Raw genomic sequence first — 42,966 nt, 5'->3', positions numbered from 1 at the left:
CGCCGGGCTCCCTGACCAGCTGGGCGACGCGTGGCGGGCCCTCGCCGCCGCGTGGGACGTCGCCACCCGGGCCGGTGCACCCCTGGCCGGGTGCCTGCGCGACCTGGCCGCCGCGTTCCGGGAGCTCGGCCAGCTGCACCGCGACCTGACCGTGGCCCTCACCGGCCCGCGCGCCACGGCCCGACTGGGGATGGTGCTGCCCCTGGTGGCGCTGTTGTTCGGCAGCCTGATGGGCTTCGACACGCTGCGCACCCTGTTCCTCACCGGCCCAGGGTTGGCCTGTCTCGCCGCGGGGTGCCTCCTGATGGTCGGCGCCGCCCGCTGGAACCGGCACCTGGTTGCCGCCGCCGGCCGCCAAGGGCCCGCGCCGGGACTAGAGCTCGACCTCACCGCCATCGGTATGGCCGGTGGCGGGTCGCTCGACCGGGCCCGCGCCAGCGCGCGGCGCAGCACCGAACGGTTCGGCCTGCGCGCGATCGGTGTGACCGACTCCGCCGACGTGGTCATCGAGCGAGTGCTCGACCTCTCGGCCCGAGCCGGGGTGCCGGCCGGTGAGCTGTTGCGTAGCGAGGCCGCGCAGGCCCGGCGGGATGCCCGCACTGCGGGCCACCAACGCGCCGAAACCCTTGCCGTGACCCTGATGATCCCGCTAGGAGTGTGTGTGCTCCCGGCGTTCATGCTTGTCGGTGTCGCCCCGCTGCTGCTCAGCGTGCTCGTCGCCACCCTCGGCAGCGTCGAGTGACGGTGCTCGGGTGCTCCCGCCCTGGTGAACTCGGGCGCTCCTCCACAGGCTGCCGTTTCGAACTTTTGTGCACCGATGGGCTGCCGTCGTTGATGCGCCGGGTGTCGCCGCGACAGGCTGGCTGCACTCGCGCCGCTTGCACCGCGTCTTGTACGCGAAAGGAGATCCATCATGACCACCCTCAGCAGCCCGCCCGCCCCGCCGACAGAGCACCACCCGCAAGCCGAGGAGAGCACCGGAAGCGCGGCGGCCGCCGACCGTGCCGCCGCTCCGTTACGGCACGATCCCAGCGCGGGTACCGGAATACCCAACGCACTCGTGCGCACCCGCGCGGTGCGGTCCCACAGCATTCGCGCCCTCCTGCGGTTGCGTGACGATCGCGGGGCGGCCACCGCCGAGTACATCGTGGCTACCATGGCGGCCGTCGGGTTTGCCGGCTTGCTCATCGTTATCCTGCGCGGTGACGAGGTGCGCGGCATCCTCACCGAACTGGTGCGCAGTGCGCTCACGGTGGGGTGACCGAGCCGCGGCACGGCTGGCACACCGACTCCACCGGGACCGGGGCAGCGTCACGGCCGAGTTCGCGGCCGTGCTGCCCGCCGTGCTGGTAGTGCTGGCCTGCTGCCTGGGCGCCGTGCAGGTCGTCGGGCAACAGGTACGCATGACGGATGCCGCCGCCGACGTGGCCCGGCTGCTGGCCCGCGGCGACGGCGCAGGTCCGGCATCCGGACTGCTGGCCGCGGTGGCGCCCGGCACCGCGCTCACCGAGGAACGCCAGGGGGAGTTCATCTGCGCCCGGCTCAGCGCGCCGAGCGCCTTCGCGCCGTTCGCCGCCGCGGGCCTCACTCTCGCCGCCCGGTCCTGCGCCCTCGCCAGCGACACCGCGAGCGCCGACCCGTGACGCGCGCACCCATCCGCCGGCCTACCTCTGCTCGCGAGCGGGGATCCGGTTCGGTGCTCGCGGTCGCGCTGCTCGGCGCCCTCGTCACGATGACCGCCGTGCTCGTGCCGCTGCTGGCCCTGCTGCCGGTCAGCCAGTCCGTGCAGGGCGCGGCGGATGCGGCGGCGCTCGCCGCGGCCGACGTCGCCTCCGGCCTCATGCCGGGCGTGCCCTGTGCCACGGCGGCGCGGGCGGCGGAGCTGAACGGCGCCCGCCTGGTCACCTGCTCGGTGGACGGCCTGATCGCCACCGTGGCGGTGTCCCGCACGGTGGGCGCATTCCCGATCGCTTCCCGGGCGCGGGCCGGCCCGGCACCCTAGCGATGGTCAGGCCGGTGTTCGAGCTCGCCGCCAGAAGTGCAGCATCCCCGATCGCCGGTCTAAGTGGTCGCCGGGGGAGTGTCGAAGAGCGCCTCGAGGTAGCGGTAGTCCACGGCGGAGGGCTTGTCGGGATGCTCGGTGGAATCGAACTCGAGACCGGCGGCGCGGGCATAGAGGTACCGCTTGCCGGCTGCGTCGGCGGGTATCTCGATCCGCGGCCTGGGATCCCCTGATTCGAGGAACTCGGTGGTGACGGTTTTTCCTTCGAGGGGGCCGTCCGTCAGTTTCGCGGTGTACGTGCCCTGCGCTGCAGTAACCATGTCTCTATTGTGCGGCTGTGCTCCGCGGAGGCAACCCCTAATCCGCAAACCGAGGCTCACCGGTCGCGTGTCGGGCGATGCCGCCGCGAATTCCGCGAACACATGTGCACACTCGTTTCAGCCTTGCCCTGCGCCGTGAGCGAGCTACCGTGGAGTCAATTCGGGGCACTCCCGCGCCGTCACCGTCGGCGCGCACTCGATTCCTGTGTGTATGGTGTGGCTTGGTCGTTTCACAGACCGTTACCTATAAAGAGGAGTCTGGTGCCAGGCACTAAGAAGCTGGTCATTGTCGAGTCGCCGACCAAGATGAAGTCGATCGCCGCCTATCTGGGCGACGGATACGAGGTTTTGTCGTCGGTCGGGCACATCCGAGACCTGATCGAGCCCAAGAATCTGCCGCCGGAACTCAAGAAGGGCCCGCTCGGCAAGTTCTCCGTCGACGTCGATAACGGCTTCGAACCGTATTACGTGGTCTCCGACGCGAAGAAGAAAACCGTCAGCGACCTCAAGCGGGCGCTGAAGAACGCCGACGAACTCCTCCTCGCAACTGATGAGGACCGCGAAGGCGAGGCCATCGCGTGGCACCTCCTGCAGGTCCTGCAGCCCAAGGTTCCGGTCAAGCGGATGGTGTTCCACGAGATCACCAAGGACGCCATCATCGCGGCCACCCAGAACACCCGCGACCTCGACACCGCCCTCGTCGACGCGCAGGAGACCCGGCGCATCCTGGACCGCATCTACGGCTACGAGATCTCTCCCGTGCTCTGGCGCAAGGTGGGCCCCGGCCTGTCCGCCGGCCGCGTGCAGTCCGCCGCCACCCGCCTCGTCGTCGACCGCGAACGTGAACGCCTCGCGTTCGTGTCCGCCGGCTACTGGGACCTCATCGCCCAGCTCGTTCCCGGCGCCTCCGCCGAGAACGGCTTCCAGGCCAAGCTCGTGCGCCTCGGCGGCGAACGCATCGCCACCGGCAGCGACTTCGACGACACTGGCAAGCTCAAGCCCAAGGTCGTCGCGGCCACCCTCGACGAGGCATCCGCCCTCGCCCTGGCCGACGCCCTCAAGGTGCCCGGCGTGCCGATCACCGTCACCAAGGTCGCCTCCAAGCCCTACCGCCGCAGCCCCGCCGCGCCGTTCACCACCTCGACCCTGCAGCAGGAGGCCGCGCGCAAGCTGCGCTTCACCGCCCGGCAGACCATGAGCGTGGCCCAGTCGCTGTACGAAAACGGGTACATCACCTATATGCGTACCGACTCGCCGTCGCTGTCGCAGCAGGCGATCACCGCCGCCCGCAAGCAGGCCGCGTCGCTGTACGGCGCCGAGACCGTGCCCGCGAACCCGCGCCTGTACAAGGGCAAGAGCAAGAACGCGCAGGAGGCCCACGAGGCCATCCGCCCGTCCGGCGACACCTTCCGCACCCCGTCCTCGCTGTCCAGCTCGCTGCGCGGCAACGACTTCAAGCTCTACGACCTGATCTGGAAGCGCACCGTCGCCAGCCAGATGGCGGATGCGACCGGTTCGACCGCGTCGGTGACCATCGCCGCGGGCCCCACCGGCCAGGCCGCGCACCCCGCCGCCTCCGAGGCACTCGCCGAATTCGCCGCCAGCGGCACCGTCATCACCTTCCGCGGTTTCATGCTCGCGTACGAGGAGTCCAGGGACGAGGAGCGGAACGCCTCCACCGACCCCACCGAGTCGAAGCTGCCGCCGCTGGAAGAGGGCCAGACGCTGACCCTCGTCGAGGTGGAGGCCAAGGGCCACGAAACCACCCCGGCCGCCCGGTACACCGAGGCCAGCCTGGTGAAGAAGCTCGAAGAGCTCGGCATCGGCCGCCCCTCCACGTACGCGTCGATCATCTCCACCATCACCGACCGTGGCTACGTCACCCCGCGCGGGCAGGCCCTGATCCCCAACTGGATCGCCTTCTCCGTGGTGCGGCTGCTCGAGGAGTTCTTCACCGACCTGGTGGAATACGACTTCACCGCCGAAATGGAAGACGACCTCGACCGCATCGCAGGCGGCACCGCCGACCGGGTGGACTGGCTGACCAGCTTCTACTTCGGTTCGGAGAAGCACCGCGGCCTGCGCCAGGTCGTCGACAACCTCGGCGAGATCGACGCCCGCTCGATCAACTCGATCCACATCGTCGATGACATCACCCTGCGCATCGGCAAGTACGGCCCCTACCTCGAAGTCGCCGACCCCACCGCCGACCCGGATGCCACCCCCCGCCGGGTGAACATCCCGCCGGATCTGGCACCCGACGAGCTCACCCCTGCCAAGGCCCGTGAACTCGTGGATGCCCCGGTCGTCACGGACCGCGTCATCGGCGTGAACCCGGACAACGGCAAGGAGATCGTCGCCAAGGACGGCCGCTTCGGCCCGTACGTGACCGAGCTCGAGCCGCCGGCGGACACCGACGGTCCCGGCGAGTCCATCGACCCGCTCACCGGCGAGGTCACCTCGCTGGCCGACGCCGGAGCCCCGGCAGCTGCACCCGCTGCCGCCGCCAAGCCCAAGCGCAAGACCCCGGCCAAGAAGGCCGCCGCCGCGGTGAAGCCGCGCACGGCGTCGCTGTTCAAATCCATGGACCTGGCCACCGTCGACCTCGACACCGCGCTGGCGCTGCTGAACCTGCCGCGCGTGGTGGGCCTGGACCCCGAGACGCAGACCGAGATCCTCGCCCAGAACGGCAAGTTCGGCCCGTACCTCAAGAAGGGCGTCGATACCCGGTCGCTCACCAGCGAAGACCAGATCTTCGAGATCGACCTGGCCGGCGCCATCGAGTTGTACGCGCAGCCCAAGTACGGCGCCCGCCGTGCCTCCAGCGCGCTCAAGGACTTCGAAGAGCCCGACCCGGAGAGCGGCAAGGCCATCAAGATCAAGGACGGCCGGTTCGGCGCCTACGTGACGGATGGCATCACCAACGCAACCATCCCCAAGGCCGAGAGTGTTGACGAGGTCGACTACGAGCGCGCCGTGCAGCTGCTCGCCGACAAGCGGGCCAAGGGCCCGGCGGTGAAGAAGTCGCCGGCGAAGAAGGCTCCTGCCAAGAAGCCGGCGGCGAAGAAGCCCGCCGCGAAGAAGGCCCCGGCCAAAAAAGCCGGCGCAGTGAAGGCCGGTGCGGTGACCAAGACCGCAGTCAAGCGGGCCCCGGCCAAGAAGACCGGCACGTCTGCGGCCACCCCCGGCGTGCGCGCCGAGCGCACCCCGGAGCAGAAGGCCGCCACCGCCGCGAAGGCCGCAGCCACCCGGGCGGCCAACGCGGCCGCGAAGGCAGCGCAGGCGGCCGCGCAGTCGTGACGGATGCCGTGACGGATGTTGTGAAGCCCGGCCTGTTCATCACCCTCGAGGGTGGCGACGGGTCGGGCAAGAGCACCCAGGCGCAGTTGCTCGGCGAGTGGCTGCAGGCCCAGGGTCGCACCGTGGTGCGCACCCGCGAGCCCGGCGGCACCGAGGTGGGCGTCGCCATCCGCGAGATCGTGCTGCACCACCGCGGTGAGGTCTCGCCCCGTGCGGAAGCCCTGCTGTACGCCGCCGACCGGGCCCAGCACATCGGCACCCTGGTGCGCCCGGCGCTGGCCCGCGGTGAAATCGTCATCCAGGACCGCTACCTCGACTCCTCCGTCGCCTACCAGGGCGCCGGCCGGGTGCTCGGCGGCACCGAGGTGCGCGACCTCTCGCTCTGGGCGGTCGAGGGCCTGCTGCCGCACCTCACCCTGCTGCTCGACCTCGACGAGACCGCCGCCCGCGGCCGCCTCGACGCCGCCGACAAGGTCTTCGACCGGCTCGAGGCCGAGAAGGGCGAGTTCCACGCCCGGGTGCGCGCCGCGTTCCTCGACCTCGCCGCGGCCGAGCCCGACCGTTTCCTGGTGCTGGATGCGTCGCTGCCGGTCGACGAGCTTGCCGCGCTCATCCGCGCCCGCGTCGCCGCCCTGCTCTAGGGCGTCCCGCACACATACCCGCCCCGACTTGCCGCAAAACCCCCTTTCGCCCGCCAGGAAGGGGCATCTTGCGGCAAGTCGGGAGATTCAGCATCCGTGACTTGCGTGAAAAGTCCCTTGTGGCGGCGGCCAGGGGGCGTTTTGCGGCAAGTGGGCGGATGTGCGGTGCCGCGAGATGCCCGTTGACGCCCGTTGGAAGGCATCCACGGGGCCTCAACTGGCAACTCGATGCGGAGCATCTGTGTGCGATGCACCGTTGGTGCTGCTTCACGGGCATCCAGTGGGCGTCAACTGGCAACTCGGCGGGGGAGGCACCCGCACCCGGCTGTCACCGGCTCCGGGTAGCCTTGACGAATGGCAGTGTGGGACGACCTGACGGGTCAAGCAGATGCGATCGCCATCTTCCGTGCCGCCGCAGAGCGCCCGGGAGCGGTCGCCACAGTCGAGCGCCCCGACGCCGACACCCATGCCGCCCAGTCGAGCGCTACCGCTACGGATGCCGCCACCGCGACGAGCGCCGCCGCCCGCAGCACCTCCTCCTCAATGACCCACGCGTGGCTGATCACCGGCCCGCCCGGCTCCGGCCGCTCCAACCTCGCCTTCGCCTTCGCGACCGCGCTGCTGAGCCCCGGCACGCCGCAGGGCGACGAGTCCACCCAGAGGCTTGTCGACGCGCGCACCCACCCCGACCTCACCGTGCTCAGCACCGAGGGCGTCATCATCAAGATGGATTCCGTCAAGGAAGCCGTGGCCCGCTCGCAGTACTCCCCGTCGGTGGGTCGCTACCGCGTGGTGGTCGTCGAAGACGCCGACCGCATGGTCGAGCGCACCTCCAACGTGCTGCTCAAGGCGCTGGAGGAGCCGCCGGAACGCACGGTGTGGATCCTCTGCGCCCCCAGCGAGGCCGACCTGCTGCCCACCATCCGCTCCCGGGTGCGCACCGTGCGTCTGCGGGTGCCGAGCATCGACGCGGTGGCCGAGCTGCTCATCCGTCGCACCGGCGTGGAGCCGGCCGTCGCCGAACGGGCCGCCCGTGAGGCGCAGAGCCACATCGGCATGGCCCTGCGGCTCGCCACCAACGCCGAGGCCCGCGCCCGCCGTGAGGAGACCCTCCGCGCCGCCCTCGGCCTCACGGGGGTGTCCACCGCGGTCAACGCCGCTGCCCGACTGCTCGCCATCGCCGGCGATGACGCCAAGGCGATCACCATCGAGCGGGATGCGGCCGAACGCGAGGGTGTGCTGCGCTCGCTCGGCGTGGAACCCGGCCAGTCGGTGCCGCCCGCGCTCCGCAGCCAGATCAAGAACCTCGAAGACGACCAGAAGCGCCGCGCCACCCGCAGCCTGCGCGACGGCATCGACCGCATCCTGGTGGACCTCACCTCGCTGTACCGCGACGTGATGATGATGCAGCTGGGCCGGGACAGCACCATCATCAATCTCGAGCTGCTGCCCGAACTGCGCCGCGCCGCCGGGGCGTGCCCGCCGGCGACCACCGTCGCGACGATGGATGCGATTGCCCTGGCCCGGCAGAGAATTGAAGCCAACGTGGCACCGGCGCTGGCCCTCGAGGCCATGCTGGTGTCGATGATCCGACGGTGACGGCAGTCGCCGCACATGCACAGGATTCACCAGAGAAGAGGAACCCAGTGACCCAGCGCACTCGCGTATTCACGACCATGGCGGCCGCGGTGGCAGTGACGCTCGGCCTGACCGGCTGCGTGACGTGGTTCATGCCCCAGCCCGCACCGTCGACCTCCACGCCCACCGGCGAAAAGGTCGATGCGCCGCTGGATCCGTTCTACAGCCAGGTGCTGCAGTGGTCCGACTGCGACAACGGCATGCAGTGCAGCACGGTGTCGGCTCCGCTGGACTGGGAGGACCCGGCCGCCGGCTCGGTCGACCTCGCCCTGGTGCGCCAACCCGCCACCGGCGACCGGCTCGGGTCGCTGCTGCTCAACCCCGGCGGGCCCGGCGGTTCCGGCTATGAATTCGTCAAGGCATCCGTCGACTACGCGACCGATGCGGCCCTGCAGGAACGCTACGACATCGTCGGGTTCGACCCGCGCGGGGTCGGCAAGTCCTCGGCCGTGGCCTGTTACGAACCGGCGCAGATGGACGAATACCTCTACGGGATCGCCGACGCCGAGCGCGGCAGCGACGCGTGGGTGCAGGAACTGGAGGCCAGCGCCACCGACTTCGCCGCATCCTGCAGCGATGAGACCGGGGCCCTGCTCGGCCAGGTCGACACCCGCAGCGCCGCCCGCGACCTCGACCTGATGCGCTCGGTGCTCGGCGACGCCCAGCTCAACTACCTGGGCTTTTCCTACGGCACCTTCCTCGGTGCCACCTACGCCGAGCTGTACCCCGACAAGGTCGGCCGGCTCGTGCTCGACGGCGCCCTCGACCCGTCCACCAGCAACTTCGAGGTGACCAGCACCCAGGCGCTGGGCTTCGAGAACGCCCTGCGCGCCTACCTCACCGACTGCCTGGCGGGCTCGGCCTGCCCGTTCGACGGCACCGTCGACGACGCCATGGCCACCATCTCGGCGCTGCTGGCGTCGGTGGATGCCAGCCCGATCACCGCCACCGATGGCCGCCAGCTCGGCGCGAACGCGTTGCTCACCGCGATCATCTACCCGCTCTACCAGGCGACGGCGTGGACCAACCTCAGCGACATGTTCGAGGGCGTGCTGCAGGGCAGCGCCGACGGGGCCATGCAGTTCGCCGACGGCTACAACGGCCGCAACCCCGACGGCAGCTACCGCGACAACTCCACCGAGGCCTTCACGGCCATCAACTGCCTGGACTACGCCTACAACGACGACCTCACCTCCATGCGCGCCGAGGCCGCCCAGATCGAGCAGATCGCCCCCACCATCGGCAAGTACATGGCCTACGGCGACATCTCCTGCTCCAGCTGGCCGCACGCCTTCGCCGGGGAGCGCCAGGCCATCCACGCCACCGGCGCGGCCCCGATCCTCGTCGTGGGCACCACGAACGACCCGGCCACCCCCTACGTGTGGGCGCAGAACCTGGCCGAGCAGCTCGACAGCGGGCAGCTCGTCACCTACGAGGGTGAGGGTCACACCGCGTACAACAAGTCCAACGCCTGCGTCAACGACACCGTCGACAGTTACCTGATCGACGGCATCGTGCCCGCGGCCGACCCGATGTGTTGACAGATGGGCGCAGCTGACGAACCGGGCCTGCGGGAACGGAAACGCCTGGCCACCCGCCGGGAGATCCAGCGTGCCGTGCTTACCCTCTGCGCCCAGCGGAGCATCGACAAGGTGACCGTCGAGGAGATCAGCCGGGTCGCCGCCATCTCGCCGCGCACGTTTTTCAACTACTTCGCCTCCAAGGATTCCGCCCTGGTCGGCGACGAGCTGGAGTTGGCCTGCGACGAGGACATCGAGCGGTTCGTCGCCGGCGGACCCTCCGACGTGATGACCGACCTGGCCGGGCTGATCAGCCGGAGCCTGCAGAACACCGACGGCGACCGGGAGATCCACGAGCTGCGCCGCGCGGTGATGAAAGAGAACAGCTACCTCTTCACGATGCGGATGGCCACGCTGCGCAACTTCGAAGCCGGCCTGCAGCACATCGTCGAGCGCCGGCTCACCGCCGACGCCCCGCACCTCGCCGAGGACCCGCGGGCCCTCGCCCAGCGGGCGCTGCTGGTGACCCTGATCGCCATGGCTGCCACCCGGCATGCCTGGCGGTGCTGGTCCGAAGCGGATGACTGCACCCCGTTGTCGGCCTGGGTCGCCAAGTCCTTCCGTGAGCTGTACACCGTGACCTCCCCGATCGACTAAGCTTGGATGCTGTGTCGCCGCGCGTCTTTCTTCGGGAAGTATTCGGTCTCACGCCGCCTTAGCTCAGTTGGTAGAGCGATTCACTCGTAATGAATAGGTCATCAGTTCGATTCTGATAGGCGGCCCTCTCTTTCTCCGCAGCTCCCTCCCATCCGTTGGTCGCGCTTGTCGAGACCCCGCGACCCGGTCTGCGGAACGTCGGCGCACCCGCGACCGCTCACGGCGCCTCCTGTGGCGCGGCGCGCCCGCTTTAGCGGGCGCGAGAGGCGGCAGGAGGTGCGGTGACGAGGGCGAGTGCTGGGCCGGCGCCAATCCCGCAGGCTCTCAACGCCCATGCTGCAATCTGGGTCAGATTGCACGGTCCAGTTCGGGGCCCAAGACCGGGCAGAGCGCGAGCCGGATGCTGCAATCGTGCCGGAGTGTTCGCCTAGGGGGTCGTTGTCGCGACCTGCACCACGCGCATCCAGACGATGGCGACCGGCACCGACCAGCACGGTTCAACAGCGATAGGGTCGAGGCGTGCCGAACTGGACCGAACACGTGATCTGGTGGCACGTGTATCCGCTGGGCTTTGTCGGTGCCGACACCACCGGGAAAGACCGCTCGCCCACGCACCGGTTGCGGCAGATCGAGTCCTGGCTGGACTACCTGCTCGATCTCGGCGCGAACGGCCTGGCCCTCGGCCCTGTCTTCGCCTCCCGCAGCCACGGCTACGACACCACCGACTACTTCGAGGTCGACCCGCGGCTCGGCGACACCGCAGACCTCGACCACCTCATCGCCGAGTGCCAGCGGCGCGGCATCCGGGTGATGCTCGACGGTGTGTTCAACCACGTCGGCCGGGATTTCGCCCCGCTGGTCACCGCCCTGGCCGACCCGGCCGCGCCCGAGAACGCCCTGTTCCGCCGCACATCGGCCGGTGAGCTCGTGGCCTTCGAGGGGCACGACGCCCTGGTGACGCTCAACCACGACAACCCGGCCGTGACCGAGCTCGTCACCGACGTGATGGCGCACTGGCTCGACCGGGGGATCGACGCCTGGCGCCTCGATGCCGCATACGCGATGCCCGCCGCGTTCTGGGCCGGCGTGCTGCCGCGGGTGCGCGAGCGGCACCCCGAGCTGTACGTGATGGGCGAAGTGCTGCACGGCGATTACGCCGGCTTCGTCGCCGCATCCGGGGTGGACACCGTCACCCAGTACGAACTCTGGCAGGCGATCTGGCACGCGCTGAACGAGCGCAACTTCTTCGAACTGGACTGGGCGCTCACCCGGCACACCGCGTTCCTCGGCGCATTTGTGCCGTACACCTTCATCGGCAACCACGACGTGACTCGGCTGGCCAGTCAGATCCAGGACCAACGCCACCACCCGCACGCCCTGGTGCTGCTGCTCACCCTCGGCGGCACCCCGGCGATCTACTACGGCGACGAGCGTGGGCTGCGCGCCGTGAAGGAGCAGCGCGCCGGCGGCGACGACGCCATCCGTCCCGCCTACCCGGCGAGCCCCGCCGACCTGCCGTCCGCCGATCAGGATCCCGTCGCCGTGGCCACCTTCGTGCTGCACCAGGAGCTGATCGGACTGCGGCGCCGGCACCCCTGGTTGCACACGGCCACGAGCCGGCCGCTCGCCCTGACCAATACGGGGTACGTGATCGAGGTGACCGACGGCATCCAACGCTTGGTGGTGGCGCTCAACCTCGGTGACGAGGCCCTGACCGTCGTCACGGATGCGGCCGAGCGGCTGGCCGGCGCGGCGGACTCCAGCCCGGCCGGCCACACGGTGCCGCCGCACGGTTGGGCGATCTTCGGCTGACCACGTTTACCGGCCGGCACCCGCTCGTGCTGACCCGGTCTGCGCGTTCGCGGCGCACCTTGGTTCTGGTGGCGCGCCCTATTCCTCGTGGCGCGGCTTCTAACCCGCGCCGCGAGGAACGACCCGGGCCGCGAGGAACAACCCGAGCCGCGAGCATCCGTGGGCCGGGCGGCCTCGGCACCCCCACCCGCGTGGTTGACTTTGGTCATGGCTGACACAGGGCGCGCACGGGTCGAAACGGATGCGCGGGCGCGCGGACTCGACATCGACATCGTCGAGCGCCCCGCCGCCGACAGCCTTGAGAGCGCTGCCCGGCTGCTGGGGCTGGAGCCGGCCGGCATCGTCAAGTCGCTCGTGGTGAAGCGCCACGACGGGGACTACATCTTCGTGCTGGTGCCCGGCGACCGGCAGATCAGCTGGGCCAAACTGCGCGCCCTGGTTGGCGTGAACAAGCTGTCGCTGCCGCATGAAGACCTCGCCCTGGCTGCGACCGGGTATTCGCGCGGCACCATCACCCCGTTGGGCAGCAGCACCGCCTGGCCGGTGTTCGCCGACGAGCGGATGCGCGGCGCCAGGGTGGCGATGGGCGCAGGGGAGCACGGCTACTCCGCGTTCGTCGACGCCGACGCGCTCATCGCGGCCTACGGGGCCACGGTGGCCGACATCACCGACGAGATCAAGCCCCGCACCTAGGGCCCGCCCCGCTCGCGAACTGTCAGAAAAGCCCCGAAAAACCGCCTCGGCTGGTGCTTTTCTCACGGTTCGTGGGCTTGCGGCGGGCTCCTAAGCTGGGTGCATGGCAGAACAGCGCACCCCGACGAGCCCGCCCGCCGCAGGGCGCCGTCGGCGCCTGGTGCTGATGGCCGCACTTCTGGTGCTCGTGATCGGTGGCATCGCCGCGGTGGTGGCAGCCGTGGTCGGCGCGGGCGCCGCGTCCACCGCGTCACTGGTGCCCACCTTGCCCCCGGCGACGCCGGCGCCCACCGCATCCGCCCCGCCCACCGCGTCAGCTGCACCCACGGACTCGCCGACGTCACCGACCGACCCCGCCGTCGCCGTGTTCCTCGGCGATTCGTACACCCAGGGCTGGGGCGCCTCGAATCCGACCATGAAGTGGACGACCGTCGTGGCATACGCCGCCGGTTGGACCGAGGTCAACGAGGGCCAGGGCGGCACCGGGTACGTCACCATGGCCGGGGTCGCCAGCTGCGGCCAGGACGACTGCCCCGCCTACCCGGACCGGGTGGCCGACATCGTCGCCGCCGCCCCCGACGTCGTCGTGATCGCCGGTGGCCAGAACGACCGGTGGGCGCTCGCCACGGACCCGGAGTTGGTGCAGGCCGCCGTCGACAGGACGTTCAGCCTTCTCCGGGAGGGCCTGCCGAACGCCCGGCTGATCGCGGTGGGGCCGTCGACCGCCGAGCCGGCCACGGCCATGATCACCGATCTGGATGGCTGGGTGCGCGCCGCCGCGGACCGGGTCGACGCCGAGTACGTGAGTCTGCTCGACCCCGTGGTCATCCAGAGCGACATGGTGGTGTCCGACGGGGTGCACGTCAATGACGCCGGCCACCGGGCGATCGCGGACCGCGTGCTGGACACGGTTCTGACCCGCGCCGACTGACGGTGCCGGTCAGCGCGGCAGTCGGCGGTCCTTGACCAGCAGCACCACGAAGACGTAGACGCCCACCAGCTGCCAGAGCGCTCGGAAGACCAGGTCGGTCGGGGAATTGCGCACCGCGAACTCGGGCCGGACGGCCGGCTGCGGCAGCTGGATCGGTAGCGGGGTGTCGAAGCGGGGCTCGGCCCGCCGTGGCGGGGTAAGCATGCGAGGCACGTCCCGCTGCTGCGGGTTCGTGCGCCGGGCCAGAAGCAGATTCTCGCTCACAGGCGTCAGCGTATGCGGCCGCGATGACCGCTCGGCAAACGTCAGGTGACGGGTTACTCCTCGGTCTTGCCGGGCCGCACCGCGGCGGTGTCGGCCACGTCGATGCGCTTCACACCATCGGCCTGTTCGTCCACGGTCACCCGCGGCGCCGCATCCGCTTCGCTGGCCTTGGGGGCGGTGGTGAGCTGGTCGTGGCGTTTTTCGTCGAAGGTCATTTCACTCATGACCGGCACAATAACATGCCGTTCTGGTGTGCGGCCGAGTGGGTTCGCTAGGCTCGCAGCATGACTGATGCACTCCGCTGGGGAATCCTGGCCACGGGCGGAATCGCCCACCAATTCGCCGGGGACCTCGTGAAGAACGGCTTCACCGTGCAGGCCGTCGGCTCCCGCAGCCAGGCATCAGCGGATGCCTTCGCCGCCGAATTCGGCATCTCCACCGCGCACCCCAGCTACGAGGCACTCGTGGCCGACCCCGAGGTCGACATCATCTACGTGTCGACCCCGCACCCGTTCCACGCGGCCAACGCCACCCTGGCGCTGGAGGCCGGCAAGCACGTCCTGATCGAGAAGCCGATCACCCTCAACGCTGCCGAGGCGCGCGCCGTGGTGGCCCTGGCCGAGAGCAAGAACCTGCTCGTGCTCGAGGCCATGTGGACCCGCTTCCTGCCGCACATGGTGCGCATCCGCGAGATTCTCGCCGCCGGCAGCCTCGGCGACGTGCGCTCCCTGATCGCCGACCACACCCAGGACCTGCCCGACGACCCCGCCCACCGCATCAACTCGTTGGCACTGGGCGGCGGCGCGCTGCTCGACCTCGGCATCTACCCGGTGTCGTTCGCGTCGGCGCTGTTCGGCCCGCCCGAGACCATCCTCGCCTCGGCCACCTTCAAGGCCACCGGGGTGGATGCCCAGATCGCCACGATCTTCCACTACCCGGGCGGCCAGATCGCGTCGCTGCTCTCCGCGAGCGACACCAAGGGGCCCAACACCGCCAGCATCCTCGGCACCGAGGGTCGCATCGACATCGACGAGGTCTGGTACTCGGCCACTTCGTTCCGCGTGTACAACAGCGCCAACGAGGTCGTCGAGGCGTACGAGACGCCCGCCATCACCGGCCGGGGCATGCACTTCCAGGCCGCCGAAGCCGAACGGCTTGTGGCGGCGGGCCTGATCGCCAGCGACCTGTTGACCACGAGTGAATCCGTACAGATCATGGAGACCCTCGACGCGATCCGCGCCCAGATCGGCCTGGTCTACCTCGGCGACTAAGTCTGGGGCGCGTAACCGATCTGCCCTGTGCTGTCGCGGCACACCTTCTTCCTCGTGGCACGTCTTGTTCTCGGCGGCACACCTTAGAACCCGTGCCGCCGGGAATAGCGCGCGCCGCCGGGAATAACGCGTGCCGCCGGGACTAACGCGTGCCGCGAGGAGTAACGCGTGCCGCGAGGAGTAACGCGTGCCGCGAGGAGTTGCGCGTGCCGCGAGGAGTAACCCGTGCCGCGAGCACTAACGCTTGCCGCGAGGCGGGGCGTAGACCTACGGAGGTAACGTGCGGTCGGATGGTTCGCGCTGCTGTCCTGGCGCACTTGTCTTTTCCACGGGCGCGCACCCAACCGCGCGCAGCAACCCGCGCCGTGATCAGCAACCCGCGCCGCGACCACGAACCCGTGCCGCGACCACGAACCCGTGCCGCGACCACGAACCCGTGCCGCGACCACGAACCCGTGCCGCGACCACGAACCCGCGCCGCGAAGCCTCAACCAGCCAGCGCGGATTCGCCAGCCTGAACCCGGCGCTCTTGCCGGGCTCCCACCCCGGCTCGGTAACCTTCGTTGGTGGATACTCCCGAACCGTCCGTGCCTGAGCAGACCACGCGCACACCCCTGCGCCTGATCGTCGCCGCGGCCGTGGCCCTCGTGCTGCTCGGCGGGGGCGCCGTGTGGGCGGGCACGGCCAGCGGCAACGCCAAGCCGGTCGCCGTGGCCGCACCCGACGCATCCGCCGCGCCCGCGCCCACGCCCACGCCCAGCCCCACCCCCGCCCCGACCAGGCCCGCCCCGACCCTCGCCACCGTCACCGCCCCGCTGCGCACCTGCTCGGTGGCCGGCCTTGCCGAGGACGAGCGGCTGGGCGAGTTCCAGGCCCAGGTGGTCAACGCCGAGACCGGCGAGATCCTCTTCGACCGGGGCGGCAGCACCGCATCCCGTGCGGCCAGCGTGCTCAAGGTGCTCACCTCCGCTGCCGCGCTGAGCGTGCTCGGCCCGGACTACCGCGCCACCACCACCGTGGTCGCCGGCAGCGAACCCGGCCAGGTGGTGCTCGTCGGCGGCGGCGACCTCACCCTCTCGAGCACCCCCAGCGGCGACGAGTCCTTCTACGCCGGCGCCGCGCACCTCGACGATCTCGCCGAACAGACCCGGGCGGCGATGGGCGGCACCGCGATCACCTCCGTGCTGCTGGACTCCAGCTACTTCGGCGACCCGGCCTGGGAGCCCAGCTGGGACCGCAAGGAACAGACCCAGGGGTATATGCCCGAGATCACGGCCCTGCAGGTGGACGGCGACCGGGACAACCCGTACAACAGCACCTCCGCCCGCAGCGACGAACCGGTGGCGCGGGCCGGCGCCGCGTTCGCCGACGAGCTCGGCGGCGACCCCGCACTCAGCGTCGGCACCGCCCCGGCCGGGGCCAGCCAGCTCGCCGCCGTGCAGTCCCAACCGGTGTCCAGCCTGATCCAGCAGTCCCTGATCGTCTCCGACAACGCGCTCGCCGAGATGCTCGCCCGCCTGGTGGCCGTGGAGAGCGGCACCGGCAACACCTTCGGCGCCATCCAGCCCGCCGTGCTCGCGGGACTGGCCGAGTACGGCATCGACACCACCGGCATCCGCATCAGTGACGGCTCCGGGCTCAGTGACAACAACGCTGTGCCACCCGGCTACCTCACCAAGCTGTTGCAGAAGATCAACGCCCGCGAGGGCAGCCTCGGCGTGATCTTCGACGGTCTGCCCGTCGTCGGCGGCAGCTCAGGCTCGCTCTCCTACAGCGACCGGTTCAGCGGCGACAACGCGGATGCCGATGGCGCCGTGTTCGCCAAGACCGGCTGGATCGACACCGGCTACACCCTCGCCGGCATCATCAACGCCGGCGACGGCAGCACCCTCACCTTCGCCGTATACGCGCTGGGTGATGTGGGTGATAATGCGAAGCAGGCGATCGATACCATCACGACAGGGTTTTTCCGCTGCGGAAACAACCTCTCGAATACCTAACTGACCTTCAACCGACAGGAGTGCATCCGTGACCCGCGCACTGATCATCATCGACGTTCAGAACGACTTCACCGAGGGCGGCGCCCTCGCGGTTGACGGCGGGGCCGCCGTGGCCGGGGCGATCAGCGCCCTGCTGGCGGCGCATCCGAACACCTACGGGCACATCTTCGCCTCCCGCGACTGGCACGACGCCGAGGGCGGCAACAACGGCCACTTCGCGGTGGATGCCGAACCCGACTTCGTGGACACCTGGCCGGCGCACTGTGTCGCCGACACCACCGGCGCGGAGTACCACGCGGCGCTGACGCTGCCGGAGTCGACCGTGCACATCCTCAAGGGGCAGGGTCAGCCGGGCTATTCGATCTTCGAGGGCGTCGACGGGTCGGGCGAGAAGTTCGGCGAGCTGCTCATCGCCGCCGGCGTGACACATGTGGACCTGGTCGGCCTGGCCACCGACTTCTGCGTGCGCGCCTCGGGACTCGATGCCCTCGAGCACGGCCAGCAGGTGCGGGTGTTCACCGACCTCATCGCCGGAGTGGCGCCGGAGTCCAGCGAACAGGCCCTGGCCGAACTCGCGCACGCCGGTGCGGTGCTGGCCACCTCGGAGGTCGTCGAGCAGGCCTGACACGCGCGACCGCATCCGCATCCGCCGGCGCCGTGCCGGACCGTGCCCCTTCCCGAGCGTCGAAGGGGCACTTTGCTGCAACTGGATGCGAGGCCCACTGCTTGAGAAATTTTCTCGGCAGGGTGCATCCGAATGAGGGGGTCCTCCGGAAGTAACGGGTAACGGGAAACCGACAGGTTCCCGCTCTCGTTCCACTGACTGGAGGAAACCATGCGCAAGACCATCACCGTCGGCATCGCAGCCGGCGCCCTTGTCGCCCTGGCGGGGATCGCCCCGGCGAACGCCGCAACCGACGTCGCCCAGCTCTCCGTGCTGCACGGGGTACCCGGCCTCACCGTCGACGTGTACGTGAACGACGCCCTCACCCTGGATAACTTCGAACCCGGCGACATCGCCGGCCCGCTCGAGCTGCCCGCGGGCACCTACACCGTGGCGATCACGGCATCGGATGCCGCGGACGCGAGTTCGCCGGCCATCGGTCCGGTCGACCTGCCGTTGGAGGCGGGCAAGAACTACACCGCCGCCGCGCACCTCGACGCGGCCGGGGCGCCCACCGCGACCCTGTTCACCAACGACATCAGCACCGTCGGCGCCGGCGAAGGCCGACTCACGGTGCGTCACGTCGCCGCGGCCCCCGCCGTGGACGTGCTCGCCGGCGGCACCGCGGTGATCACCAACCTGAGCAACCCCGATGAGTCCATGCTGACCCTGCCGGCCGGCACGGTGTCGGCCTCCGTGGCCGCGACCGGAACCACCGACCCGGTGATCGGCCCGGCCGACGTGAACGTGGCCGAGGGCACCAACACCATCGTGTACGCCTGGGGCAGCCTGACCGACAGCAACCTGGCCCTCGCGGTGCAGACCATCGACGGGCTGCACTCCAACCCCGACGGCGTCCCCGCCGGCAGCGCGGGCCTGGTGGCAACTAACCAGCCCGGGAACAGCTCCGGCCTGTGGTTCGGCGGAGCGGCCATCGCCCTGGTGCTGATGATCAGCGCGGCGGCGGTCTACGGCACCCGGCGCGCCGAGGCGCGGCAGTAACGGGCCGTTGACAAGGAAGGTGCGGGTCATGGTGGCGAGCCTGTTCGGGTGGCCCACTGTGACCCGCGCCGTGGTCGGTCCGGTCCTGGCCGGTGGGCTGATGGTGGGCCTGCTCAGCGGATGCGCTGCCCCGGCCTCCGGGACCGGCGGCACTGATCCTGCCGCCGGTGGATTTGCCGTAACGGGCGATGGGGCGGGACGCCCGGCGACCGGTGGGTTCACCGGTCTGGGCGGTCCCGCCTCCGCCGGGCTCCCGGGAGGACTGCCCTGGGCCGGCCGCACCGGGCAGGAACCGTCAGTCTCGGCTCCGGCCCGGGTGCCGTCGCCGGCTCCGATTCCGATTCCGCCGCCGGCGGTACCGGATGTGCCGCGCCGGTCCGCGGACCTGGCCGGGCTGGCCGGCCCGGTCAGCGCCCCGGTACGGGTGCGGGTGCCCGCGTTGGGCATCGACATGCCGATCGAGGCCGTTGGCCTGGCCGATGACGCGGCCATGGCCCTGCCGGCGAACCCCGCCGTCGCCGCCTGGTACCGGTACGGCGCCGGCCCCGCCAGCCCGGCCGGCGCCACCGTCGTCGCCGCGCACGTGGATTCCCTCGTCTACGACATCGGCCCGTTCGCCCTGCTGGCCGACGCCCCGGCGGGCACCGAGATCGTGCTGGAGACCGCCGACGGCGGCGCGCACCGGTACACGGTGGCATCCGTCGACAGCGTGGAAAAGCCGGCGGTACCGTGGGCGAGCGTGTTCGACAGGTCCGGTCAGCCGCGGCTCACCCTGGTGACCTGCGGCGGCGAGTTCGACTACGACGCCCGACGGTACCTGTCCAACGTGATCGTGACGGCGGTGCCGGCGCCATGAACGTGAGTCGGACCCTGCCGCCCGAACGGGGTGTGCGTACAGAGGCCGGGGGTGGTTATGCTGGTCGCACTCGCGGGCCGGTTCGATCGGGTCGTGAGTGCTGAGATGGACACCCGCACCACACGGTACCGATCCCGGAGGCAGCACGTTGACGTGAGCACCCCCTTTGCGAACAGCACCGACGATGATCGTGACCAGGCCCACCTGATCGCGGGGTTTCGCGCGGGCGACGAACACGCCCTCGCCGAGGCCTACGCGCGCTGGTCGTCGCTGGTGTACACCCTGGCGGTGCGCTCGCTCGGCGACACCGGTGAGGCCGAAGACGTGACGCAGAAGGTGTTCATCGCCGCGTGGCGCGGCCGGCACGGGTTCGACGAGGGCCGGGCGGCGTTGCCCGCCTGGATCGTGGGCATCGCCCGGCATACCATCGCCGACGCGCACGACGCCCGTGCCCGGCGGCGGCGCCTCGAACAGTCCCTTGTTGACGAGGCCGACCTGTACACGGTGGATGAGTCCGCCGACGTGGCCGAGCGGCTGCTGATCGGCGAGGAGCTCAACCGCCTCGAACCGGTGCCGCAACGCGTGATGCGACTCGCGTTCTACGAGGACCTCACCCACGTGCAGATCGCCGATAGCCTCGGATTGCCGCTCGGCACCGTAAAAAGTCATATCCGCCGCAGCCTTACCCGCTTGCGCACTCGATTGGAGGCGAACGATGACGCATCTTGACCGCGACACGCTCGCCCTCGTCGCGCTCGCCGAGCTCGACCTCACTCCCGCCGAACGCGAGCACCTGGCCGCCTGCCCGGGCTGCGTCGGCGAGCTGGATGCGCTGCGCCGCACCGTGTTGATCGGCCGAAGCGCCGGAAGCGTCGAGCTGGTCGAACCCGCGGATGCCGTCTGGGGCCGCATCCACTCGGCCCTCGGCTTCTCCGACGCGGTGGCTGCGCCGCCGCGGCTGGCGGAGGTCGACCTCGCGGCGGCCGGTCTGGCCGGCGACGACCTGGCCGGCGGCGACCTGACAAAGCACACGACCCCTGGTGTCGGACCTGCCGCGGGCGCCGCGAGCGGAACAGAGCGCCCCGGCGCCGGACCGGCAGGAGAGCCGGCGCCCGTTGTTCAGCTGGACCAGCACCGGCGCCGTCGCGTCTGGCTGCCCGTGGCCGCGGCGGCCTGCGCGGTCGGCATCGTCGGCGGCATCGTGGGCGGGGTCTGGTGGCAGTCGACCCGCGAACCGGCCGCGGAGACCGTACTCGCCCAGGCACAACTGGACGCGCTGCCCGGCTGGACGGCCAGCGGTAGTGCCTCGGTGGAGGAGTCCGCTGACGGGCGCCGCGAGGTCGTGGTGGACCTGGCCGACGACGCCGGCAACGAGGGGCTGCGCGAGGTGTGGCTGCTCACCGCCGACGCCACCGGGCTGGTCAGTGTGGGGCTGCTCGACGGCGCGACCGGCCGGTTCAGCCTCCCGGCGGACCTCGACCTGGCCGAGTTCCCGGTGGTGGACGTCTCGGCCGAACCCGCCGACGGCAACCCGGCCCACTCGGGCGACTCGATAGTGCGCGGCACCCTGACCGGCCTGTAGCCCGCGCCGCGACTGATGTCGCGCCACCCGGGCGGGGGATTGTGACCCGCACGCCGGGGGATCAGGATGGCGATATGGCGTCCCATCCCGCATCCGTTCGACCCGCCGTGCCCGGCGCCGACCTGTCCCGACCACGTCGCCTGTGGTGGCTGGCGCTGCTGGTCGTGGGCTGGTTCAACCTGTTGTCGGCGCTGGGCGGCGGGCTCGGCCTGATCGTGGGCAACGGGATGGGGATGCCGATGAGCTGGCTCGTCGGCACCCCGTTCGACTCCTACGTGATCCCCGGGTTCGTCCTGCTGGTGGTCATCGGCGGCACGCAGGCGCTCGCCGTGCTGGGGCAGCACGGGCGGCAGCCCTGGTACACCGGCGCGGCCGGGGTCGCCGGCTTCGGCATGATCATCTGGATCTACGTGGAGGTCGCACTGCTGCCGGTGTATTCATTCCTGCACACGCTCTATTTCGTGTCGGGTACGTTGCAGCTGATCGCCCTCCTGCTGTGCCTAGGCATCCTGCCCGCCGACCGTCGCGTCGCCGCCGGGCCCCTGGGGTGACGCGCCCGCCGCCGTGATCAGACGGCGGCTGTTCCGTTCCGCCACACCGAACGGATGGAGAGCGTGTCGGCGATGTTCGTCGTCGGGTCCCCGTCGACGAGCAACAGGTCGGCCCGCAGACCCTCGGCAATCCGGCCGCGGTCGCTGAGCCCGAAGCGTCGGGCGGGGGTCGATGTCGCCGCGGTGAGGGCTTGGGCGGGGGTCAGCCCGGCCTGCACGAGGAGCTGGAGTTCGTGGTGCACGCTGGCTCCGTGGGCGAGTCCGCCCAGGAACGGCACGGCAACGGATGCGTCGGTTCCCACGATCAGGTCGACACCGGCCTCGTGCAGGGCCTTCACCGACGCGAGCACGTCACCGAGCCGGCCCTGCGGGTAGCGGTCGAAGCTGGCCTGGATGGTGGTGAGCCATTCGGGGCTCAGTTTCGAGTGCACCCGGGGGTCCGCAGCGAATTCTGCCCCGCTGATGCCCATCATGGATGCGTTCAGGACCACACAGGCGACCACGAAAGCACCCGATTCGGCGATGGCATCGATGATCTCCGGGGTATGCGGGCGGTCCATGAACAGGTGCGCCAGCCCGTCAATGCCGGCGTCGATGGCCATCCGGGTGGCGTCGACGGTGAGCGCATGCGCAACGGTGAGCGCGCCCAGGCGATGTGCTTCCGCGACACCGGCGTCGAGGGTGGCCTGATCCAGCATGGGCAATCCGGGGTGGCCCTCGACGCTGCCGTCGTCGACCATGAACTTGATGTAGTCCGACCCGCCGGCCAGCAGTTGGGGGATGAACGCGACGGCCTCGGCCGGCGTCGTGGAGAACGGCATCACGAAGGCCGGGGCTCCGTCGGCCGGCTCCGGGTCGTCGTCGTCGGTGGGGCGGTCGCCCTTGGGGAAGAGCTCGCTGGGGTGGCCACCGGGGGGAGTGATCCCGAAGCCGGCCGAGCGCACATCCGCCAGCGTGTCGTCGGCGGAGATGTGCGCGCGATTGAACCTGGTCGACGTGCCCTGCATCTCCAGCTCGGTGGTCACGCCGAAGGCCAGGGCGAGCCTGAGCGAGTCCGGCGAGGTGTGCACGTGAGCGTCGATCAGGCCGGGGAGCAGGGTCGCGCCCGTCGCATCGACGATCCGTGCCCCGGCCGGGACGGGCCCGCCGACGCCGACGATTGTGGAGCCGTCGATGATGACGGTCTGATTCTCGGTGGTGTTCTCACCGTCGAAAACACGTGCATGGATGATGGCGGTGACGGACACGAGGTCTCCTTTGATGTTCTGCGGCAGCTGAAATGGATGCGCACTCACAAGTATGTGCATATCAGCATGGATATGCAAACACGCATGTAAGGCTAGACTCGGGGTGTGGATCCGAACAAAACCCCAGACGCTCTCCTCGATGACGTCGGTGCCGCGTTCTCGCGCCTGCGCCGCCGCACGAATCAAGCGCTGACCGACCACGGTATGACCAAGCGCGACCTCACCCGCAACCTCATCATCAACGTGGTCGACGAAGCAGACGGGGAGATGACTGTCGGTGCCGTCGCTGACCAGCTGAACGTGGATCCGTCGGTCGCGAGCCGCATGGTCACCGACTGCATTGATTCCGGCTACCTCCAGCGCGCCGCATCCGCTGCCGACGGGCGCCGGACCGTGCTGAGACTGGCGCCGGCAGGTGTCGAGCTCCGCGATCGTTTCAGCCGCCTGCAACGCGAGACCTTCGAACAGATCACCTCGGCCTGGACCGACGCCGATCGTCTCGAGTTCGCGCGGCTCCTGACCCGGTACGCCGACGACAGCGGTCGGCACGCCTGACAATCGCCGCCGATTCGGGGTCCGGCCGGGGCACCCGAGTAGATTGAGGTCGACGACTTCACAGGAGGCATTTGTGGCGCACGTAACCGAAGCAGAACTACTCCAGCACGTCCCCAACGAGCTGTTCATCAACGGGCAGTGGGTGCCCGCCGCCGACGGGAACACCCTTTCCGTGCACGATCCGTCCACGGGCAAGGTGATCAAGACCATCGCCGACGCCGGCGTCGCCGACGGTCTGGCCGCCCTCGACGCCGCCGTCGAAGCCCAGGAGGCCTGGGCCGCCACCCCGCCGCGGGTGCGCGGCGAGGTGCTGCGCCGCAGCTTCGAACTGCTGCAGGAACGCAAGCACGAGTTCGCGCTGCTGATGACCTTGGAGATGGGCAAGCCCCTCGCCGAGGCCTACGGAGAGGTCGGCTACGGCGGCGAGTTCCTGCGCTGGTTCAGCGAGGAAGCCGTGCGCATCACCGGCCGCTACGGCACCAACCCCGAGGGCACCGGGCGCATGATCGTGTCGCAGCACCCGGTCGGACCGAGTTTCCTGATCACCCCGTGGAACTTCCCGCTGGCCATGGCGACCCGCAAGATCGCGCCAGCGCTCGCGGCCGGCTGCACCGTCGTGATCAAGCCCGCCGAGCTCACCCCGCTCACCACGCTGTACCTGGTCAAGCTGTTCGAGGAGGTGGGCCTGCCCGCCGGCGTGGTGAACGTGCTCACCACCTCTACGTCGGCGGCCGTGTCCGCGCCCATCATCGCCGACCCCAGGTTGCGGAAGCTCAGCTTCACCGGCTCCACCGGCGTCGGCCAGAAGCTCATCCAGCAATCCGCGCAGAACGTGCTGCGCACCTCGATGGAGCTCGGCGGAAACGCCCCGTTCCTGGTCTTCGAGGACGCCGACATGGACCGCGCCGTCGAGGGCGCCCTGGCCGCGAAGTTCCGCAACGTGGGCCAGGCCTGCACCGCCGCCAACCGGTTCATCGTGCAGGCATCCGTCGCCGAGGAGTTCGCCCGCCGGGTCACCGAGGCCGTCACCGACTTCACCGTGGGCCGCGGCACCGAGACCGGCGTCAAGATCGGCCCGCTGATCAACGCGGATGCCGTGGACAAGGCCGACACCCTCGTGCAGGACGCCCTCGGCCGCGGCGCGACCCTACTCACCGGCGGTCGCGCCCTGGACCGGGCCGGCACCTTCTACGAGCCCACCGTGATCAGCGGGGTGAAGCCGGGCAGCGCCATCCTGCGCGAAGAGATCTTCGGGCCGGTGCTCTCGATCGTGCCCTTCGACGACGAAGACGATGCCGTGCGCATCGCCAACGACACCGAATTCGGGCTGGTCAGCTACGTGTACACCCAGGATCTCGCCCGCGGGCAGCGCATGATCGAACGGTTGCAGACAGGCATGATGGGGCTGAACATGGGCGTGGTCTCCAACGCGGCCGCCCCGTTCGGCGGGGTCAAGCAGTCCGGCCTCGGCCGGGAGGGCGGTTCAGAGGGCATCCACGAGTACCTCTCCACCAAATACACCCTTACCCCCGACCCCTTCGCCGACTACGACTAGACAAGATCTCGCGAAAGCGGTCACACGGTCACCTCAGCGGGCTGACGCAACCAGGTGACCGCTTTCGCGCACGGTTTTGGGCGGGGTGGGCGTCGGTAGGCTTTTGGGGTGCCGATAATCGAGATTCATGAGCTGAGCGACCCACGGTTGGCCGACTACACCCAGTCCACGGATGTGGCGCTCAAGAAGGCGCGCGGCACCGAGCACGGCCTGTACATCGCCGAGTCCGCGCTGGTGCTCGAGCGGGCGCTGCGGGCGGGGCACCGGCCGCGGTCGGTGCTCACCCTGGCGAACACCCTCGACGAGGCCCGGGCTCTCGTCGGCGACGACGTGCCGGTGTTCGTGGGCGCGGGGGAGCTGCTCACGGAGCTCACCGGTTACGTGCTGCACCGTGGCCTGATCGCCGCGATGCACCGGCCCGCGCTGCCGGACCCGGCGGCGCTGCTGTCGGATGCCCGGCGCATCCTGATTCTGGAGAACGTCACCGACCCCACCAACGTCGGCGCCATCTTCCGCTCCGCCGGCGCGATCGGCGCCGACGCGATCCTGGTCACCCCGCGCTGCTCCGATCCGTTCTACCGTCGGGCCATCCGGGTGTCGATGGGCACCGTGCTGCAGGTGCCGTGGACCCGGGTGGGTGACTGGCCCAGCACCCGGCGGCTGCTCACCGAGCACGGCTTCCACGTCGCCGCCCTGGCGCTCACCCCGGATGCGGTGAGCCTGCGCGACTTCCACGGCGACCAGCACGCCCGGCTGGCGTTGCTGCTCGGCGCGGAGGGGGAGGGGCTCACCGACGAGGCGCTCGCCGCGGCGGACGCCGTGGTGCAGATCCCGATGAAACACGGCATCGACTCCCTTAACGTGGCGGCGGCCAGCGCCGTCGCGATGTGGGCACTTTCCAGCTGACTCTCGCCGACCTCTGAGCCTCACGTCATCTGTTGTTTACACAGGGGCGCTCTCTGCAACGTGTTCGAAACAGAGCTTTGCCGAGGGTGTAACACAGCCCTGTCAGGGTATGTCTTACCCGACGCGAGCCGCTGCGTCCGTGCAGAGAGGTTTTTCCAATGGATCAAGGCAATACAGCTTTCTTGCTGATTTCCGCAGCGTTCGTCCTGCTCATGACCCCAGGACTCGCGTTCTTCTACGGGGGGCTGGTCAAGGCCAAGAGCGTCATCAGCATGATGATGATGAGCTTCGGCGCCCTCGGGCTGATCGGCGTGCTCTGGGTCATCTACGGCTACGCGATCGCGTTCCCGGCATCCGAAGGCACCGTCGCGCCGTGGGCGATCGACTGGTCCAACATCGGCCTGACCGCCGCGCTGGAAACCCCCGAGGGCGCGATGTACCCGCCGCTGGCCTTCGTCGCGTTCCAGGCCACCTTCGCCATCATCACGGTCGCGCTGATCTCCGGCGCCATCGCCGACCGCGCCAAGTTCGGCTCCTGGATGATCTTCGCCGCGATCTGGGCGACGGTCGTCTACTTCCCGGTCGCCAGCTGGGTCTTCAACTTCGGCCTGGCCGAGGACGGCAGCTTCTCCTACGGCGGCTGGATCACCCACGGCCTGCAGTCGGTCTTCGGCCTCGGCGCGATCGACTTCGCCGGTGGTACCGCGGTGCACATCAACGCCGGTGCCGCAGCCCTCGCCCTCGCCCTGGTGCTCGGCAAGCGGGTCGGCTTCCAGAAGGGCGTGCACGTTCCGCACAACCCGCCCTTCGTGCTCCTCGGCGCCGGTCTGCTCTGGTTCGGGTGGTTCGGTTTCAACGCCGGTTCCGAGCTGGCCGCCGACGGAACCGCGGCCCTCGCGTTCGTCAACACCATCGCTGCACCCTCTGCCGCCCTGCTCGCCTGGCTCGTGGTCGAAAAGATCCGCGACGGCAAGCCCACGTCGGTCGGTGCCGCATCCGGCGCCGTCGCCGGACTCGTCGCAATCACCCCGGCCTGTGCCTCGCTGCAGCCGATCTGGGCCATTGTGCTCGGTGTCCTCGCCGGTGCGGTTTGCGCCATCGCTGTGGACCTCAAGTTCAAGCTGGGCTTCGATGACTCGCTCGACGTCGTGGGCATCCACCTCGTCGGCGGCCTGATCGGCACGCTCTACCTCGGCTTCTTCGCCAACGGCACCGGCCTGTTCCTGGGCGGCGACGGCACCCAGCTGCTCGTCCAGGCCATCGCGGCCTTCTCCGTTCTCGCCTACTCGTTCGTCCTCGCCTTCGGCATCGCCTTCGCGATCGAGAAGACGATCGGCTTCCGCGTGAAGAACGAAGACGAGATCGCCGGCATCGACTCCGTGATGCACGGTGAAGAGGGCTACGTCCTCGTCGACAGCAAGGCCTGAGTAGCCGGTCCTTCGTAACACCGAGATGTGCTGGATGGTTGAAATGCGAACCATCCAGCACATCTTTGTGTCGGCACCCGGCGGGCCGCCCCGGCCCGACCGCGACGACCGATGAGCATCCCGGCAGAAGAGGATGACGGCGTGGAGGCGGACCAGTCTCCGCCCCGCGTCATCCGGTTCGCCGACCTGCCCCGCCAGCCCCTGGACCAGGGGAGGGGCAGCGCCCGCGAGATCTGGGCCGATGTTGACCACGACCTGACGCTGCGCTGGCAGCTCCGCGTGGTCGAGATTAAAGACTCCACCGGCCTGCTGGTCGGACCCGTTGGCACCCACCACTATGTGGTCGGCCTCGCCGGCCCGCAGGTTGCGGTGCGCAATAGCGAATCGAACCGGGTCCTGCGCCGCGCGCACGTCATGCCGGTGCGCTCCGCCACGGTGTGTTTCGAACGGCCCAAACTCAGGCCGCCAGGGGCGAGTTCCCTCGTCGTCCTGACCTTCGCCGGCGCCGCCGAACCGCCGGAGTTCAGCATCCGCACGCTAACGCCCCAGGCCGAACTGCCTGCCGGGGCACAGCTGCTGCTCGCGTTGCGCGGCACCGTGCGGGTGAACGGGGCCGAGGCCGCGCCCGGGTCGGCGCTGCTGCTGGATGCGACCCGGAGCCATCGTCCGCAGGGCGCGTCTGCGCACGTGCTCACCGTGCATCGGCCGGGATCTCACCAGGACCCATAGGCTGGAGCCATGAGCAATGATGCTGTCATCGTCGATGTTGTCCGCACCCCGTCCGGCCGGGGTAAGCCCGGCGGTGCGCTCTCCGGGGTGCACCCGGCCGACCTGCTCGCCGGGGTGCTGAAGGACCTGGTCAACCGCAATAACCTCGACCCGGCCCTGGTCGATGACGTGATCGGCGGATGCCTCACCCAGGTGGGTGAGCAGAGCACCAACATCACCCGCACCGCGCTGCTCAGCGCCGGGTTTCCCGAATCGGTGCCCGGCACCACCATCGACCGGCAGTGCGGCTCCAGCCAGCAGGCCGCCACCTTCGCCGCGCAGGGTGTGCTCGCCGGCAGCTATGACATCGTCATTGCCTGCGGGGTCGAATCGATGAGCCGCATCCCGCTGGGTTCCGCGGGCGGACCCACCCCGGCCGGCGGCTCCGACGCGGCCGGCCGTTCCGAAGGCTGGGGCTCGCCCGCATCCGCGATCATCAGCCAGGACCCGCACGGCCGCCTGATGCACGCCCGCTACCCGCAGGGCCTGGTGGGCCAGGGCGTCTCCGCCGAGCTGATCAGCGCCAAATGGGGTCTCACCCGCACCGAACTCGATGCGTACGCCGCCCGCTCACACCGGCTCGCTGCCGAGGCCGCCGCGCGTGGTGACTTCGATGCGACGCTGCTGCCGGTCACCCTGCCCGACGGCCGCCAGGTCGTCGGCGACGAGACCATCCGGCGGCGCAGTACCGTCGAGACCCTCGCCGAGCTGCCGCTGGCATTCCGCACCGACGAGCTCGCCGCCCGGTTCCCCGAGGTGGACTGGCAGATCACCGCCGGCAACTCCTCGCCCCTCACCGACGGCGCCTCCGCCGCCCTGATCATGAGCGCCAGCCGCGCCGCCGCGCTGGGCCTCACCCCCCGGGCCCGGTTCCACAGCTTCGCGGTCACCGGCAGTGACCCGCTGCTGATGCTCACCGGCGTGATCCCCGCCACCCGGCGCATCCTGGCCCGCACCGGCCTCGGCATCGACGACCTCGACGCCTACGAGGTCAACGAGGCCTTCGCCTGCGTGCCGCTGGTCTGGCAGCGCGAACTGCGCGCCGACCTCGAGAAGCTCAACGCCAGCGGCGGCGCGATCGCCCTCGGTCACGCTTTGGGGTCCTCGGGCACCCGGCTGCTGGGCACCCTGCTCGGCACCCTCGAGTCCGGCGGCGGTCGCTACGGCCTGCAGACCATGTGCGAGGGCGGCGGCATGGCCAACGCCACCATCATCGAACGACTCTGATGCGCATAAACGGATGCTCCGCACTCGTCACCGGCGCCGCCTCCGGCCTCGGACTGGCCACCGCGCGGGCCCTGCACGAGGCCGGCGCGCACGTTGTGCTGTTCGACCTCGCGAGTTCGGCGGGCTCAGAGCGGGCGGCCGAGCTGACTGCGGCGCCAGGTTCTGCACCGCGGTCACCGATATTCCTGCCGGGGGATGTCACCGTGGAGACCGATGTGCAGGCCGCGGTCGAGGCCGCCGGCGCCGTGGCCCCACTGCGGATCGTGGTCAACTGTGCAGGCATCGCGCCCGCGGCGCGCACCGTCGGCCGGCAGGGCCCGATGGCCTTGGCCGACTTCGAACGGGTGCTGCGGGTGAACCTCCTCGGCACCTTCAACGTGGTGCGCCTGGCTGCCGCGGCCATGCAGGCCACCGAGCCGGTGGACGCTGTGGGAGCAACCGCGGCGGGTGGCACCCCGGAGCGGGGCGTCATCGTGAATACGGCATCCGTCGCCGCGTTCGACGGCCAGATCGGTCAGGCGGCCTATGCCGCATCGAAGGGCGGGGTCGCGGCGATGACCTTGCCGTTGGCTCGGGAGTTCGCGCGCTCGCTCATCCGGGTCGTGACCATCGCGCCCGGACTGTTCGACACCCCGTTGCTGCAGGGCCTGCCCGCCGAAGCCCGGGCGTCGCTCGGCGCACAGGTACCGCATCCGGCCCGGCTCGGCGACCCCGCCGAGTACGCCGCCCTGGTGCGCCACATCGTGGAGAACCCGATGCTCAACGGCGAGACCATCCGCCTGGACGGCGGCATCCGGATGGCGCCGCAGTAGCCGCACCGGTTCTCGTGGCACGCCGTTGTCCCGGCGGCACGTCGTGTGTGCGGTGGCACGTGGTATTCCCGGTGGCAGGTGTTCTCCCACCTGCCGCGACCCCCAACACGTGCCGCGGGATCGACCACGTGCCGCGACCCCGAACACGTGCCGCGAGCAGCACCGCCGCGACCACTACACTCGTCAGAAAAACCCCCTCAGGGAAGGTGCCGGCGTTGACCTCATTCGAGACCGAGCTGCGCCGGGTCGTACAACCGCGCGCCCGAGTCATCATCGACAACGACTTCTCCGGCGATCCCGACGGCCTGGTGCAGCTGGCCCACCACGTCCTGTCGCCCTCCGTGGAGATCCGCGCGATCATCGGGTCGCACCTCAGGCCCGGCGACCCGTTCGACCCGTCCGAGCAGACCGCCGACAACGCCGCAGAGGCCGCCCACACCGTGCTCGAGCTGCTCGGCCGCGCCGGCACGATCCCCGTGCTGGCCGGGTCCAACCTGGGTATGACCGACCCGCTCTCGCCGGTTCGCTCCGCGGCGACGGATGCGATCATCGCCGAGGCCATGCGCACCGACACCGGCCTGCCGCTGTTCGTGGCCTGCGGGGCCGGGCTCACCGAGATCGCCAGCGCGTACCTGTTCGAGCCGCGCATCGCGACCCGGCTCACCCTGGTCTGGATCGGCGGGCCAGAGCACGACGGCCTGGCCGTGGCGCCGCCCGGAACGCACGGCCCGGAATACAACCTGGCCATCGACATCTCCGCCGCCCGGGTGATCTTCGACTCGTTCATGCCGATCTGGCAGGTGCCCCGGGATGCGTACCGGCAGGCGCTGTTCTCCTGGGCCGAACTGCTCACGGATGTGCGACCGCACGGCGCCATCGGAGCGCACCTCTACGACGCCCTCGCGGGGGTTGCCGCGATAGTCGGCGCCGACGGCCCGCCGCTCGGCGAAACGTACATCCTGGGCGACAGCCCGCTCGTGCTGCTGACTGCGCTGCAGTCCTCGTTCGCGGCGGACCCCTCGTCGAGTGCGTACGTCACCCGCACGGTGCCGCGCATCCGCGCCGACGGGTCGTACGACTTCATCCCGCGGCAGGGTCCCCGGCCGATGCGGGTGTACACCCGGCTCGACCTGCGGCTGTTGTTCTCCGACCTCACTGCCAAGCTCGCCGCGCATGCCGCCGGCTGACGGACCCGCGCCGCCGCCAACTGTTCCGGTGCGGAAACAGTTGCCCGCAAAGCTGGGTCGATTTCGTTCCGTCTTTTCGGTAGCCACGGGCTGGGCGGCGCGGGTTAAAGTATCGGAATGACACAGCAAAAAGCCAGCACTGACCCGCGTGAAGGCGCAACCCAGCCGGCACTCAAGCGCAACATCTCCGGCAAGATGTTGTACCTGTTCATCCTGGGCGATGTGCTGGGGGCGGGCATCTACGCGCTGGTGGGCCAGATCTCCGGCGAGGTCGGCGGCGTCACCTGGGTGCCGATGCTCGTCGCCCTGGGCCTCGCCCTGCTCACCGCGGCGTCTTATGCCGAGCTCGTCACGAAGTACCCCAAGGCGGGAGGCTCCGCGGTGTTCGCGGAACGGGCCTACAAGAAGCCGCTCATCGCGTTCCTCGTCGGCTTCTGCATGCTCGCGGCCGGCGTGGTCAGCGCCGCCGGACTCGCTCTCGCGTTCGCGGGAGACTACCTCGGCACATTCATCGACATTCCGCCGGTGCTCGGCGCGGTGCTCTTCCTCGCCGCCGCCGGGTTGCTCAACGCCAGGGGCATCAAGGAATCGGTGCGGGCGAACCTGGTGATGACAGTCATCGAGACCACCGGCCTGGTGCTCGTCGTTGTCGCGGTCGCCGTGATGTTCTCCGGCGGCGGGGGAGATCTCAGCCGGGCGGTCACCTTCGAATCCACCGCGAACCCGGTGATTGCGGTCTTCGGTGCCGCGCTCCTGGCGTACTACTCCTTTGTGGGGTTTGAGACCAGCGCCAACGTGATCGAAGAGGTCAAGAACCCGTCCCGGGTGTACCCGAAGGCATTGTTCGGCGCGTTGGCGACGGCCGGCATCCTGTACCTGCTGGTGGGCACGGCGGCATCGGTGGCCGTGCCGGCCGCCGACCTGAAAGAATCCACCGGTCCGCTGCTCACCGTCATCCAGGCAACGGGCGTGGGCATCCCGGCCTGGCTGTTCAGCCTGATCGCGTTGGTGGCGGTTGCGAATGGTGCGCTGCTCACCATGATCATGTCCAGCCGACTGGCCTACGGGATGGGTGCGCAGGGCCTACTGCCGTCGGTGTTCGCCAAGGTGCTGCCGGGCCGGGGCACACCGTGGGTGGCGATCGTGATCACCACGGCCCTCGCGATGGTGCTCACCGCCACCGGGAGTATCGCGACGTTGGCAGAGACCGTGGTGTTGCTGTTGCTGCTGGTGTTCCTCAGCACGAACATCGCCGTTCTTGTCCTCCGCCGGGAGAAGGTCGAACACGAGCACTTCCGGGCCTGGAGCGTGCTGCCAATTCTGGGCGCGCTTTCCTGCCTCGTTCTGCTCACGCAGCAGAGCGGTGAAGTCTGGCTGCGCAGCGGCATCATCGTCGCGGTCGGCTGCCTGCTCTACGCCGCAACGAAGCTCGCCCGCCGCGCCCGGTCCTGACCCCACGCGTCGCGAGCGTGTCGGGTTGCCGCCCGTACGGCAGCAACTGGGAGGATCAGAGCCATGGATTCCCTGACGATTACCGGCCCGTACGGTGCGATCCCGATTCGTGTCTATCGCGCCGCCGCCGGGTCGGAACCGAGCCCGGCACTGGTCTGGGCGCACGGGGGTGGCTTCGCGTGGGGCGACCTGGAGATGCCCGAGGCGCACTGGGTGTCCCAACAGGTCGCGGCGCGCGGCATCACCGTGATCAGCGTCGGATATCGGCTGGCACCGGTGTCGGCGGCCCTGACCGACAGCGAACCGGCCCGCGACGGGGTGCTCTTCCCGGTGGCGTCCGAGGAGGTCGCCGCGGCCTTCTGCTGGGCCGCCGATCAGGCGACCGCGTACGGCATCGACGCCGACCGGCTGTCGTTGGGCGGGGCGAGTGCGGGAGGCGCCCTCGCCGCGGGGGTGGCGCTGCGGCTGCGGGACGCCGGCGGCGCACAGCCGGCGTCGCTGCTGCTGGCCTACCCGCTCGTGCACAGCGTCCTACCGGAACCCAGCACCGAACTCGCGCAGAAGATCGCGGTGCTGCCCGCTGACACACGGTTCGAGCCCGACGATGTGCGGGCGATGAACCTCAACTACGTGGGCGACCCCGCCGGGCTCGACAACCCCTACGCGTTCCCCGGCGGTCACGATCTGGCCGGCCTGCCGCCCACGCTCGTCTTGAACTCCGAGCACGACAGCCTGCGCGCGTCGGGGCAGGCCTTTGCGGCGGAACTCGCGCTGGCCGGCGTCGATGTCACGGTCTGCCAAGAGCCGGGAACCCGGCACGGCCACCTGAACGAGCCGGAGAACCCGGGCGCCCAAGCCAGCCTCCGGCGCATGGCCGCCTGGCTCGACGGCTCCAACAGGGGGTGAGTCAGCTGAGCGCCTTGGCGGGGATGACGACTTCCTTGAGGATCAGCAGAATGCCGGCCGCGACGGGGATGGCGACGAGCGCCCCGGGCAGGCCGGCGAGCGTGCCGCCGGCGAGGGCGGCGATGAGCACGATGGAGCCGGGAACATTGACCGCCTTGCTCATGACCCTCGGGGTGAGAATGTACGCCTCGATCTGCATATAGATGAGCATGGCGATCAGCACGACAAGCGCCGCGGTCGGCGAGACGAACAGCGTGAGGATCGTCATGAACGCCGTCGTCAACACCGTGCCGATCAGGGGGATCAGGGTGATGAAAAACGCGGAGACCGAGATGACCAGCGCGAACGGGTTGCCGACCAGGGTCAACAGGATGAGGCTGAAGGTGGCGTTGAGGAACGCCAGCACCACCATGCCGCTGAGGTACCGGCCGATGTTCTGCATGATTCGCTCGGCCAGCCCCACCACCCGTTCGCGGTGCGACGCGGAGACCAGGGTGTAAATCGCCGCTTTGGAGGAGTCCAGCGTGGCTGTGAAGTAGATGGTCAGGATGAAGATGAACGTTGCCGTCGAGATCGCGCTGATCACGGCGACGCCGACTTGCAGGAGACCACCGCCGATCCCGGTCCAGGTGGCCGGGTTCGTGAGGAAGTCGACCACGCCGGAGTAGATATTCGTCAGCAGTCCGCCGCTGCCCGACGACGCCTGCTGGAACCAGTCTTCGGCGCGCAGATCGGCCAGCATCGCCGGCAGGCCGTTCACGAAGGCGACGGCCTGGCCGATGACGAGCGGCAGGACCAGCGAGAGCAGGCCGACGATGACCAGCACAAAAAGCAGGTTCACGGTGAGGATCGCACCGCCGCGCTTCATGCCGCGACGTTCGAACCACCGCACCAACGGATCCAGGCCGAGGGTGATGAACGCGGCAGCGAACACCGAGAAGACCACGGTCCCGATTCCGGCGACGGCGGCGGCGATCACCAGCGCCGCCAGCACGCCGAGAGTGGCGACGAAGGCCCATCGAAATGGATGGTCGGCGAAGGCGTTCGCACCGGTTCCGAGGCGTTCGCGGAGCCGGTTCTTCCGTTGCAGTGTGGTCACGGCGTCAACCTACTCCCGTGCCCGGGCACCGGTCGGCGTTCAGCCGCCGGCGAGATCGAGACGCATGAAGGTGCTGTGCGGGTCGAGAACGTAGTCCGCGAACGGGACGCACTCGGTGAAGCCGTGCCGGTCGTAGAGCCGCCTGGCCGGCGCGAAAAAGTCCTGGCTGCCGGTCTCGAGGTAGAGCCGCTCGTATCGGCGGTGCCGGGCCGCGTTCACGATCTCGCCGAGGAGGGCCGCGGCGATGCCCCGTCCGCGCGCGGCCGGCGCGGTGCGCATCGACTTGATCTCACCCTCGGTGGGGGTCAGCTGTTTCAGAGCCCCGCAGCCGAGCAGGACGCCGTCCTCCCGGGCCGTCCAGAACGAGACCTCCGGCGCCGACAGTGCCGAGTGGTCCATGGCGTGCACGCTCTCGGCCGGTGAGGTGGCGAACATGTCGGCCAGGTGCTCGTCCAGCAACAGCAGCACGTCCGTCCGGGTCGGGGTCTCACGCGCGATCTGAATCATGGCCAATAACCTACCGGCCCCCGCGAGGGGTGAACGGCGTGGCCGTGAGGCCGGTCACAACGGCCACCTCGCGGCTGGCAAGCCAGGCATCCAGTTCGGCTACCGGCACGGGCGGGGAAATGAAGAAGCCCTGCGCGACGTCGCACCCGTGGCCGGCGAGGTCTGCGTAGGCGACGCTGCTCTCGACACCTTCGGCCACCATCCGCAGGCCGAGGCTGTGCGCCAGATCGATGGTCGAGGCCACGAGCGCGGCCGCGCGCGGATCGTCGGCCATCGGCATCACGAAGGACTTGTCCAGCTTCAGCTCGTCGATGGGCAGATCACGGAGATACGCCAGGGAGCTGTAGCCGGTGCCGAAATCGTCCACGGCGATCCGCACCCCGAGGTCACGCAGCCGGGTGAGGATGGCGTGTGCCCGTTCCCGGTCTCCCATCAGGAAGTCTTCGGTGATCTCGAGCACCAGAACTGAGGGAACCAGCCCGCGCGCGGCGACCATGTCAGCGATGCGATCGGGCAGTTCAACGTCGACGAGTGAGCTTGCCGAGAGATTGACCGCCACAGACAGCGTGCGCCCTTGCTCCTGCCAGCGAGCGGTCTGATCCAGGGCCTTCTCGAACACGATCTGCGTCATAGCCGGCATCAGCCCGGCCTCCTCGACGAGTGCGAGGAAGGCATCCGGGTAGAGCAGCCCGCGCACCGGGTGATCCCAGCGCACGAGGGCCTCAACGCCCCGGACGGTGCCGACAGCAAGATCGACCTTGGGCTGGTAGTGGAGCAGCAGCTGGTCTTCGAGCAGCGCCGTGCGCAGCTCCGCCAGGGTGCGTAACCGCTCGTCGCCCTGGCCGTCGTCGTCGCGGTAGACGTGGTGCCCGCCCCGCGTGGACTTCGCCCGGTACATGGCCATGTCGGCCTTGCGCAGCAGCAGGGTGAGGTCCTCGCCCTGCTCGGGGTGGAGGGCAATTCCGATGCTGGCGTGGGCCTGCAGGGTGATGCCGGCCAGGGTGAACGGTTCGGCCAGTGCCGTGCGCAGCTTCACGGCGACGCTCTCGGCCGCGGCGACATCGCATCCGTCGAGGTGGATGGCGAATTCGTCCCCACCCAGTCGGGCCAGCAGATCGGCCTCGCGCAGCTGCGCCGACAGTCGCCCGGCCACCACCCTGAGCAGACCGTCGCCAACGTCGTGTCCGAGGCTGTCGTTGACCTCCTTGAATTTGTCGAGATCAAGCAGCAGGAGCGCACTGCGGCGTTGCCGATCGGCGGCCAGCCGAGCGGGCACCTCGGCGTACAGTGCGCGCCGGTTGGGCAGGCCGGTGAGCTCGTCCGTCATGGCTTGGCGGTGCATGTCCGCGAGCCGGATCCGCTGCCTGAACACCAGGGGAACCGCGGCCAGCACCAGGGTCAGGCTGGCGAGCGCCACCGCGAGCGGCGGGACCTCCACCTCGCTTGCCAGGATCAGGACACCCAGCCCGGTGGCCGTGGCCAACGCCGGCACGGCCTGCGCGGGAATCGACAACGCCGGGACGGGTCGCGTCCTGTCGGCGCGGGCGGATACGTCGATCCAGCACGCGATAAAGGCGAGGCCGATGGCCCAGCCCATGTCGAGTGGGGTGCCCACGACGTACAGGTCGGTGAGTTCCAGCAGGGCGTAGGTGACGTCGGTGGCGGCAAACGTCATCAGGCCCAACACGAGCAGGATCCATCGGGGACCCGCGTTCCGCCCCTGGGAGGCCCCGACCCCGACGAAGACGGCCACGAGCAGCAGATCGGCCAGGGGATACGACACCGCGACCGCAGTGGCCAGCGAGGCCGGTCTGTCTGCGACGGGGCCCAGGATGGGATTCAGCAGCACGGCCAGCACGGCTGCCGCGGCGACGCTGCCCAGGGCGCCGTCCAGCGCAACGGACCAGGCCATGTCCCGCGCTTTCCGGCGCACCAACACCACCAGCGCAGCCATCATCAGGGGGCAGAAGGCCAGGAACCCGATGTCGGCGAGCGACGGGTACGGCAGCGTCACGCCGAAGCCTGCCGAGAGCACAAAATAGATGTTCCCGACCGCCCAGGAGGTCACCGCTGCCGCAGCGAGCACCAGCTCCAGCTGGCCGAACCGGGTGCGGTGGAGGGCCCGCACGCAGACGAAGATGGGAACCACCATTGCGAGCAGCCCCAGCCACCCGTCGACGAGCGGGCTGAACTCGGTGTCACGTCGGAGCAGGATGGCGACGAAGAACGTCGCCAGCAGGAGCGCCATGATCCAGATCGGCCACGAGGCGAACCGCCCACCTGACCGTGTCTGTTCACCCTGCGCCGCAGATGTAGTCGCCGCCATCGCCGCCCCCAGACTTCGTCTACTCACGTTAGCCGTCACATGGTGCTTCCCGGCACACTCTCGCCAAACCCGACGACGACGGGGCACCGGGGCGTGCCGGGCGCTATTGGTCGGCGTGCTCCTCGAGGAACCTGTACACCTCGGTGTCGTCGACGCCGGGGAAGGTGCCGCTGGGCAGCGGCGAGAGCACGTGCGCGTGCAGCCGGGCGCTCGGCCAGGCCTGGCCGTCCCAGCGGGCGGCGACCGCGCCCGACGGGCGTCGGCAACAGGACTCGTCGGGGCAGCGAGACACCGCCCGCTGCGTGGTCTCCCGGCCGCGGAACCACTTGGCCTGCGCGAACGGGGCGCCGACGCTGATCGAGAACTCGCCATCCGAGGTGCTGCCGGTCTGGGTGGCGCACCAGAAGGTGCCCGCCGGGGTGTCGGTGTACTGGTAGAACTCGGTGGTGCGGTTGGTGTGCGTGAACGCGCTGCGGGCGCTCCACTGCTTGCAGACCAGCTGGCCCTCGATCGACCCGGTCACGTCCGCGGGCAACGGCAGGCCGTCGTTCTCGTAGCCCTTCTGCAGCGCGCCGTCGCCGGTGACCCGCAGGAAGTGCACGGTCATGTCCAGGTGGGTGGTGGCCAGGTTGGTCAGCCGCAGCGCCGCGGCCTCGTGGGTGACTCCGAACGCGTCGCGCAGGTCTTCCACCGAGAGCACCCGCTCCCGCTTGGCATTCTGCAGGAACGTGCGAGTGGCCTCCAACGGCATCAGGCAGCAGGCGGCGAAGTAGTTGATCTCCAACCGCTGCCAGAGAAATTCGGCGTAGCTGGCCGGGCGCTCGTGACCGAGCAGCCGGTGCCCCATCGCCTGCAGCGCCATCGACCGCAGCCCGTGCCCGCCCGGGATCGACGCCGGCGGCAGGTAGATGCGGTGGTTGGCCAGGTCGGTCACCGACCGGGTGGAGTGCGGCAGGTCGTTCACGTAAATCAGGGTGAAGCCCAGCTGCTCGGCCATCACGCTGACCTCGCGGTGGGTGAGCGCGCCGGAGACGTGCCCGGAGGCGCGCACCCGCTCCTCGGCGAGTTTTTCGATGTCGGGCATGTAGTTGCCGCGTTCACGCATCCGTTCGCGCAGTTCGGTGTTGGCCCGGCGGGCCTCCTCCGGGGTGGCGATGGCCTCACTGGCCCGACGGGCGAGTTCGCGGTGCAGGCCCACGAGAGACTCGATCGCCGGCAGCGGCATGCCCTTGGTCACCTTCACCTGGGGCAGGCCGAGCGCACCGTAGAGCGGATTCTTCTGCGCCCGGGCCAGCTCGATCTCCAGGGCCGCCCGGGTGTTGGGCGCCTCACCGCTGAGCAGATCGGCCAGCGGCACCCCGAGGGCCTGCGCTAACTGCTGCAGGACGGAGAGCTTGGGCTCGCGCCGGCCGTTCTCGATCAGGGAGAGCTGACTGGCCGCCAGACCTACCTGCTCACCGAGCTGGTCCAGGGTGAGCGCGCGCTCGCTCCGAAAGTGACGGATGCGATGACCCAGGGTGACGAGGTCGGAGGCCGGCGTTGGCATTCCTTAAGCATACGTAAAGAACCGTGATTCTTAACGACTGTTTTCCGGTTCCTGACCCCGATTCGGTCGCATTCTTAATGCACAGGACGAAATTAGCGCTCCTGCCCCACTCTTCCCGCCCCGTCCGCATCCTGAGGAAGGCCAGACCATGACCGTCACCCACCCCGTACGCAGCGACATCCGCGCCCACACCGCACACGCGACCCAGACCTCGGCCGCCACCGTCTCCGGTGTACCCACGGGCACCACCGACCCCGCCCTGCGGGCCTGGGTCGACGAGATTGCCCGCCTCACCCGGCCCGACGCGATCGTCTGGTGCACCGGCACCGCGCAGGAGGCCGACGGTCTGTCCAAACAGCTCGTCGACGAGGGCAAGCTCATCCGGCTCAACCCGGAGTGGCGGCCGAACAGCTTCCTCGCCCGCACCAGCCCGACCGACGTGGCCCGGGTGGAGGACCGCACCTTCATCTGCTCCACCGACCCCGATGACGCCGGCCCCACCAACAACTGGGCGGAACCGAAGGCGATGCGCGCCGAACTGAACGGCGTCTTCGCGGGCAGCATGCGCGGCCGCACGATGTACGTCGTGCCGTTCTCGATGGGACCGCTCGGCGGCCCCATCTCGCAACTCGGCGTGGAGATCACCGACTCGCCCTACGTGGTGCTGCACATGGGCATCATGACGCGGATGGGCGCCGCCGTGCTGCGCCTGATCGAGGCGGGCACCCCGTGGGTGCACACCGTGCACAGCGTAGGCTTCCCGCTCGTCGACGGTGCCGGCGTCCGCCGGGCCGACGTCACCTGGCCCAGCAACGACACCAAGTACATCGTGCAGTTCCCCGAGGACCGCGAGGTCTGGTCGTTCGGCTCCGGCTACGGCGGCAACGCCCTGCTGTCGAAGAAGTCGTTCGCGCTGCGGATCGCGTCGGTGATGGCCCGTGACGAGGGCTGGCTGGCCGAGCACATGCTGCTGATCAAGGTCACCTCACCCGAGGGCGGCACCTACCATGTGGCCGCCGCGTTCCCCTCGGCCTGCGGCAAGACCAACCTGTCGATGCTCAAGCCCACCGTTCCGGGCTGGACCGTGGAGACCATCGGCGACGACATCGCGTGGCTGCGCCCCGGCGACGACGGCCGGCTCTGGGCGATCAACCCCGAGGCCGGGTTCTTCGGCGTGGCCCCCGGCACCGGTGAGACCACCAACCCCACCGCCGTGCAGACGGTGTGGGGCAACACCATCTTCACCAACGTCGCCCTCCGCGACGACGGCGACGTGTGGTGGGAGGGCCTGACCGACACACCGCCCGCGCACCTCACCGACTGGGAGGGCAACGCCTGGACGCCCGCCAGCGGCCGGCCGGCCGCGCACCCCAACTCCCGATTCACCGTGCCGGCGGCGCAGTGCCCGTCGATCGCCGACAGCTGGGAATCCAGTGGGGGAGTGCCCATCGACGCGATCCTGTTCGGCGGCCGCCGCGCCACCAACGTGCCGCTGGTCGCGGAGGCCCGCAGCTGGAAGCACGGCGTGTTCATGGGCGCCACCATCTCCTCGGAGAAGACCGCCGCCGCCGAAGGCACCGTGGGGGAGCTGCGCCGAGACCCCTTCGCAATGCTGCCGTTCTGCGGCTACAACATGGCCGACTACTGGGCGCACTGGCTGCGGGTCGGCCGCGGACTGGGCGTCAAGGCGCCCGCGATCTTCCAGGTCAACTGGTTCCGCAAGGGCGAGGACGGCAGCTTCCTCTGGCCCGGCTTCGGCGAGAACTCCCGGGTGCTCGAGTGGATCATCCGCCGGGTCGAGGGCAGCGTCGACGCCGTCGATACCCCGATCGGGCGGATGCCGGAGCCTGGCGCCATCAACGTCGACGGCCTCGACGTGACACCGGATGCCCTCGAGCAGCTGTTCCGCATCGACCCGGCCTCCTGGCTGGCCGAGTGCGACCTCACCGAGGAGTTCTTCGGCCGATTCGGCGGTCGGGTGCCGGCCGCGCTGCAGTCCGAGCTCGCCAGTCTGCGCTACCACCTCGCCACGTAGCGGCATCCGCAAATAAGGAGATAGTGAGCTTTTTTAGGACGGAATAGGCCGCGGGAGTCCTTCTAAAGTCACTATTTCCTTATTTGCGGCCGTGGCGCCCAGCTGGCGCAACACCGGGGCCGTGCTCTCATCGGCGGCCCGCGTGACGGAATAGGATTCAGTCATCCCGAGGTAAGCGATGAGGTGAATCCGTGTTTTCAGATGGCGATCTGCGGCCGCGGCGCGGCACAAATCTGCCCCGGATGGGCGACTTCAACTCCGCCGTCGTGCTCGACGCGATCCGCCGCTCGGTCAACGGCCTCAGTCGGGTGGAGCTCGGGCACTCCACCGGCCTGTCCGCACAGACCGTCTCAAACATCTGTCGTCGGCTGCTGGACCAGGACATGGTGCTAGAAGCCGGCAAGGCCAGCAGCGGTCCCGGCAAGCCGCGCACGATCCTGAAGCTGAACCCCGGCGGCGTGTATGCCGTAGGGGTGCATCTCGACCCCGCGGTCATGACCTTCGCCATCCTCGACCTCACCGGAGCTGTCGTGCACCGCTCGCGCGAGGCCACGCCCGCGGCCAGCGACCCTGAACACGTCGTCCGTCACATCGCGGAGGAGATCGAGCGCCTGATCCGCGAGGCCGGAGTGGACCGGGCGAGGATCGCCGGGCTTGGCGTCGCGACGCCGGGGCCGATCGATCCCGAACGGGGAACTGTCGTCGATCCGCCGCACCTGCTCGGCTGGCACCTGGTGCCGCTTCGCGATGCCCTCGCCCAGGCGACCGGCTTCGAGGTGATCGTCGACAAGGACGTAACCGCCGCCGCCGTGGCCGAGATGTGGGCGGGTGGGCCCAGCGGGGTCGGCAGCTTCGTGTTCTTCTACCTCGGCACCGGCATCGGGGCGGGTCTGGTGCTGCGGGACGAGGTCGTTCGCGGTAGCTCGCACAATTCCGGAGAAATCGGCCACATCGTTGTCGATCCGGACGGTCCGCCGTGCGGCTGTGGGCTTCGGGGCTGTGTCGCGGTCACCTGCACCCCGCAGAGCCTGGTGCGGGCCGCCGTGCGGCTCGGCGTGCTGACCGCCTCGAAGCCGAACGCGGATGCCCATGAGATCGATGGGCGGTTCTCGGCCCTGTGCGAGCTTGCCGAGGGCGGGTCGGATGCGGCGTTGGGCGTCCTGGAGCAGTCCGCCGGCCGGGTTGCCAAGGCGGTGTCCGTGCTCACGAACCTGCTCGACGTCGACCGGGTGGTGTTCGGCGGTCCGTACTGGACGCGGCTGAGCGAGGTGTACCTGCGCCGGCTACCCGGCCTGTTGGACGAGCTGACGGTCGCCAGGAGCATCCACCGAATCGAGGTGGCCGGCACGGGCGTCGGCGAGGACGTCGGCGCGGTCGGCGCCGCGTGCCTGGTGCTAGACCACGCGCTCGCTCCGCGCGCAGCCCGATTGATCCTCGGTTAGTCACAGCTCGGTAAAAGTCCCGTCAGGCTCTTGTGCGAATTTATCCATTCGATTTAGTATTTCCGTATGCCACCTGCCGGTATCTGGGCCGGTCAGCGTTTGGGGGGCACGAGCTGGAGCAAAGGAGCACCATGCATCGCAACGCAAAACTCGCCCTGTCCGTGTTGGCGGCAACCTCGATGGTTGCGCTGGCGGGCTGCACGGCTGCCGGTGGCAACGCCGACGGCGACAGCCAATCACTGAAGATCGTGTACCAGAAGACCGA

The 42,966-nt window shown here is 69.7% G+C and carries 41 protein-coding genes and 1 tRNA gene (1 of these 42 running past the window's edge); 34 read left to right on the top strand and 8 right to left on the bottom strand.

What is annotated here, in order from left to right:
• The 4 genes from E3O57_RS18820 to E3O57_RS17525 all read left to right on the top strand — a co-directional run.
• Positions 1-742, top strand: a 742-nt coding sequence (locus tag E3O57_RS18820; RefSeq protein WP_166804769.1) for a pilus assembly protein TadB, incomplete at its 5' end; no start/stop codon positions are given.
• Positions 743-1,060: 318 nt separating this feature from the next.
• Entirely contained in the window at positions 1,061-1,261 is a 201-nt protein-coding gene (locus E3O57_RS19275) for a DUF4244 domain-containing protein (protein ID WP_103478870.1), read from the top strand.
• Positions 1,242-1,643, top strand: a complete 402-nt coding sequence (locus tag E3O57_RS17530) for a TadE family type IV pilus minor pilin (protein WP_103478815.1) — start codon at positions 1,242-1,244, stop codon at positions 1,641-1,643. Before E3O57_RS19275 ends, E3O57_RS17530 begins: the two co-directional genes overlap by 20 nt.
• Complete coding sequence (locus E3O57_RS17525) at positions 1,640-2,002, top strand: Rv3654c family TadE-like protein (RefSeq protein ID WP_241990481.1); 363 nt, start codon at positions 1,640-1,642, stop codon at positions 2,000-2,002. Before E3O57_RS17530 ends, E3O57_RS17525 begins: the two co-directional genes overlap by 4 nt.
• A 59-nt stretch (positions 2,003-2,061) precedes the next feature.
• Here the strand turns inward: E3O57_RS17525 and E3O57_RS17520 are convergent, their stop codons facing one another.
• Positions 2,062-2,322 carry a hypothetical protein gene (locus tag E3O57_RS17520; RefSeq protein ID WP_103432653.1) on the bottom strand — a complete coding sequence of 87 codons (261 nt, stop codon included), beginning with the start codon at positions 2,320-2,322 and terminating at the stop codon, positions 2,062-2,064.
• A gap of 261 nt (positions 2,323-2,583) precedes the next feature.
• On the opposite strand from E3O57_RS17520, the gene topA reads away from it, so the two are divergent.
• The 9 genes from topA (at position 2,584) to E3O57_RS17475 (ending at position 13,514) form a co-directional block, all read left to right on the top strand.
• Positions 2,584-5,622 carry a type I DNA topoisomerase gene (gene topA / locus E3O57_RS17515; protein WP_103459286.1) on the top strand — a complete coding sequence of 1,013 codons (3,039 nt, stop codon included), beginning with the start codon at positions 2,584-2,586 and terminating at the stop codon, positions 5,620-5,622.
• 20 nt (positions 5,623-5,642) lie between these two features.
• On the top strand, positions 5,643-6,263 hold the full coding sequence (gene tmk, locus E3O57_RS17510; protein WP_088455188.1) for a dTMP kinase: 621 nt from the start codon (positions 5,643-5,645) through the stop codon (positions 6,261-6,263).
• Between the two features lie 354 nt (positions 6,264-6,617).
• Positions 6,618-7,862, top strand: a complete 1,245-nt coding sequence (locus E3O57_RS17505) for a DNA polymerase III subunit delta' (RefSeq protein ID WP_103478816.1) — start codon at positions 6,618-6,620, stop codon at positions 7,860-7,862.
• Between the two features lie 47 nt (positions 7,863-7,909).
• A complete protein-coding gene (locus E3O57_RS17500) occupies positions 7,910-9,442 on the top strand; it encodes an alpha/beta hydrolase (RefSeq protein WP_327015943.1) in 1,533 nt (510 codons plus the stop codon).
• A 3-nt stretch (positions 9,443-9,445) separates the two neighbouring features.
• Entirely contained in the window at positions 9,446-10,078 is a 633-nt protein-coding gene (locus E3O57_RS17495) for a TetR/AcrR family transcriptional regulator (RefSeq protein ID WP_103478817.1), read from the top strand.
• A 52-nt stretch (positions 10,079-10,130) separates the two neighbouring features.
• Positions 10,131-10,203 (top strand) — tRNA-Thr (locus E3O57_RS17490).
• Positions 10,204-10,597: 394 nt separating this feature from the next.
• Positions 10,598-11,890: an alpha-amylase family glycosyl hydrolase gene (locus E3O57_RS17485; protein WP_103478818.1), complete on the top strand. Its 1,293-nt coding sequence runs from the start codon at positions 10,598-10,600 to the stop codon at positions 11,888-11,890.
• A gap of 207 nt (positions 11,891-12,097) precedes the next feature.
• Entirely contained in the window at positions 12,098-12,583 is a 486-nt protein-coding gene (locus E3O57_RS17480; RefSeq protein ID WP_103478819.1) for an aminoacyl-tRNA deacylase, read from the top strand.
• Between the two features lie 103 nt (positions 12,584-12,686).
• Complete coding sequence (locus tag E3O57_RS17475) at positions 12,687-13,514, top strand: SGNH/GDSL hydrolase family protein (protein ID WP_103478820.1); 828 nt, start codon at positions 12,687-12,689, stop codon at positions 13,512-13,514.
• 9 nt (positions 13,515-13,523) lie between these two features.
• On the opposite strand, the gene E3O57_RS17470 is transcribed toward E3O57_RS17475, so the two are convergent.
• Positions 13,524-13,778 carry a hypothetical protein gene (locus tag E3O57_RS17470; RefSeq protein WP_088455196.1) on the bottom strand — a complete coding sequence of 85 codons (255 nt, stop codon included), beginning with the start codon at positions 13,776-13,778 and terminating at the stop codon, positions 13,524-13,526.
• Positions 13,779-13,831: 53 nt separating this feature from the next.
• The gene (locus E3O57_RS17465; RefSeq protein ID WP_088455197.1) at positions 13,832-14,002 is read right to left on the bottom strand and encodes a multidrug transporter; all 171 of its coding nucleotides are present in this window, start codon (positions 14,000-14,002) and stop codon (positions 13,832-13,834) included.
• Positions 14,003-14,062: 60 nt separating this feature from the next.
• Between E3O57_RS17465 and E3O57_RS17460 the strand changes: the two genes are divergently transcribed.
• The 8 genes from E3O57_RS17460 to E3O57_RS17425 all read left to right on the top strand — a co-directional run bounded on the left by E3O57_RS17460 (position 14,063) and on the right by E3O57_RS17425 (position 21,704).
• The gene (locus E3O57_RS17460; RefSeq protein ID WP_103478821.1) at positions 14,063-15,049 is read left to right on the top strand and encodes a Gfo/Idh/MocA family protein; all 987 of its coding nucleotides are present in this window, start codon (positions 14,063-14,065) and stop codon (positions 15,047-15,049) included.
• Positions 15,050-15,615: 566 nt separating this feature from the next.
• On the top strand, positions 15,616-17,049 hold the full coding sequence (locus E3O57_RS17455) for a D-alanyl-D-alanine carboxypeptidase/D-alanyl-D-alanine-endopeptidase (protein ID WP_279327049.1): 1,434 nt from the start codon (positions 15,616-15,618) through the stop codon (positions 17,047-17,049).
• 28 nt (positions 17,050-17,077) lie between these two features.
• Positions 17,078-17,674, top strand: a complete 597-nt coding sequence (locus tag E3O57_RS17450) for an isochorismatase family protein (protein WP_103430386.1) — start codon at positions 17,078-17,080, stop codon at positions 17,672-17,674.
• Between the two features lie 210 nt (positions 17,675-17,884).
• Positions 17,885-18,715 (top strand): DUF4397 domain-containing protein, encoded by an 831-nt coding sequence (locus E3O57_RS17445; RefSeq protein WP_103459295.1) that lies wholly within the window; start codon positions 17,885-17,887, stop codon positions 18,713-18,715.
• Positions 18,716-18,743: 28 nt separating this feature from the next.
• Positions 18,744-19,571 carry a class F sortase gene (locus E3O57_RS17440; protein ID WP_103478823.1) on the top strand — a complete coding sequence of 276 codons (828 nt, stop codon included), beginning with the start codon at positions 18,744-18,746 and terminating at the stop codon, positions 19,569-19,571.
• Between the two features lie 153 nt (positions 19,572-19,724).
• Positions 19,725-20,300 carry an RNA polymerase sigma factor gene (locus E3O57_RS17435; RefSeq protein ID WP_240632366.1) on the top strand — a complete coding sequence of 192 codons (576 nt, stop codon included), beginning with the start codon at positions 19,725-19,727 and terminating at the stop codon, positions 20,298-20,300.
• Positions 20,287-21,153 (top strand): anti-sigma factor domain-containing protein, encoded by an 867-nt coding sequence (locus tag E3O57_RS17430; RefSeq protein ID WP_103478824.1) that lies wholly within the window; start codon positions 20,287-20,289, stop codon positions 21,151-21,153. Before E3O57_RS17435 ends, E3O57_RS17430 begins: the two co-directional genes overlap by 14 nt.
• A gap of 74 nt (positions 21,154-21,227) precedes the next feature.
• Positions 21,228-21,704: a hypothetical protein gene (locus tag E3O57_RS17425; RefSeq protein ID WP_103478825.1), complete on the top strand. Its 477-nt coding sequence runs from the start codon at positions 21,228-21,230 to the stop codon at positions 21,702-21,704.
• 17 nt (positions 21,705-21,721) lie between these two features.
• Here the strand turns inward: E3O57_RS17425 and E3O57_RS17420 are convergent, their stop codons facing one another.
• Entirely contained in the window at positions 21,722-22,951 is a 1,230-nt protein-coding gene (locus tag E3O57_RS17420; RefSeq protein ID WP_103478826.1) for an amidohydrolase family protein, read from the bottom strand.
• Positions 22,952-23,056: 105 nt separating this feature from the next.
• Here E3O57_RS17420 and E3O57_RS17415 point away from each other — a divergent pair, with 105 nt between their 5' ends.
• From E3O57_RS17415 to E3O57_RS17370, 10 genes are all read left to right on the top strand, one after another.
• Positions 23,057-23,506 (top strand): MarR family winged helix-turn-helix transcriptional regulator, encoded by a 450-nt coding sequence (locus E3O57_RS17415; protein WP_198414929.1) that lies wholly within the window; start codon positions 23,057-23,059, stop codon positions 23,504-23,506.
• A gap of 73 nt (positions 23,507-23,579) precedes the next feature.
• Positions 23,580-25,061: an NAD-dependent succinate-semialdehyde dehydrogenase gene (locus tag E3O57_RS17410; protein WP_103478827.1), complete on the top strand. Its 1,482-nt coding sequence runs from the start codon at positions 23,580-23,582 to the stop codon at positions 25,059-25,061.
• A gap of 108 nt (positions 25,062-25,169) precedes the next feature.
• Positions 25,170-25,967, top strand: a complete 798-nt coding sequence (locus E3O57_RS17405; RefSeq protein ID WP_103459301.1) for an RNA methyltransferase — start codon at positions 25,170-25,172, stop codon at positions 25,965-25,967.
• Positions 25,968-26,125: 158 nt separating this feature from the next.
• Positions 26,126-27,394 (top strand): ammonium transporter, encoded by a 1,269-nt coding sequence (locus tag E3O57_RS17400; RefSeq protein WP_088455208.1) that lies wholly within the window; start codon positions 26,126-26,128, stop codon positions 27,392-27,394.
• A 111-nt stretch (positions 27,395-27,505) separates the two neighbouring features.
• A complete protein-coding gene (locus E3O57_RS17395) occupies positions 27,506-28,123 on the top strand; it encodes a hypothetical protein (protein ID WP_133159722.1) in 618 nt (205 codons plus the stop codon).
• Positions 28,124-28,132: 9 nt separating this feature from the next.
• Positions 28,133-29,389 carry a thiolase family protein gene (locus E3O57_RS17390; protein WP_103478828.1) on the top strand — a complete coding sequence of 419 codons (1,257 nt, stop codon included), beginning with the start codon at positions 28,133-28,135 and terminating at the stop codon, positions 29,387-29,389.
• Positions 29,389-30,201 (top strand): SDR family NAD(P)-dependent oxidoreductase, encoded by an 813-nt coding sequence (locus tag E3O57_RS17385; RefSeq protein ID WP_103478829.1) that lies wholly within the window; start codon positions 29,389-29,391, stop codon positions 30,199-30,201. The genes E3O57_RS17390 and E3O57_RS17385 overlap by 1 nt, the downstream gene beginning before the upstream one ends.
• A 215-nt stretch (positions 30,202-30,416) precedes the next feature.
• Positions 30,417-31,388, top strand: a complete 972-nt coding sequence (locus E3O57_RS17380; RefSeq protein WP_198416859.1) for a nucleoside hydrolase — start codon at positions 30,417-30,419, stop codon at positions 31,386-31,388.
• Between the two features lie 117 nt (positions 31,389-31,505).
• Positions 31,506-32,840: an APC family permease gene (locus E3O57_RS17375; protein WP_103478831.1), complete on the top strand. Its 1,335-nt coding sequence runs from the start codon at positions 31,506-31,508 to the stop codon at positions 32,838-32,840.
• A 63-nt stretch (positions 32,841-32,903) separates the two neighbouring features.
• A complete protein-coding gene (locus tag E3O57_RS17370) occupies positions 32,904-33,746 on the top strand; it encodes an alpha/beta hydrolase (RefSeq protein WP_103478832.1) in 843 nt (280 codons plus the stop codon).
• Between the two features lies 1 nt (position 33,747).
• On the opposite strand, the gene E3O57_RS17365 is transcribed toward E3O57_RS17370, so the two are convergent.
• The 4 genes from E3O57_RS17365 to E3O57_RS17350 form a co-directional block, all read right to left on the bottom strand.
• A complete protein-coding gene (locus tag E3O57_RS17365; protein ID WP_103459309.1) occupies positions 33,748-34,845 on the bottom strand; it encodes an AI-2E family transporter in 1,098 nt (365 codons plus the stop codon).
• A 39-nt stretch (positions 34,846-34,884) separates the two neighbouring features.
• Entirely contained in the window at positions 34,885-35,352 is a 468-nt protein-coding gene (locus E3O57_RS17360) for a GNAT family N-acetyltransferase (protein WP_103478833.1), read from the bottom strand.
• A 10-nt stretch (positions 35,353-35,362) separates the two neighbouring features.
• Positions 35,363-37,600, bottom strand: coding sequence for a bifunctional diguanylate cyclase/phosphodiesterase (locus E3O57_RS17355; RefSeq protein WP_165787877.1), 2,238 nt, complete (start codon positions 37,598-37,600; stop codon positions 35,363-35,365).
• 181 nt (positions 37,601-37,781) lie between these two features.
• A complete protein-coding gene (locus E3O57_RS17350) occupies positions 37,782-39,224 on the bottom strand; it encodes a helix-turn-helix domain-containing protein (protein WP_103459312.1) in 1,443 nt (480 codons plus the stop codon).
• Between the two features lie 148 nt (positions 39,225-39,372).
• Between E3O57_RS17350 and E3O57_RS17345 the strand changes: the two genes are divergently transcribed.
• From E3O57_RS17345 to E3O57_RS17335, 3 genes are all read left to right on the top strand, one after another.
• Positions 39,373-41,259, top strand: coding sequence for a phosphoenolpyruvate carboxykinase (GTP) (locus E3O57_RS17345; protein ID WP_103478835.1), 1,887 nt, complete (start codon positions 39,373-39,375; stop codon positions 41,257-41,259).
• Between the two features lie 242 nt (positions 41,260-41,501).
• Positions 41,502-42,701, top strand: a complete 1,200-nt coding sequence (locus tag E3O57_RS17340) for an ROK family protein (RefSeq protein WP_103478836.1) — start codon at positions 41,502-41,504, stop codon at positions 42,699-42,701.
• 131 nt (positions 42,702-42,832) lie between these two features.
• Positions 42,833-42,966, top strand: partial view of an extracellular solute-binding protein gene (locus E3O57_RS17335; protein WP_103478837.1) — the 5' end (the start) only. The gene runs 1,228 nt beyond the window's last position; only the first 134 of its 1,362 coding nucleotides appear in the window; its start codon is at positions 42,833-42,835; its stop codon lies off the right edge, out of view.

Origin of the sequence: Cryobacterium sp. TMN-39-2, from assembly GCF_004402745.1 — a bacterium.
In the GTDB taxonomy this organism is placed as follows: Bacteria; Actinomycetota; Actinomycetes; order Actinomycetales; family Microbacteriaceae; genus Cryobacterium; species Cryobacterium zongtaii.
Note: the sequence above shows the minus strand (reverse complement) of the source record. Positions and strands in the feature narration are given on the sequence as shown.

What these genes read in the sequence shown, in the direction of transcription:
- E3O57_RS17390 (WP_103478828.1), top strand. Translation starts at nt 28,133, where the DNA reads ATGAGCAATGATGCTGTCATCGTCGATGTTGTCCGCACCCCGTCCGGC.
- E3O57_RS17355 (WP_165787877.1), bottom strand. Translation starts at nt 37,600, where the DNA reads ATGGCGCTCCTGCTGGCGACGTTCTTCGTCGCCATCCTGCTCCGACGT.
- E3O57_RS17425 (WP_103478825.1), top strand. Translation starts at nt 21,228, where the DNA reads ATGGCGTCCCATCCCGCATCCGTTCGACCCGCCGTGCCCGGCGCCGAC.
- E3O57_RS17445 (WP_103459295.1), top strand. Translation starts at nt 17,885, where the DNA reads ATGCGCAAGACCATCACCGTCGGCATCGCAGCCGGCGCCCTTGTCGCC.
- E3O57_RS17385 (WP_103478829.1), top strand. Translation starts at nt 29,389, where the DNA reads ATGCGCATAAACGGATGCTCCGCACTCGTCACCGGCGCCGCCTCCGGC.
- E3O57_RS17480 (WP_103478819.1), top strand. Translation starts at nt 12,098, where the DNA reads ATGGCTGACACAGGGCGCGCACGGGTCGAAACGGATGCGCGGGCGCGC.
- E3O57_RS17400 (WP_088455208.1), top strand. Translation starts at nt 26,126, where the DNA reads ATGGATCAAGGCAATACAGCTTTCTTGCTGATTTCCGCAGCGTTCGTC.
- E3O57_RS17345 (WP_103478835.1), top strand. Translation starts at nt 39,373, where the DNA reads ATGACCGTCACCCACCCCGTACGCAGCGACATCCGCGCCCACACCGCA.
- E3O57_RS17505 (WP_103478816.1), top strand. Translation starts at nt 6,618, where the DNA reads ATGGCAGTGTGGGACGACCTGACGGGTCAAGCAGATGCGATCGCCATC.
- E3O57_RS17440 (WP_103478823.1), top strand. Translation starts at nt 18,744, where the DNA reads ATGGTGGCGAGCCTGTTCGGGTGGCCCACTGTGACCCGCGCCGTGGTC.
- E3O57_RS17460 (WP_103478821.1), top strand. Translation starts at nt 14,063, where the DNA reads ATGACTGATGCACTCCGCTGGGGAATCCTGGCCACGGGCGGAATCGCC.
- E3O57_RS17495 (WP_103478817.1), top strand. Translation starts at nt 9,446, where the DNA reads ATGGGCGCAGCTGACGAACCGGGCCTGCGGGAACGGAAACGCCTGGCC.
- E3O57_RS17475 (WP_103478820.1), top strand. Translation starts at nt 12,687, where the DNA reads ATGGCAGAACAGCGCACCCCGACGAGCCCGCCCGCCGCAGGGCGCCGT.
- E3O57_RS17350 (WP_103459312.1), bottom strand. Translation starts at nt 39,224, where the DNA reads ATGCCAACGCCGGCCTCCGACCTCGTCACCCTGGGTCATCGCATCCGT.
- E3O57_RS17520 (WP_103432653.1), bottom strand. Translation starts at nt 2,322, where the DNA reads ATGGTTACTGCAGCGCAGGGCACGTACACCGCGAAACTGACGGACGGC.
- E3O57_RS17430 (WP_103478824.1), top strand. Translation starts at nt 20,287, where the DNA reads ATGACGCATCTTGACCGCGACACGCTCGCCCTCGTCGCGCTCGCCGAG.
- E3O57_RS17465 (WP_088455197.1), bottom strand. Translation starts at nt 14,002, where the DNA reads ATGAGTGAAATGACCTTCGACGAAAAACGCCACGACCAGCTCACCACC.
- E3O57_RS17340 (WP_103478836.1), top strand. Translation starts at nt 41,502, where the DNA reads ATGGGCGACTTCAACTCCGCCGTCGTGCTCGACGCGATCCGCCGCTCG.
- E3O57_RS17370 (WP_103478832.1), top strand. Translation starts at nt 32,904, where the DNA reads ATGGATTCCCTGACGATTACCGGCCCGTACGGTGCGATCCCGATTCGT.
- E3O57_RS17395 (WP_133159722.1), top strand. Translation starts at nt 27,506, where the DNA reads ATGAGCATCCCGGCAGAAGAGGATGACGGCGTGGAGGCGGACCAGTCT.
- E3O57_RS17375 (WP_103478831.1), top strand. Translation starts at nt 31,506, where the DNA reads ATGACACAGCAAAAAGCCAGCACTGACCCGCGTGAAGGCGCAACCCAG.
- E3O57_RS17360 (WP_103478833.1), bottom strand. Translation starts at nt 35,352, where the DNA reads ATGATTCAGATCGCGCGTGAGACCCCGACCCGGACGGACGTGCTGCTG.